Source organism: Mesorhizobium sp. B264B1B (genome assembly GCF_020165765.1).
GTDB lineage: Bacteria > Pseudomonadota > Alphaproteobacteria > Rhizobiales > Rhizobiaceae > Mesorhizobium.
Genome location: NZ_JAIUIS010000007.1, coordinates 223,315 through 278,960, shown reverse-complemented (window position 1 = coordinate 278,960; position 55,646 = coordinate 223,315). Strand labels below are relative to the sequence as shown.

General features: G+C 64.7%; 56 protein-coding genes, 1 tRNA gene and 1 pseudogene (2 of these 58 only partly in view). 25 read left to right on the top strand and 33 right to left on the bottom strand.

Annotation, left to right across the window (positions count from 1 at the left end; translation table 11 throughout):
* On the bottom strand, window positions 1-1,250 hold the 5' portion of the coding sequence (locus LB547_RS16990) for an aldehyde dehydrogenase family protein (RefSeq protein WP_140492020.1). The gene continues 298 nt to the left of window position 1, outside the view; 1,250 of the gene's 1,548 nt are visible here — the first part of the coding sequence; its start codon is at window positions 1,248-1,250; the stop codon falls past the left edge of the window.
* A gap of 291 nt (window positions 1,251-1,541) precedes the next feature.
* Between LB547_RS16990 and LB547_RS16985 the strand changes: the two genes are divergently transcribed.
* Window positions 1,542-2,384 carry an IclR family transcriptional regulator gene (locus tag LB547_RS16985; protein ID WP_140554757.1) on the top strand — a complete coding sequence of 281 codons (843 nt, stop codon included), beginning with the start codon at window positions 1,542-1,544 and terminating at the stop codon, window positions 2,382-2,384.
* A gap of 194 nt (window positions 2,385-2,578) precedes the next feature.
* Here LB547_RS16985 and LB547_RS16980 read toward each other — a convergent pair whose 3' ends face one another.
* Window positions 2,579-3,340 (bottom strand): IclR family transcriptional regulator C-terminal domain-containing protein, encoded by a 762-nt coding sequence (locus LB547_RS16980; RefSeq protein WP_140662635.1) that lies wholly within the window; start codon window positions 3,338-3,340, stop codon window positions 2,579-2,581.
* A gap of 123 nt (window positions 3,341-3,463) precedes the next feature.
* Between LB547_RS16980 and LB547_RS16975 the strand changes: the two genes are divergently transcribed.
* The 3 genes from LB547_RS16975 to pcaF are packed head-to-tail and all read left to right on the top strand — an operon-like array spanning window position 3,464 to window position 6,063.
* Window positions 3,464-4,186: a 3-oxoacid CoA-transferase subunit A gene (locus LB547_RS16975; RefSeq protein WP_140628309.1), complete on the top strand. Its 723-nt coding sequence runs from the start codon at window positions 3,464-3,466 to the stop codon at window positions 4,184-4,186.
* Entirely contained in the window at window positions 4,183-4,854 is a 672-nt protein-coding gene (locus LB547_RS16970) for a 3-oxoacid CoA-transferase subunit B (RefSeq protein ID WP_140524514.1), read from the top strand. Before LB547_RS16975 ends, LB547_RS16970 begins: the two co-directional genes overlap by 4 nt.
* Window positions 4,855-6,063 (top strand): 3-oxoadipyl-CoA thiolase, encoded by a 1,209-nt coding sequence (gene pcaF, locus LB547_RS16965; RefSeq protein WP_140662633.1) that lies wholly within the window; start codon window positions 4,855-4,857, stop codon window positions 6,061-6,063. It begins immediately after the preceding gene.
* 243 nt (window positions 6,064-6,306) lie between these two features.
* On the opposite strand, the gene LB547_RS16960 is transcribed toward pcaF, so the two are convergent.
* A tRNA-Gly gene (locus tag LB547_RS16960) sits at window positions 6,307-6,381 on the bottom strand.
* A 216-nt stretch (window positions 6,382-6,597) separates the two neighbouring features.
* Between LB547_RS16960 and LB547_RS16955 the strand changes: the two genes are divergently transcribed.
* The 4 genes from LB547_RS16955 (at window position 6,598) to LB547_RS16940 (ending at window position 9,269) form a co-directional block, all read left to right on the top strand.
* On the top strand, window positions 6,598-7,095 hold the full coding sequence (locus LB547_RS16955; RefSeq protein ID WP_140524511.1) for a prolyl-tRNA synthetase associated domain-containing protein: 498 nt from the start codon (window positions 6,598-6,600) through the stop codon (window positions 7,093-7,095).
* A 78-nt stretch (window positions 7,096-7,173) separates the two neighbouring features.
* Entirely contained in the window at window positions 7,174-8,166 is a 993-nt protein-coding gene (gene trxA / locus LB547_RS16950; RefSeq protein WP_140759105.1) for a thioredoxin, read from the top strand.
* Between the two features lie 163 nt (window positions 8,167-8,329).
* The gene (locus LB547_RS16945; protein ID WP_140514078.1) at window positions 8,330-9,001 is read left to right on the top strand and encodes an LON peptidase substrate-binding domain-containing protein; all 672 of its coding nucleotides are present in this window, start codon (window positions 8,330-8,332) and stop codon (window positions 8,999-9,001) included.
* A gap of 19 nt (window positions 9,002-9,020) precedes the next feature.
* A complete protein-coding gene (locus tag LB547_RS16940) occupies window positions 9,021-9,269 on the top strand; it encodes a Trm112 family protein (protein WP_140514079.1) in 249 nt (82 codons plus the stop codon).
* Between the two features lie 375 nt (window positions 9,270-9,644).
* On the opposite strand, the gene LB547_RS16935 is transcribed toward LB547_RS16940, so the two are convergent.
* Genes LB547_RS16935 through LB547_RS16925 form a run of 3 tightly spaced genes read right to left on the bottom strand, consistent with a single transcriptional unit; the run spans window position 9,645 to window position 15,392 of the window.
* The gene (locus LB547_RS16935; RefSeq protein WP_140759103.1) at window positions 9,645-12,923 is read right to left on the bottom strand and encodes an error-prone DNA polymerase; all 3,279 of its coding nucleotides are present in this window, start codon (window positions 12,921-12,923) and stop codon (window positions 9,645-9,647) included.
* A complete protein-coding gene (locus tag LB547_RS16930; protein ID WP_224702927.1) occupies window positions 12,920-14,395 on the bottom strand; it encodes a DUF6504 family protein in 1,476 nt (491 codons plus the stop codon). The genes LB547_RS16935 and LB547_RS16930 overlap by 4 nt, the downstream gene beginning before the upstream one ends.
* Window positions 14,337-15,392, bottom strand: a complete 1,056-nt coding sequence (locus LB547_RS16925; RefSeq protein ID WP_140514081.1) for an ImuA family protein — start codon at window positions 15,390-15,392, stop codon at window positions 14,337-14,339. Before LB547_RS16925 ends, LB547_RS16930 begins: the two co-directional genes overlap by 59 nt.
* 250 nt (window positions 15,393-15,642) lie before the next feature.
* On the opposite strand from LB547_RS16925, the gene LB547_RS16920 reads away from it, so the two are divergent.
* Window positions 15,643-16,065, top strand: a complete 423-nt coding sequence (locus LB547_RS16920) for a metallopeptidase family protein (protein ID WP_140491980.1) — start codon at window positions 15,643-15,645, stop codon at window positions 16,063-16,065.
* 19 nt (window positions 16,066-16,084) lie between these two features.
* On the opposite strand, the gene LB547_RS16915 is transcribed toward LB547_RS16920, so the two are convergent.
* On the bottom strand, window positions 16,085-16,714 hold the full coding sequence (locus tag LB547_RS16915; protein WP_140524507.1) for a TetR/AcrR family transcriptional regulator: 630 nt from the start codon (window positions 16,712-16,714) through the stop codon (window positions 16,085-16,087).
* A gap of 170 nt (window positions 16,715-16,884) precedes the next feature.
* On the opposite strand from LB547_RS16915, the gene LB547_RS16910 reads away from it, so the two are divergent.
* Entirely contained in the window at window positions 16,885-17,562 is a 678-nt protein-coding gene (locus LB547_RS16910) for a hypothetical protein (protein ID WP_210241345.1), read from the top strand.
* On the opposite strand, the gene LB547_RS16905 is transcribed toward LB547_RS16910, so the two are convergent.
* Window positions 17,549-17,755 (bottom strand): DUF1737 domain-containing protein, encoded by a 207-nt coding sequence (locus LB547_RS16905; protein ID WP_140493464.1) that lies wholly within the window; start codon window positions 17,753-17,755, stop codon window positions 17,549-17,551. The two genes, LB547_RS16910 and LB547_RS16905, sit on opposite strands and share 14 nt — an antisense overlap.
* Before the next feature lie 55 nt (window positions 17,756-17,810).
* A complete protein-coding gene (locus tag LB547_RS16900) occupies window positions 17,811-18,707 on the bottom strand; it encodes an HpcH/HpaI aldolase/citrate lyase family protein (RefSeq protein WP_140759099.1) in 897 nt (298 codons plus the stop codon).
* Between the two features lie 54 nt (window positions 18,708-18,761).
* Here LB547_RS16900 and LB547_RS16895 point away from each other — a divergent pair.
* Window positions 18,762-18,893, top strand: a pseudogene (locus LB547_RS16895) (two-component sensor histidine kinase); the annotation flags it as partial.
* Window positions 18,894-18,921: 28 nt separating this feature from the next.
* On the top strand, window positions 18,922-20,088 hold the full coding sequence (locus LB547_RS16890) for an NAD(P)/FAD-dependent oxidoreductase (RefSeq protein ID WP_140759097.1): 1,167 nt from the start codon (window positions 18,922-18,924) through the stop codon (window positions 20,086-20,088).
* Window positions 20,089-20,148: 60 nt separating this feature from the next.
* Here the strand turns inward: LB547_RS16890 and LB547_RS16885 are convergent, their stop codons facing one another.
* The 4 genes from LB547_RS16885 to LB547_RS16870 form a co-directional block, all read right to left on the bottom strand.
* A complete protein-coding gene (locus LB547_RS16885) occupies window positions 20,149-20,652 on the bottom strand; it encodes an SRPBCC family protein (RefSeq protein WP_140673853.1) in 504 nt (167 codons plus the stop codon).
* Between the two features lie 43 nt (window positions 20,653-20,695).
* Window positions 20,696-21,142: an SRPBCC family protein gene (locus LB547_RS16880; protein ID WP_140759095.1), complete on the bottom strand. Its 447-nt coding sequence runs from the start codon at window positions 21,140-21,142 to the stop codon at window positions 20,696-20,698.
* Window positions 21,142-21,453, bottom strand: a complete 312-nt coding sequence (locus tag LB547_RS16875; protein ID WP_140524680.1) for an ArsR/SmtB family transcription factor — start codon at window positions 21,451-21,453, stop codon at window positions 21,142-21,144. The genes LB547_RS16880 and LB547_RS16875 overlap by 1 nt, the downstream gene beginning before the upstream one ends.
* A 92-nt stretch (window positions 21,454-21,545) precedes the next feature.
* A complete protein-coding gene (locus LB547_RS16870; protein ID WP_140759093.1) occupies window positions 21,546-21,965 on the bottom strand; it encodes a GNAT family N-acetyltransferase in 420 nt (139 codons plus the stop codon).
* A gap of 151 nt (window positions 21,966-22,116) precedes the next feature.
* On the opposite strand from LB547_RS16870, the gene leuD reads away from it, so the two are divergent.
* Window positions 22,117-22,722 (top strand): 3-isopropylmalate dehydratase small subunit, encoded by a 606-nt coding sequence (leuD, locus tag LB547_RS16865; protein ID WP_140491959.1) that lies wholly within the window; start codon window positions 22,117-22,119, stop codon window positions 22,720-22,722.
* Window positions 22,723-22,791: 69 nt separating this feature from the next.
* Window positions 22,792-23,715 carry a hypothetical protein gene (locus LB547_RS16860; RefSeq protein ID WP_140759091.1) on the top strand — a complete coding sequence of 308 codons (924 nt, stop codon included), beginning with the start codon at window positions 22,792-22,794 and terminating at the stop codon, window positions 23,713-23,715.
* A 249-nt stretch (window positions 23,716-23,964) separates the two neighbouring features.
* On the opposite strand, the gene lpdA is transcribed toward LB547_RS16860, so the two are convergent.
* The 4 genes from lpdA to LB547_RS16840 form a co-directional block, all read right to left on the bottom strand.
* Complete coding sequence (lpdA, locus tag LB547_RS16855) at window positions 23,965-25,362, bottom strand: dihydrolipoyl dehydrogenase (RefSeq protein WP_140759089.1); 1,398 nt, start codon at window positions 25,360-25,362, stop codon at window positions 23,965-23,967.
* Window positions 25,363-25,596: 234 nt separating this feature from the next.
* Window positions 25,597-26,976, bottom strand: coding sequence for a dihydrolipoamide acetyltransferase family protein (locus LB547_RS16850; protein WP_140759087.1), 1,380 nt, complete (start codon window positions 26,974-26,976; stop codon window positions 25,597-25,599).
* Window positions 26,977-26,992: 16 nt separating this feature from the next.
* Window positions 26,993-28,006: an alpha-ketoacid dehydrogenase subunit beta gene (locus tag LB547_RS16845; RefSeq protein ID WP_140524493.1), complete on the bottom strand. Its 1,014-nt coding sequence runs from the start codon at window positions 28,004-28,006 to the stop codon at window positions 26,993-26,995.
* 3 nt (window positions 28,007-28,009) lie between these two features.
* Window positions 28,010-29,242, bottom strand: coding sequence for a 3-methyl-2-oxobutanoate dehydrogenase (2-methylpropanoyl-transferring) subunit alpha (locus LB547_RS16840; RefSeq protein ID WP_140514092.1), 1,233 nt, complete (start codon window positions 29,240-29,242; stop codon window positions 28,010-28,012).
* 438 nt (window positions 29,243-29,680) lie between these two features.
* Here LB547_RS16840 and holA point away from each other — a divergent pair, with 438 nt between their 5' ends.
* Window positions 29,681-30,724 carry a DNA polymerase III subunit delta gene (holA, locus tag LB547_RS16835; protein WP_140524492.1) on the top strand — a complete coding sequence of 348 codons (1,044 nt, stop codon included), beginning with the start codon at window positions 29,681-29,683 and terminating at the stop codon, window positions 30,722-30,724.
* A 50-nt stretch (window positions 30,725-30,774) separates the two neighbouring features.
* Here holA and LB547_RS16830 read toward each other — a convergent pair whose 3' ends face one another.
* The 7 genes from LB547_RS16830 to mnmE form a co-directional block, all read right to left on the bottom strand.
* Entirely contained in the window at window positions 30,775-31,563 is a 789-nt protein-coding gene (locus tag LB547_RS16830) for a DUF2182 domain-containing protein (RefSeq protein WP_140524490.1), read from the bottom strand.
* 34 nt (window positions 31,564-31,597) lie between these two features.
* Window positions 31,598-32,224, bottom strand: coding sequence for a DUF1326 domain-containing protein (locus LB547_RS16825; RefSeq protein WP_140524488.1), 627 nt, complete (start codon window positions 32,222-32,224; stop codon window positions 31,598-31,600).
* Between the two features lie 314 nt (window positions 32,225-32,538).
* Complete coding sequence (locus LB547_RS16820) at window positions 32,539-33,426, bottom strand: ParB/RepB/Spo0J family partition protein (RefSeq protein ID WP_140491933.1); 888 nt, start codon at window positions 33,424-33,426, stop codon at window positions 32,539-32,541.
* A gap of 57 nt (window positions 33,427-33,483) precedes the next feature.
* The gene (locus tag LB547_RS16815; RefSeq protein ID WP_140491929.1) at window positions 33,484-34,284 is read right to left on the bottom strand and encodes a ParA family protein; all 801 of its coding nucleotides are present in this window, start codon (window positions 34,282-34,284) and stop codon (window positions 33,484-33,486) included.
* A gap of 57 nt (window positions 34,285-34,341) precedes the next feature.
* On the bottom strand, window positions 34,342-34,974 hold the full coding sequence (gene rsmG, locus LB547_RS16810; protein WP_140759085.1) for a 16S rRNA (guanine(527)-N(7))-methyltransferase RsmG: 633 nt from the start codon (window positions 34,972-34,974) through the stop codon (window positions 34,342-34,344).
* The gene (gene mnmG / locus LB547_RS16805) at window positions 34,971-36,845 is read right to left on the bottom strand and encodes a tRNA uridine-5-carboxymethylaminomethyl(34) synthesis enzyme MnmG (RefSeq protein ID WP_140759083.1); all 1,875 of its coding nucleotides are present in this window, start codon (window positions 36,843-36,845) and stop codon (window positions 34,971-34,973) included. Before mnmG ends, rsmG begins: the two co-directional genes overlap by 4 nt.
* Window positions 36,846-37,384: 539 nt before the next feature.
* Entirely contained in the window at window positions 37,385-38,716 is a 1,332-nt protein-coding gene (gene mnmE, locus LB547_RS16800) for a tRNA uridine-5-carboxymethylaminomethyl(34) synthesis GTPase MnmE (RefSeq protein ID WP_140759080.1), read from the bottom strand.
* A 64-nt stretch (window positions 38,717-38,780) separates the two neighbouring features.
* On the opposite strand from mnmE, the gene LB547_RS16795 reads away from it, so the two are divergent.
* The gene (locus LB547_RS16795) at window positions 38,781-40,802 is read left to right on the top strand and encodes a thioredoxin domain-containing protein (protein ID WP_140759078.1); all 2,022 of its coding nucleotides are present in this window, start codon (window positions 38,781-38,783) and stop codon (window positions 40,800-40,802) included.
* Between the two features lie 184 nt (window positions 40,803-40,986).
* Here the strand turns inward: LB547_RS16795 and rho are convergent, their stop codons facing one another.
* From rho to hemE, 3 genes are all read right to left on the bottom strand, one after another.
* Window positions 40,987-42,252 (bottom strand): transcription termination factor Rho, encoded by a 1,266-nt coding sequence (gene rho / locus LB547_RS16790; protein ID WP_140491913.1) that lies wholly within the window; start codon window positions 42,250-42,252, stop codon window positions 40,987-40,989.
* Between the two features lie 174 nt (window positions 42,253-42,426).
* Window positions 42,427-42,963 carry a protoporphyrinogen oxidase HemJ gene (hemJ, locus tag LB547_RS16785; RefSeq protein WP_140491911.1) on the bottom strand — a complete coding sequence of 179 codons (537 nt, stop codon included), beginning with the start codon at window positions 42,961-42,963 and terminating at the stop codon, window positions 42,427-42,429.
* Window positions 42,963-43,994: a uroporphyrinogen decarboxylase gene (gene hemE, locus LB547_RS16780; RefSeq protein ID WP_140759076.1), complete on the bottom strand. Its 1,032-nt coding sequence runs from the start codon at window positions 43,992-43,994 to the stop codon at window positions 42,963-42,965. Before hemE ends, hemJ begins: the two co-directional genes overlap by 1 nt.
* Window positions 43,995-44,399: 405 nt before the next feature.
* On the opposite strand from hemE, the gene LB547_RS16775 reads away from it, so the two are divergent.
* The 5 genes from LB547_RS16775 to dnaQ all read left to right on the top strand — a co-directional run bounded on the left by LB547_RS16775 (window position 44,400) and on the right by dnaQ (window position 48,103).
* Window positions 44,400-45,221 (top strand): pyruvate, water dikinase regulatory protein, encoded by an 822-nt coding sequence (locus LB547_RS16775; RefSeq protein ID WP_140491905.1) that lies wholly within the window; start codon window positions 44,400-44,402, stop codon window positions 45,219-45,221.
* Window positions 45,222-45,278: 57 nt separating this feature from the next.
* Window positions 45,279-45,878 (top strand): Maf-like protein, encoded by a 600-nt coding sequence (locus LB547_RS16770; protein ID WP_140670546.1) that lies wholly within the window; start codon window positions 45,279-45,281, stop codon window positions 45,876-45,878.
* Window positions 45,871-46,713, top strand: coding sequence for a shikimate dehydrogenase (locus LB547_RS16765; RefSeq protein WP_140670545.1), 843 nt, complete (start codon window positions 45,871-45,873; stop codon window positions 46,711-46,713). The genes LB547_RS16770 and LB547_RS16765 overlap by 8 nt, the downstream gene beginning before the upstream one ends.
* Complete coding sequence (gene coaE / locus LB547_RS16760; protein WP_140670543.1) at window positions 46,710-47,291, top strand: dephospho-CoA kinase; 582 nt, start codon at window positions 46,710-46,712, stop codon at window positions 47,289-47,291. Before LB547_RS16765 ends, coaE begins: the two co-directional genes overlap by 4 nt.
* 107 nt (window positions 47,292-47,398) lie before the next feature.
* On the top strand, window positions 47,399-48,103 hold the full coding sequence (gene dnaQ, locus LB547_RS16755; protein ID WP_140670541.1) for a DNA polymerase III subunit epsilon: 705 nt from the start codon (window positions 47,399-47,401) through the stop codon (window positions 48,101-48,103).
* Between the two features lie 175 nt (window positions 48,104-48,278).
* Here dnaQ and secB read toward each other — a convergent pair whose 3' ends face one another.
* Window positions 48,279-48,776, bottom strand: coding sequence for a protein-export chaperone SecB (gene secB, locus LB547_RS16750; protein WP_140491875.1), 498 nt, complete (start codon window positions 48,774-48,776; stop codon window positions 48,279-48,281).
* Between the two features lie 167 nt (window positions 48,777-48,943).
* Window positions 48,944-49,444 (bottom strand): FxsA family protein, encoded by a 501-nt coding sequence (locus LB547_RS16745; protein WP_140625318.1) that lies wholly within the window; start codon window positions 49,442-49,444, stop codon window positions 48,944-48,946.
* Window positions 49,445-49,658: 214 nt separating this feature from the next.
* On the opposite strand from LB547_RS16745, the gene LB547_RS16740 reads away from it, so the two are divergent.
* From LB547_RS16740 to LB547_RS16725, 4 genes are read left to right on the top strand one after another with little or no spacing between them, the layout of a single operon-like run.
* The gene (locus tag LB547_RS16740) at window positions 49,659-50,363 is read left to right on the top strand and encodes a Tim44/TimA family putative adaptor protein (protein WP_140514105.1); all 705 of its coding nucleotides are present in this window, start codon (window positions 49,659-49,661) and stop codon (window positions 50,361-50,363) included.
* A gap of 24 nt (window positions 50,364-50,387) precedes the next feature.
* Entirely contained in the window at window positions 50,388-51,491 is a 1,104-nt protein-coding gene (locus LB547_RS16735; protein WP_140670539.1) for a murein transglycosylase A, read from the top strand.
* Entirely contained in the window at window positions 51,488-52,018 is a 531-nt protein-coding gene (locus LB547_RS16730; protein WP_140670538.1) for a Smr/MutS family protein, read from the top strand. Before LB547_RS16735 ends, LB547_RS16730 begins: the two co-directional genes overlap by 4 nt.
* Window positions 52,019-52,028: 10 nt before the next feature.
* Window positions 52,029-52,397, top strand: a complete 369-nt coding sequence (locus LB547_RS16725) for a helix-turn-helix domain-containing protein (protein WP_140491865.1) — start codon at window positions 52,029-52,031, stop codon at window positions 52,395-52,397.
* 89 nt (window positions 52,398-52,486) lie between these two features.
* Here LB547_RS16725 and LB547_RS16720 read toward each other — a convergent pair whose 3' ends face one another.
* The 4 genes from LB547_RS16720 to LB547_RS16705 all read right to left on the bottom strand — a co-directional run.
* Window positions 52,487-52,726: a hypothetical protein gene (locus tag LB547_RS16720; RefSeq protein ID WP_140759074.1), complete on the bottom strand. Its 240-nt coding sequence runs from the start codon at window positions 52,724-52,726 to the stop codon at window positions 52,487-52,489.
* A 337-nt stretch (window positions 52,727-53,063) separates the two neighbouring features.
* Window positions 53,064-53,684 (bottom strand): transglutaminase-like cysteine peptidase, encoded by a 621-nt coding sequence (locus LB547_RS16715; RefSeq protein WP_140491861.1) that lies wholly within the window; start codon window positions 53,682-53,684, stop codon window positions 53,064-53,066.
* A gap of 173 nt (window positions 53,685-53,857) precedes the next feature.
* Window positions 53,858-55,135, bottom strand: a complete 1,278-nt coding sequence (locus tag LB547_RS16710) for a polyhydroxyalkanoate depolymerase (RefSeq protein WP_140759072.1) — start codon at window positions 55,133-55,135, stop codon at window positions 53,858-53,860.
* A gap of 228 nt (window positions 55,136-55,363) precedes the next feature.
* Window positions 55,364-55,646, bottom strand: the 3' portion of a protein-coding gene (locus tag LB547_RS16705; protein WP_140759070.1) for a septal ring lytic transglycosylase RlpA family protein. 86 nt of this gene lie beyond the right edge of the window; only the last 283 of its 369 coding nucleotides appear in the window; its start codon lies beyond the right edge, outside the window; the stop codon is at window positions 55,364-55,366.

Sequence of the window (55,646 nt, the reverse complement as noted above, 5' to 3'; positions counted from 1 at the left end):
ACGAAAGGCATGAAGAGTTCGTCGCGGGTCAGCCGGCCCGGACCATCAAGTTCGACGACCGTCGGCAGGACGTAGTTGTCCGCAAAGCCCTGGCCCAGGGCGGCGCCCCCAAAATGCACCTTGCCTTTGCCCTCGACTTCCGACAGTGCGGCCTGGAAAAGGGCGACTGTGGCGTCGCCATAGACAGGGCCCATAAAGGTCTCGGCCTTGCGAGGATCTCCGACCACCAGCTTTGCGGCGAATGCTACCAGCTTCTCGATGAATTCCGCCTTGACCTTCTCGTCGACATACACGACCGAGCATGCGGAGCACTTCTGGCCTTGCAGGCCAAAAGCGGAGCGCGCCACTCCCTGCGCCGCACGGTCGAGATCGGCCTTGCTGGTCACGTAGGCAGGGTTCTTGCCACCCATTTCGGCGATGACGGGCTTCATGTGGGGCAGCGTTGCCATATGACGGAAGATGCTCATGCCGGTCTTATGGGAGCCCGTGAATGCAACGCCGTCGATGCCGTTGTCGGTGGCAAGAAGGCGCCCCACCTCTCCATCGCCAAGCACGATGTTGAAAACACCTTCGGGCAATCCCGCCTTGCGAAGCGTTTCGGCAATCAGCAGTCCGGTCAGCGCGCAACCCGGCGACGGCTTGTAGACCACCGCATTGCCTGTCAACAGCGCACCCGAGACCATGCCGATCGACAAGGCGAGCGGAAAGTTGAAAGGAGCGATGACCGCGAAGACGCCATAGGGCTTCATGACGCTGGTAGCGGTCTCGTTTTCGACCAACATGTTCATCGGCCGGACGAACCCGTTGTTCGCCTTCATCTCCGATGCGTAGTACTCGACCATGTCGAGGCATTCCTCGGCTTCGCCGACTGCCTCGAGGCGGGACTTTCCGATCTCGTATAGCGCCGCCAAACCAAGGTCATACTTCCGCTCCGCCAGCGCCTCTCGCCAGCGGGCGCCGAATGCAAGGCGATCGTCCAGCGTCGAACGGTTCCAGGCCTTCGCGCCGGCTCGGGCAGCCTGGATCGCCGACTTGACGTCTGACGGGGTTGAAGCCGGGAACTTGCCGAGAGAGATCTTCTTGTCGATCGGGCTCAGGATCTCTTTCCGAGCGCCAGTCGCAAACGGCGTCGACCACTCGCGACCCAGTGTGTTCTTCTCGAAATCCGGGATCATTGCGTCGAGGTGAGCGTGAACCGGGGAAAAATCCACTCCGATGTTCGAGTAGGTCACACGCGGGAGTTCAGCCATTTCAAGTTCCTCCGAAAATCGGTATTTAGTCCGATAATCAGGATTTGGCTTGCGAGTCAATCGAGGGGACCATAAAATGGGGATAATACCGAATTTCGGAATTTGCGAGGACATTTCCCGGTTCGGATTGCTAACCGAGCCCGACGGATCGGGGCGTGCGGCCGTTCGGCTATTCCACGGAGCCCCGGGCTCAAGGCGCGGCGGAATAACAAGGGACCGACCTTGCCCCTCATGTCTGTTTTGAACGATAACCTTCTTGCAGTTGCAATTGTCAGATCGGCGTAGGTGCCCTTGAATACGAAATCAAAGAAGCCGAGCGCCAAGGACAGCCCCCTCGAGCGCTACATCTCGATCATGGAGACGGTCGCGCCGTTCGAGCACGGCCTGACGGCGATCGAACTCGAAACGACGCTTGGACTGCCCAAAACCACGATCAACAGGCTGCTGCACGCCTTGATCGAAAGCGGGATGATCACCGCCGAGAGCGTTCGCAATCGGACATACCGTCTCGGCGATCGCTTGCTGCAGCTGCTACAGATGTCTCCGGACAGCGGCTGGCTGACGACGCTCGCGCAGCGACCGCTTCAGGATTTGGCCGACCGCACCGGCCAGTCGGCGTTCCTGTCGAAGTTCGACGGTACCGAAGTGCGCTCGGTCACCTGCGTCGCGCCCGACACTCCGGTCCGGACCTATGTCATGCCGGGCATGGCCATGCCTGTAAATGCGACCGCTTCGGCCAAGGCGATCCTTGCGTTTCATCCGCAGGAGACCGTGAAGAGGATCCTGGCGACGGAGCTGCGCAGCTATACCGATCGGACGAAAACGAAGATCGCGGAGTTGACCAGGGAATTGGCCGAGGTTCGGGAGCAGGGTTACGCCATGGACCTGGCCGAGCATGTTCCGGGCCTTGGCTCGATCGCATTTCCGATAAGGCCGACGAGCGGTGAGGTGATATACGCGGTGGGACTTACGGGGCCCTACGGTCAGATCATAGAGCAAAACTTCAAGCAGCATTGCGCGGCGCTCGCGGAGGCCGCCCAGCGCATGGCGAAGCTGGCGCAGATGCACGCCTACAACGGATCGGCTATGGCCGCAAAGAATGCCGCAGCGGATCAGCGACAGGGCGGTGCGTGAGAGGCCGGTCACTTGCGCGAAGAAACGTCGCGCTTTGACCGAGAATGTAGTTTCGCGATCTCCGTCTCGACGGCGGCGAATGTCCGGCCACCCCTCCGATCCGCGACCTTGATCTTCCGTCGACAAGATCATGGGTGGGAACATGCTCTCCTATCTCAAGCGACTTGGACGCTAATTCCCTCTGTGCCAGCGCCCTAACGCAGCACTGCCCGCAGCTCAGCTTGAAGTGCACGCAACGGCTCCAAGTAGAGCGCAACGAGATTGCTGACACTCACATGTGTCGCCGCAACGCCGACGTTCACGGCTGCGATCACCGTCCCGCGCACGGTCATCAACGGCACGGCGATCGAGCGCAATCCGAGCTCGACCTCCTGATCGATCAACGCGAACCCTTGCGTCCGCACCCGCCCTAACTCCGCAAGGATGGTGTCGGGGTCGGTCAAGGTATGAGCAGTCCGCGCCGGCAGGGCATGGGAAGATAGAAGATGTGCAGCGCGTTCCGGAGGCATGGCTGCCAGGAGCACGCGCCCCATGGAAGTGCAGTATGCCGGAAGCCGCGAGCCGGGCATCAGCGCGATCGACATCACCTTTCGCTGCGCCGCGCGCGCGACATAGACGACGTCGGTGCCGTCTAGAATCGAGACGGACGAGCTTTCGCCGAGCCGCTCCGAAAGGCCATCCAGCAAAGGCTGCACCAGATGCGGCAGCGGCATGGTTGCCAGACAGGCTGTCCCGAGCCTCAACACGCGCGGCGTGAGCGTGAAGAACTTTCCGTCGTAGTCTGCGTAGCCGAGATGGGAAAGCGTAAGGAGACAGCGTCTGGCTGTCGCCCTGTCGAGACCGGATGCAGTCGCGACGTCCGTGATCGACTGCCGTGGCCGTTCCACCGTGAACGTCTCTATGACAGACAATCCCTTGGCCAAGCCACCCATCGTGTCCCGTTCGGAAATGGGCATCCATTCACCTTGTGCGATATGTCAACAAACGAATGATATCGCACAAGCCGGCTTGCCGAAAGATCTCGTCTGCCGATACGTGTGGCGGCGAAATCGATCTTGGTGCCGGGAAAGGCTGGTTACGTGGACAAGACAATCGCGAGCCTCGCGGAAGCAGTGGCAATCGTCGAAGACGGCATGACCGTCATGATCGGCGGCTTCGGCGGCGCAGGTGCTCCGATAGAGCTGATCCACGCCCTGATTGACCGTTTTCGCGCTACCGGCGCCCCGAAAAACCTTACGATCGTCAACAACAATGCAGGGAACGGTCGGATCGGCATCGCCGCCATGATCGACAATGGCATGGTTGCCAAGATGATCTGCTCGTTCCCGCGCTCGTCCGATCCGCGGGCATTCACCGAGCGGTACCTTGCCGGGAAAATCGCGCTCGAACTGGTTCCACAGGGGACCTTGGCCGAACGAATCCGCGCCGGTGGCGCGGGTATTCCGGCTTTCTACACGCCGACGAGCTACGGGACCGATCTCGCGGCCGGCAAGCCTGTGGCCGAGTTCGACGGGCGCCACTACGTGCAGGAACGTTGGCTGAAGGCGGATGTGGCCCTCATCAAGGCGGAACTTGCCGACCCTCATGGTAACCTCACCTACAGGAAGGCGGCACGCAACTTCTCGCCGCTGATGGCGATGGCCGCACGCACGACCGTCGTTCAGGCGCGCCGGATCGTCCAGCCCGGTGCGATTGATCCTGAGCTGGTCGTGACGCCCGGGATCTTCGTGGACCAGGTGATCGAGGTCTCGAACCCGATGCAGGAAGAGACGCTTATCCGCCAAGGGGTCGCATACGCATGACAGTCAAGCTGACCAACGCGCAGATTGCATGGCGCGCCGCGCAGGACATTGAGGACGGCGCTTATGTGAACCTCGGCATAGGCTTTCCCGAGATGGTGGCGAGCTTTCAGCCGCCTGGGCGCCGGGCGATCTTCCACACCGAAAACGGCATCCTCAATTTTGGCGAAGCCCCGGCGGCAGGCGACGAGGACTGGGATCTGATCAATGCGGGCAAGAAGGCGGTCACGCTCAATCCGGGCGCTTCGTTCTTCCACCATGCCGACAGCTTCGCGATGGTGCGTGGCGAACATCTCGACGTTGCCATTCTCGGCGCCTACGAGGTGGCCGAGACCGGTGACCTTGCGAACTGGAGCACAGGACCCAAGGGCATACCAGCGGTCGGTGGTGCGATGGATCTGGTGCACGGAGCAAAACGCGTGGCCGTCATCACCGATCACGTCACCAAGGACGGTCGTCCGAAACTGGTGAAAGCCTGCAGCCTTCCCCTGACCGGCGTGCGCTGCGTGACGAGGGTCTACACGAGCCTTGCGGTCATAGACATCATCGATTGTCGTTTCGTGCTGCGCGAGAAGCTGCTTGCGATGAGCTTCGATGAATTGAAGGCGCTGACCGGCGCAGAGCTTAAGGTCGATGGCGAAATCAAATCCTTGACGGCACCGGAGCTCTGAATGACCGAGGCCTTCATCTGCGACTACATCCGCACCCCGATCGGCAGGGTTGGCGGTTCGCTGTCCTCGGTCCGGACCGACGATCTCGGCGCGGTGCCGCTGCGAGCGCTGCGGCACCGCAATCCAGGCCTGGACTGGTCCGCGGTGGATGAGGTCATCTTTGGCTGCGCCAACCAGGCAGGCGAGGACAACCGCAATGTCGCGCGCATGTCATCGCTGTTGGCGGGACTGCCGATCGAAGTCCCCGGCAGCACGGTCAACCGCCTGTGCGGTTCTGGAATGGACGCCGTGGGCATCGCTGCACGGGCCATCAAGGCCGGCGAAGCCGACCTGATCATCGCCGGTGGCGTCGAATCCATGAGCCGCGCGCCGTTCGTGCTTCCGAAGGCGGGCGAGGCGTTTTCGCGCAATGCCGAGATTTACGACACCACGATCGGTTGGCGCTTCGTCAATCCATTGATGAAGAAGCAGTATGGCGTCGATTCGATGCCGGAGACGGGCGAAAACATTGCGGAAGCCTTCAAGGTCAGCCGCGCCGATCAGGATAGCTTCGCCGCACGCAGCCAGGCCAGGACCGCCGCCGCTCAGGAAAATGGCCGGCTGGCGCTGGAGATCACTCCGGTGACCGTACCCCAGCGCAAAGGCGATGCTATCGTGGTCGATCGCGACGAACATCCACGCACCGGAACGACAACCGAGTCGCTCGCCAAGCTTCCAGCGCCGTTCAAAAAGGAAGGTGGCACCGTCACAGCGGGCAACGCTTCTGGCGTGAACGACGGAGCGGCAGCGCTGATCATCGCGTCCGAAGCCTCCGTCAAGGCATTCGGGCTCACACCGATCGCCCGGATTCTGGGCGTCGCGACGGCCGGGGTTGCCCCACGGATCATGGGGATCGGCCCGGCTCCGGCGACACGCAAGCTTTGCGCGCGCCTCGGCATCGCGCCTTCGGACTTCGATATCATCGAGCTGAATGAAGCATTTGCCTCCCAAAGCATCGCCGTGCTCCGCGAACTCGGGATCCCCGAGGACGCGGAGCATGTGAACCCGAACGGCGGAGCGATCGCGCTCGGGCACCCGCTTGGGATGTCGGGCATTCGCATCACCGGCACTGCCGCGCTCGAGTTGCGGTCCCGAAAAGCACGACTGGCCCTGGCCACGATGTGCATCGGTGTCGGACAGGGTATCGCGATCGCTCTGGGCAGTGCGTAGCGGAGATGGTGCGACAGTCCGAGTCAGGCGGATTGCATCGATCCGCAGCAAAGCAGCCACGGGTATGGATCGGTTGACGTTTGTCAGCTTGTCGATTCGCTAACAGACCAGAGCTATGGCGAGCCGACAAAGATCGTGCCCTGGCTCGCCAAGTCATGGGAGATATCAATGACCTACGCGCAAAAAAGAAGCGCCGCACTAGGCGGCGCTTTCTTTTAATTGCTTAATTCCCCAAGAGGAAACTGGAGCGGGTGAAGCGATTCGAACGCTCGACCCCAACCTTGGCAAGGTTGTGCTCTACCCCTGAGCTACACCCGCTCGCGCGGCTTTGGGCCGCAAGCCGGGCCTATATGGCTGAAGAGCGCGGCGATTGCAACAGGGAAATCGCAGGCTTTTTTCAATGCGCCGGACGAGGCCGGCGGGCCGCCGGCGGGAGGCGGAAGGATTCGGCGCCGCGTCGCGCGGCGGTCTTGTCTCGACCATGTCATTGGCCGTAAACGGCATGGCTGGAAACCAGCCGAAGACGAGAACCCCATGCCCAGGACCGAAGCCGAGCTCTTTGCCTTTCTTGCCGAACTCGGCATCGCCGTTTCGACGAAACGCCATCCGCCGCTCTATACGGTCGCCGATTCGCAGGCGCTGCGCGGCGAAATCGCCGGCGGCCACACCAAGAACCTGTTCCTGAAGGACAAGAAGGACGCCTTCTTCCTGGTCACGGTCGGCGAGGATGCTGTCGTCGACCTGAAGCAGATCCATCATGTGATCGGCGCCGCCGGCCGCGTTTCCTTCGGCAAGCCGGAGATGCTGATGGAGCTTCTGGGCGTCGCCCCGGGCGCAGTCACGGTGTTTGGCCTGATCAACGACACGCAGCACAGGGTCAGGGTCGTGCTCGACGAGGCGCTGATGCGGCATGCGGTGATCAACGCGCATCCGCTGACCAATGAGGCGACGACGTCGATCGCATCGGGCGACCTCGTCAGATTCGTCGAGGCAACCGGGCACGATGCTGCTATCTTGAAAGTCTCGGCATGATCGCCACATGGATGGCGAAACCGGTTTCCAACCAAGGACAGTGCGCCGATCCGCTGGCGCCACCGAAAGGGCGACGACATGAGTGACAACAATCCGTTTGGCGGCTCCTTTGGCAACAGCGGCGGCCAGTATGCCACGACGGTGCAGTATGGCGGCGGCGCGGAACCGCAGAAACCTGCGGCCGGCGCCGCCCCCGCCGGCGACGTCATCAAGGATACGACCACCGCGGCCTTTGCCGCCGATGTCATCCAGGAATCGCGCCGCCAGCCGGTGCTGGTGGATTTCTGGGCGCCGTGGTGCGGGCCGTGCAAGCAGCTGACGCCGCAACTGGAAAAGGCGGTCCGCGCCGCCGGCGGCAAGGTCAAGCTGGTCAAGATGAACATCGACGACCATCCCTCGATCGCCGGCCAGCTCGGCATCCAGTCCATTCCCGCGGTCATCGCCTTCAAGGACGGCCAGCCGGTCGATGGCTTCATGGGCGCCATCCCCGAGAGCCAGATCACCCAGTTCATCGACAAGGTCGGCGGCAAGGGCAATGGTGCGGCTGATGTAACCGAGGCGCTGACGGCGGCGGCCGAGGCGCGCGCTGCCGGCGACGTGCAGACGGCGGCCGACATCTATGACGCCGTGCTCGAGCAGGCGCCGGAGACGATCGAGGCGATAGCGGGGCTGGGCGAATTGCTGTTCGAGGCCGGTGATACCGAAGGCGCCGAGGCGATGCTGGCGCGGGCGCCGGAGGCCAAGGCCGATGCGCCGCCGCTGGCCGCGCTGCGCGCCAGGATGACCTTGGCCGCGCAAGCGTCCGAACTCGGCAACCCGGCGGAGTTCGAGCGCCGGCTGGCTGAGAATCCCGGCGACCACCAGGCCCGCTTCGATCTGGCCATGGTCCAGAACGCCAGGGGCGAGCGCGATGCGGCCGCCGACAATCTCCTGGCCATCATCAAGGCTGACCGCGGCTGGAACGAGGACGGCGCCAAGGCGCAATTGCTGCGCTTCTTCGAGGCCTGGGGCATGACGGACGAGGCGACGCTTGCCGCGCGGCGCAAATTGTCGTCGCTGCTGTTTTCCTGAGCCGGCGCGGCCGAATGGTCGCGCGGGGCTTGCACCCGGCGCCGGCCGCGCCAGATAGGACGAATCCGGCCCGCCTTTCCCTCGGGAAGCCAACAACCCCGGGCAGCGACAGGCGGATCGCGGCATGGAGGCGCTTCCCAGGCGAAGCGATCGGAGGAACGAGGTGCAAGCGGGAAACGCTCACTACCGGCTCGCCAGGGATCTGCCGTCGACCATCCCGGTCTTTCCGCTCGAGGGCGCGCTTCTGCTGCCAGGCGGCCGCATGCCGCTCAACATCTTCGAGCCGCGCTACCTGCAGATGGTCGACGAGGCGATCGCCGGCTCCCGGCTGATCGGCGTCATCCAGCCCAGCCTCGACGGCGCCTTGCGCGACGATGGCGAGCCGGAACTCTGCAATGTCGGCTGCGCCGGCCGCATCATAGCGCTTTCCGAGACCGGCGACGGCCGCTACCTGATTTCGCTGCAGGGTGTGTGCCGGTTCCGTGTCACCCATGAGCTGACGGTCAAGACGCCGTTCCGCCAAGGCAAGATCGCCCCCTTTCTCGCCGATCTCGACGACGACCAGGCGGCCGCCGAGGTCGACCGGCCGGCGCTGCTGCGGGCGTTCCGCTCCTATCTGCAGGCCAACGACCTGGAGGCCGACTGGGAAAGCGTCAGCCGGGCCGAAAACGCCATGCTGGTCAACGCGCTGTCGATGATGGCGCCCTATGGACCGGCCGAGAAGCAGGCGCTGCTCGAAGCGGCCGATCTCAAGACCCGCGCCGAAACGCTGATCGCCATCACCGAAATGGCGCTGGCGCGCGAGAACGAGGATTTTGGCTCGAGCCTGCAGTAGGATGTTGAGAGAGGGCACGATGGCGGCGGATGGGCGTGACGGAAAGAGAGCGAATGTCGACCCCAGGATGCTGGAGCTGCTGGCTTGCCCGCTGACCAAGGGGCCGCTGGCCTGGGATCCCGAGCGCGGCGAACTGATCTCGCGGGTCGCCAAGCTCGCCTATCCCGTGCGCGACGGCATCCCGATCATGCTGCCTTCGGAGGCACGGAGCATCTCGGCGGAAGACGTGCTGCCGCCACGGCTGGGCGGGCCGGCCGGCTCGACGTGAAAATTATCAAGGTCGGCATTCTACGGCGCCCCCCGCTGCCCTGCCGGGCATCTCCCCCTCAAGGGGGGAGATCGAATGTCATCTCCGCCTTCGCCAATCTCCATTGTTGCAGGCGGAGCGTTGAAACTGCCAATCTCCCCCTTGTGGGGGCGAGGAGTGGTCCATGAAGTGGACGCAAAGCCAATTGCTTGGCTTTGCGAACGAGGAGCGCCCGAAGCGACAGCGAAGGGCCGGGTCCGGCAGGCCAGAGGGGGGCTCGCCCGCCAGCGTCAAGTTTCGCACCGCTGCGGTGCGGAGACGTCGCGGCATGAATCCTCGCGCCGCGTCGCTTCGCTCCTTGCTCCGCCCGTGGATGATGAAGGCACTGGAATGTGCCTACTGAAAATTGCGCCCCCTGGGCATGACCTTTTCCGCCTTGTCCGACAGCCTTGCGATGTCCTGCCCGGCCGGCACGGCTGGCGCTGCCTCTTCCAGCAGCACCGTCAGCCAGGGCGTCAGATCCTCGATCTTCTCGGCGACGATGTGGACGACATCCGATTCCGACTGCAATTTGCCGGTGACCTTGACGAAGCGCGCGCCCATGACGATGGGCCGGAAGCGGTCGAAGGTCCGCTGCCAGAAGATGACGTTGGCGACGGCCTCGTCATCCTCCAGCGTCAGGAAGACCGCATTGCCTTTGCCGGGGCGCTGCCGCACCAGAACGAGCCCGGCGACCGAGACGCGCCGTCCGTCCCGCACCGAGCACAGCCTGGCATTGGGCGTCACGCCGGCCCGGTCGAGCCGTTCGCGCAGGAAGGCGACCGGGTGCGCCTTCAAGGACAGGCCGAGCGAGCGGTAATCGTGGATGACATGCTCGCCGAGCGGCATTTTCGGCAGCTTCGTCTCCGGCTCCAGCTCGCGTAGCCGCAGCGCCGGCTGGTCGAAAAGCGGCAGCTTTTCGGCGGCACTCTTGCCGTCGAGGGCGCGCACCGCCCAAAGTGCGGCGCGGCGGTCCAGGCCGAGCGAGCGGAAGGCATCGGCCTGCGCCAGTCTTTCGATCTCGGCGACATCGAGGCCGGAGCGCAGCCAGACATCCCGGACGGATATGTAGCCTGAACCGCGTCGCTCGACGAAGGCGTCCATGCGCTCCTTGGAAAGTCCCTTGATCTGCCTGAAGCCGAGCCGCACCGCGTGCTGCGTCGCGATGACGCCGCGCATGTCGGCATGGCGCGGCAGGATGCGGGCCGGGTCGAAAGCCGCCTGTTCCAGCGTGCAGTCCCAGACCGAGAAATTGACGTCGACCTCGCGGATGTCGACGCCATGGTCGCGCGCATCACGAACAAGCTGGGCCGGCTGGTAAAATCCCATCGGCTGTGAATTCAGGATCGCGGCGCAGAACACGTCGGGATAGAAGGTCTTGAACCAGCAGGAGGCATAGACCAGCAGCGCGAAGGAGGCGGCATGGCTTTCGGGAAAGCCGTATTCGCCAAAACCCTCGATCTGCTTGAAACAGCGTTCGGCGAAATCCCGGGTGTAGCCCTTGCCGACCATGCCGTCGATCATGCGCCGGCGGTAATTGCCGATCGTGCCGGTGCGCTTGAAGGTGGCCATGGCGCGGCGCAACTCGTCGGCCTCGCCAGGCTTGAAGCCACCGGCCACGATGGCGATGTTCATCGCCTGTTCCTGGAACAGAGGAACGCCCAGCGTCTTGTGGAGGATCGCCTCCAGCTCCGGTTTCTGATACTCGGGCTGCTCCTTGCCTTGCCGGCGGCGCAGATAGGGGTGGACCATGTCGCCCTGGATCGGGCCGGGCCGCACGATCGCCACCTCGATGACAAGGTCATAGAATTCTTTTGGCTTGAGACGCGGCAGCATCGACATCTGCGCGCGCGATTCGATCTGGAAGACGCCGATCGTGTCGGCGCGACCGATCATCTTATAGACCGGCTTCGCCTCTTCCGGCAGGGTGGCAAGGACATAGGGCTGCCCGTAAGGGTCTCGCGCCTGCGGATAATGGTCCGTCAGCAGAGTGAAGGCGCGTTTGAGACAAGTCAGCATGCCGAGCGCCAGCACGTCGACCTTGAGGATCTTGACCGCGTCGAGATCGTCCTTGTCCCATTCGACCATCTTGCGTTCCTCCATCGCCGTCTTGACGATGGGCACGATCTCGTCGAGCCGGTCCCTGGTGATGACGAAGCCGCCGACATGCTGGGAGAGGTGACGGGGAAAGCCCATGATCTCGTTGGCACGCTCCATCACGTGCCGCGATATGGGGTCGGCGCGATCGAGGCCGCCGGCCCGGGCTTCCTTCTCGCCGAGCTCCGAGGTCGACCAGCCCCAGATCGAGCCGGAGAGCGATGCCCTGACATCCTCGGACAGGCCCATCGCCTTCGACACTTCGCGCAGCGCCGAGCGGCCGCGATAGCTGATGACGGCGGCGGCCAGCGCGGTGCGCTTGGAGCTGTATTTCTCGTAGATATATTGGATGACCGTCTCGCGCTTTTCATGCTCGAAATCGACGTCGATGTCGGGCGGCTCGTTCCTCTCCTCGGAAATGAAGCGTTCGAACAGCGTGTCGATTCGCTCCGGCCCGACCTCGGTGATGCCGAGGCAGAAGCAGACGACCGAATTGGCGGCCGAACCGCGCCCCTGGCAGAGAATATCCTGGCTGCGGGCGAATTTGACGATGTCGTGGACGGTCAGGAAATAACGGGCATAGTTCAGGCGCTCAATAAGGGCGAGCTCTTCCTCGATGCGCCTCGTCACCGATTGCGGCACGCCCGAGGGATAGCGCCTGGCCGCCCCCTCCCGCGCCAACCTTTCCAGCTCCGCCTGCGGGCCGAGCCCTGATTGCGTCGGCTCGTCGGGGTAATTGTACTGAAGGTCGCTGAGCGAGAAGGTCAGCTCCTGCGCGAAGCGCAGCGTTTCGGCCAGTGCCTCCGGGTGCCTGCGGAACAGGCGCGCCATCTCCAGCGGCGGCTTCAGATGGCGCTCGGCATTCGCCGTGAGTTCCAGCCCGACCTCCGAAACGGGAATGTTGAGGCGAATCGCGGTCAGCACGTCCTGCAGCGGGCGCCGCTCGGCCGTGTGGTAGAGGACGTCGTTGGTCGCCATCAAGGGCAGGCCGGCCAGCTCCGCCATCGCCGCCGCCTGCTCGATCCTGAAGCGGTCGTTTCCCGCATAATCGGGCGAAACGCCAAGCCGCAGGTTTTTACCGAAACGGTCCTTGAGCTCGCCAAGCAGGGCTAGTGTGCCCTCGGCCCCCGCCGCCAGGTCGGGCAGGACCGACAGCGACATCAGATCCCCCCATTCGAGAAGGTCGTCGCGCCGCAGAAGGGTCGCGCCCTTTTCGTTCTCCTCGCGCAGATTGGCTTGCGTGAGCATGCGGCACAGATGCCCCCAGCCCTTGCGGTTCTGCGGATAGGCGAGAATATCAGGCGTGTCGTCGCAAAAAACCAGCCGGCTGCCGGGGTGGTAGGCAAGCGTCTCGACCTTGGCCTGCTGCCAGGCGCGCACCACACCCGCCACCGTGTTGCGGTCGGCGAGCCCGATCGCGGAGAACCCCATGAGCTTGGCCGCGACCACCAGCTCCTCCGGCTTGGAGGCGCCGCGCAGGAACGAGAAATTCGACTGGATGCCGAATTCCGCATAGGGAATGGCGGTCAGCGCGTTCATGCGAAGACCCCGTGCAGGAACCAGCGCGGCGGGATTTCAGAGCCGCCATAGAGACCTTGCCGGTAGAGCCAGTAGCGGCGGCCGTCGGCATCCTCGATGCGGAAATAGTCGCGTGTCGACGCCGCTTCGTCGCTCGAAAATTCACGCCACCATTCCGGCGCGATGCGTTCAGGGCCTTCGGCGCGGGCGACCCTGTAGAGCGCACGCCGCCAGCGGAAATTCAGCGGCGGTCCCTCGGGCATTTCGGTGGCCGGCACCTCAATCGGCTCGGGCGAGCGGAAAAGCCGGATCGGCCGCTCCGGCGGGAAGATGGTCATCGGCGCCTGCATCCTGTCCGGTTTCTTCGGCGGCGTGATGCGGCGCGGGGTTTCCGTGAAGGGGATGGTGGCGACGGCACGCTCGGGCAGATGGCTTTCCACGACGACCGGCTTGAGAACCGCGCCCTCGCCGAGCCGGGCGCGGATGCGGTCGGCGAACAGCGCGATATCGGCGCCGTCGTCGGTCGTTTTGCCTGTCAGGTCGGCCTGCGGCATGTCGAAGGCCGCCGCCGCCAGCACCGAAAGCCGCACCAGGTCGAAGCCATAGCCGGCATCGATATGCTGCTCGAGGGCGGCCAGCCGCTCATGGAACAATTTCTGGATCAGCCGGGGTTCGCGCATCGGTCGCGACGTGCCGAGCGCGATGCGGCTGACGGCGCCGTCGACGCGGAACAAGAGCAGCGCCAGGCCTCTCGCGCCTTCGCCGCGCCGCTCGAGGTCGATCTTCAGGGTCGTCGCCAGCATGCCCACCAGCCGTTCTATGTCCTCTGTCAGCGTGACGGGCTCGGCCAAATGGCGTTCGACCGAAAGCGGCGCGACGGGCAGGCGCGGCGACACCGCCTCGTCGAGACGGCCGAGCGCCTGGTCGAGGCGCAAGAGCAGGGAGGCACCGAAGCGGCGGGCGAGCGGCGCGCGCGGCGCGGCCATCACCGCGCCCGCCGTGCGCAGGCCAACACTTTCCAGGCTGGCGCGGGTTTCCGGCGCGATGCGTAGCGCCGCCAGCGGCAAGGGCGCCAGGAGCGCTTCCTCCTCGCCGCCGGCAACGATGCGGTCGCCGCAGAACCGCGCCGCCGCCCCGGCGGCGCCGGGTGTCGCGGCAAGGCCGGCACGGACGTCGAAGCCCTGATGGAAGAAGCGCGACAGGATCTCGTCCAGCATGGCGCGTTCGCCGCCGAAAAGATGGGTGCAGCCGGTGACGTCGAGAAACAGGCCGTCGGTCCCGTCGAGCGCCACCAGCGGGGTATAGCGGTCGCACCAGTCCGCAAGGCCTTCGAGCAGGCGCCGGTCGGCTTCGGCATCGGCCTCCATTATGTCGATCGACGGATGCATGGCGCGCGCATCGGCGATGCCCATGCCGGGCTTCAGATGCAGCGCCTCAGCCCGCTCGTCGAGGGCTAAGATGCGCTGCGCGTTGCTGTCGCGATGGCTGATCACCAGCGGCCGGTGATCCGATGGCCGGGAACGCCAGGACCGCCCCAGGCGCTGCCGCAGGATCCGTTCGGCCGCGAGATAGGGAAACCACAGGGACAGGATTCTTTGCTCGTTCTTCCCCAATCCGTCTTTCATCGAATATGCGTTCATCGGGGTTCCACTCCAATATGAATTGTCCTGGCAGGGCCGTGCGGCTCTTGCCGATGCTGATGGTGAAGGCGGGGCGGCCGATCGAGCCGGCAAGCGGCCCGGCGACCGTGTCGCGCGGCCCTGCCGGCGCCGGCGAGACGATGAGGCGGACGGGCGCCGCCGTCGGTTCGGGTTCGGCCGCCTGCCGCAGCAGGAAGACCGGCCGGCCGGCGCTCTGCGCGCGGGCGTGCAGCCGGCGCGTCGCGGTCAGGTCCAGCCGCTGCGGATTGCCGCGGACTTCAAGGATGACGGCGGCGAGCGCCGTCATGCGGGCCGCCTCCTCGGCGACCCACAGCGCATCGGCGAGCCTTGGCGCCTCGGAAAACAGCAATTGCTCCGGCTCGATGCCGAAGGCGGCGTGAAGGCCCCGGGCATAGGGAAAGCCCGCCTCGCGAAAAACCTCCTGGGTGCCGATCCACAGCACCGGCAATCGCGGCCCTTGCTTGAGGATCAGGCTGGGCTTGAGGATCAGGCTGGCGAGCGACAGGGCGAAGCCGGCGACCGCTCCGGCATCGCGGGTCTCGACGCCATGGATTTCGCTCAAGGCCGCTTTCGGCAGGCCGCCGCCCAAATCGCCGCCCCAATCGCCACCGAGGGCGGCATCGAGCCGGCCGATGCCGGTGCGCAGGAAAGCATCCGGCCTGGCTACGGCGATGCCGCGCCGGACCACGGTGCGGTCCGCGGCGGCCATGCCGGCGTCGGAAACCGCGCCGGCCGGCGCCTGCAGGCGCTCGGGCAGCGTTCCCTCGATCTTCGCGATCTGGCGGCGCAGGGCAAAAACAGTCTCCCGCGCCACGGCGCTCATCGCCATGACGGTCAGTGTCCACTCACAATTGTTCCTGTTATGTTCTTATAGATTCCAGAGGCGACCCGAAGAGTCAAGCAGACTCATGGGGGAATTTATTCCTCTCCGATAAGAGGGCCAACATTGGTCGGACAGCCGGCCGCGCCTCAAGCCATGCGAAACGGCTCCCGGTGCCGTAAGCAATCCTGGGGTTGGCCGCCGCGTCATTTGCCGATTGTGGCCCAAAAGCCTATATGCCGGGATCAAAGGACAAAGCATGGCCCGCATCTACAAGACCCGCATTTGGCACGACCAGCTTTCGCCGTCGATGGACGAGATCGAGTTCCTGGCGCTGGAGGCCTACGCCCATCTGCCCGAGGATTTTCGCAAGCTGACCGGCGAGATCGTCATCCAGATCGCCGAGTTCCCGACCGACGAGATCATGGACGACCTGTCGCTGGAAACGCCCTTCGACCTGCTCGGCCTATTCGAGGGACGCGGCATTGCCGAGCGCTGGAACCCGCAGACCGGCGAAGGCCCGAACCGCATCACGCTCTATCGCCGCGCCATCCTCGACTACTGGGCCGAGAACGAGGAGACTTTGGGCGACATCGTCACCCATGTGCTGATCCACGAGATCGGCCACCATTTCGGCCTGTCGGACGACGATATGGAGAAGATCGAAGAGGCAGCCGAGTGACCGGTTCTACGTCAGGCCGTCATTTCACAATGAGTGTGATGAAATGTTTTAATACGTTCTGCACAGTCTGCTCCCCGGTATGTCCTGCCACTGCCCATTGCGCAAAATGTCCATCAATGTACATGCGTGCGAGCCCGTAGACGAGCGCCCTCGCGGCTATCTGGGTCTCTGCCATGTCGTCCGACCGGAGCATGTTTCGCCGCTGTGCTTCTGCCATTGACGCTTCCATCAGCGAACGCACCGCTTCATTATCGTGACGCAGCGACTCCGAAGCATCCCAATCAATAAGATTGCGTGTCGAGATGATCTGGAAGTGGGTGGGGTTTCGAATTGCCCAGCGCAAATAGGCGATTCCAACAGCGGCAAAGCGTTCGATCGGATCGTCCGTCGCAACCTTCTCGACCGCATTCGTGATCTCCGAGCGGAATCGGCTCATTGCCTGCTCCGCGACAGCCGTCATCAACGCGGTCTTGTTGCTGAAGTGACGGAATGGCGCGCCGGGGGAAACCCCGGCACGTTTTGCGGCTTCGCGCACGCTCACATTGTCGGGGCCGCCTTCCTCGACCAGTTGAACCGCGGCATCGATCAGGACCTCCCGCAAATTGCCATGGTGGTAACCAGTGCGATGAGGCGCCTTGGCTTTTGCCATCTCTTTCCCTTCGTTCCGTGGAGCAGCTTCCCGCCTCTGTAGCATGATTCCGCGATTTATGTAATCGCCGTTTACAATCCCGGCCAGAGGATGTAAGCAGTGATTACAGACGGGATCGGAACAGGCCTGCGGTCTTCGCGGTTCCCGAATTCCCAGCTGAGGAGACGAACATGCTCGCCAGAACAGCCCCACCCAGCCCGCAATCGGTCATTTCGCATCAGAGTCCAGCCGAAGAACTTCAGCAGGAGAATTTCGCGATTGTTCAGTCGAGCGCGACCGTGCCCAGCCTCACGCTTTATCGGCTTGCCGCCGTCGCCGGGATGGGAAGCGCGCTTATTCTTCTGGTCAACGCGGCTAAACGCAGCTCGCTCATCGCGACCACCGATCTGACGCAACTTCTCGCACCAGTCGCCGAGATATTGGCACTTGGCCTCGTCGTGGGCCTGTTTCTTGCGTTTGGCCGGCGCGCGGGGCTGTTCGGCACTATCGCGTTTGTCATCAACTTCGTTGCGTTGGCAAGTTTGGTAGGCGTGGAAGCAGTGATCAATCTGGTATTTTCGAAGCTTCCGCTCACAACCATCGTCGAGCTGCGAGCCGGACCGCTCGGTCTGGCTCTGGTCGCCAGTTCGGTTCTTTTTCTGGTTGGAACGCTCGCGTTTGTAATCTCTCTCGCCGTTGCAAGAGGCGTGCCGCGCATTCCTCTCGCTCTTTATCTCATTGGCGCGGTGCCGATCGCGCTTCGTGCGTTCGTTCCGGAGCTGGCTCTTGACCTGGGCTTGGCGATGCTTGCGGCATCGATCGCCTGGCTGGCGGCGTGGCTGTGGATGCGAGGGGCTACCAGTCGCTGAGCTTGGTGTCCGGCCCGTATTCCTGGCCCTCGACATCCTTCACCACGGCCTGGCCGCAGCGCATGGTCTTGGTCTTCTTGTCGTAGGCGTAGGTGGGGGAGCCGAACAGGTGCCAGCCCTTGTTCAGCGCCGCCGTCACCTTGTGACAGAAGCTGGCGTCGTCCGGAGCGGTGAGAAAGCGGTAGAGTTTCATCATTCAATTCCTGTCGTCAGTCCATCGCCCGCGATCGGCAATCCAACACGGCACATCATGCGCCGACGGCCGCCGCCTTCGCCAGCAGTTTTTCGGCCTGCGCAAGGTGCAGCCGTTCGACCATCCTTCCCTCCAGCGCAATCACGTTCTTGCCGGCATTTTCCGGAAGCGCAAAGGCCTGCTTCACCGCGCGGGCCTTGGCCACCGCCTCCGCCGACGGCGCAAAGGCGCGGTTCGCCGCCTCGATCTGGGCGGGATGGATGAGCGTCTTGCCGTCGAAGCCCATGGCGGCCGCTTCCGTGCATTCGCGGCTGAAAGCATCGAGCGCGCGAAAATCGTTGAAGACGCCGTCGACGATATCGAGATCGCCGGCACGCGCCGCCAGCACCATCTGCATCAGCCACGGCAGGAGATAACGCCGGTCCGACGTCGCCATAATGCCGGTGTCCTTGGTCAGGTCATTCGTTCCGGCAACGAAACAATCAAGCCGCGAGGCAGGATCGCGGCCAAGTTCGGCGATGGCGCCGACATTGAGCACGGCCTTCGGCGTCTCGATCATCGCCCATAGTTTCACGCTGTCGGGGGCGGAATTGTCGTCGAGCACGTCACCCGCCTCGAGCACGTCGCGGGGCGTGTCGACCTTGGCCAGCAGGATGCCGTCCGGCTCCGCCCTGGCCGCCGCCAGCAGGTCGGCACCGCCCCATTCGCTCGAGAGCGCATTGATGCGCACCACCATCTCGCAGCGCCGGCCACTATGGTTGGTATCAGGACGATTGCTGAAGATGCCGGCCAGTTTTTCGCGCGCCGCGACCTTCTCGGCCGGGGCGACGGCATCCTCCAGGTCGATGATGACGGTATCGCAGGCAACCTGCGCCATCTTGGCCAGCGCCTTGTCGTTCGAGGCCGGGACATAGAGCACCGAGCGGCGCGGGCGGTAGGGATCGGTCGTCATGCCAAATCTATGCCGCCTGCCGCGGGTCGAGGCAAGGGAGCAGGCGGCATCGCGCGGTGCTCTACCGGGGGCACCGGCATGGGGCTCGGCATCGTGCTGGCCCTCCTGAAAGCGCAGGATGGCACGATCAGGCTGGTTGACTCCGAGCGCGGCACGCGCTTCGAGATTGTCTTGCCGGTTGCGTAAGGACGCCGGCAGCGGATCGGAGAAAAAAGTGCGCTACGACATCGTCATCATCGGCGGAGCCATCGTCGGCTCCTCGATCGCCTATTATCTGCGCGAGGAGGCCTTTTCCGGCAGGATCGCGCTGGTCGAGCGCGACCCGCAATTTTCCCACGCGGCGACAACGCTATCCATGGCCTCGATCCGCCAGCAATTCTCCATTCCGGAAAATATCCGCCTGTCGCAATTCACGCTGAAACTGTTCCGCCGGCTGAAGGAAGAATTCGGCGCCGACGCCGACATCGGTTTTCGCGAGGGCGGCTATCTCATTCTCGCCGGCGAGGCCGGGCTGCCGATCCTCAGGGCCAACCACGAGGCACAGCTTGCCGAAGGCGCCGACATTTTGCTGGAGGGCGCCGAACAACTCGTGCGCCGTTTCCCTTGGCTGTCGGCCGAGGGCATCACCGCCGGCGCCTATGGCCGCAGCGGCGAGGGCTGGTTCGACGCGCATGCCATGCTGATGCTGTTCCGCAAGGCGTTGCGTGAGAAGAAGATCGACTTCATCAATGCTTCGGTCACCGGCATCGAGCGGCAGGGTGACCGCGTTACCGGCGTCAACCTTGACAATGGCGAACGGCTCGAGGCCGGCATCCTTGTCAATGCCGCAGGGCCGAATGCGGGCAAGGTCGCCGCACTCGCCGGGCTGGCGCTGCCGGTCGAGCCGCGCAAGCGCAACGTCTTCGTCTTCGAGGCGCGCGAGAAATATGCCGACATGCCGCTGCTGGTCGACCCGTCCGGCATCTATGTCAGGCCGGAAGGCTCGGTCTATCTCACCGGCGGCGCCGAGCCGGAGGAGGGCGACGGCCCGGCCGATCCCGCCGATTTCGACGTCGACTGGCCGCTGTTCGAAGAGGTGATCTGGCCGGTGCTGGCGACCCGCATCCCGGCCTTCGAGGCGATCAAGCCGACGCGCGCCTGGGCCGGTCATTACGACTACAACACGCTCGACCAGAACGCGGTGATCGGCCCGCATCCCGAAGTCGGCAATTTCCTCTTCGCCAACGGCTTTTCCGGCCACGGCCTGCAGCAGGCGCCCGCCGTGGGCAAGGCGCTGGCCGAGCTGATCGTCCATGGTGGCTACCGCACGATCGATTGCTCCCCCTTTGGCTACGAACGCGTTGCCGAAGGGCGGGCGTTCCGCGAGTTGAATGTGATTTGAGCCGAGTCAAGGTCCCTCTTTGACGCTGACATCAAAAGGCTCTGCACCGCCACCAGTCGGCTAAGCCGCCACTCGGCTTCCCGCACCCAAATACGCCTGTAGCCAGCCCAGCACGCGTCCCCAGCCCTCGGCATGTTCGGCCGCCGCTTCGGCCAGCCCGGCAAAGCCGCCATGGCAGATGGTGAGGCGCGTGCCCGCGGCGGTTGGTTCCAGCAGCCAGGCGACCGTCGTTTGCCGGCGGCCAAGCGTCGGATGGTCCCAGGCATAGGCCCTTGTCTGCACGATCCGGCGCGGCACCTCGATATCGAGGAATTCCCCGTTGGCCGGCAATTCCCTGCCGTCGGCTCCACGGACCGTGACGGTCCAGCGGCCGCCGGCGCGAAGGTCTGCAGACCAATCGACCATCCGGTAGGTGTCGGCGGATCCCCACCATTGTTCGACCTCGTCCGTGATCAGCGCGCGGAAGACGCGCTCGGCCGGCGCGCCGATTTCGGCCTGGGCCATCACCGTCTCGCCGTTGGTCATGCTCTGCACGGCTGAACTTGGCATAGGGACATGCAACATCGATGCCTCCGGAGGATTGTTTCGGCTGAGAAGCGATGCCTTTTCAGCCTTTCGACGCGGGCCGAGACAGGCCCTGCCCGGTTTCGAGCAGGCTTTTCAGGCTCGACAGGACGAGCGGCCAGCCCTTGCCGACATGCTCCAGCAGCTTGTGCGGGCCGTCGGCCGCATGGGTGACGGCAAGCTTCATCATGTCGCCCTCCTGCTCGATGACGAAGCTGCAGGTGGTGTAGCCGTCGGCCTTGACGTCCGGCATGAACTCATTGCGCCATTTGATCACCAGGCGCCTTGGCGGATCGATCTCGAGGATCTCGCCGCTGTCGGTCACCCGGCCGTCGGCATAGACCATCTTCCACGCGGAGCCCTTTCTCCAGTCGCTCTGCATGCGGGCGCCGAGAAAATATTGCTCGTGGAATTCCGGTTCGGTCAGCGCCTGCCAAAGCTTGTCGGGCGTGGTGCGGATGTAGGTCACATAAACGAAGGCGTTGCTCATCAGTCTTCCTTTTCGAGGCGTCTCTTCAGATCGCCGAGGGCGGAGAGCCGCCCCCGCTCGAATTTGCCGATCCAGCGCTCGGCGATCTCGTTGATCGGAACCGGGTTGAGGTAGTGCTCCTTCTCGCGCCCCTTGCGGATTGTGGTGACAAGGTTCGCCTCCTCGAGGATCGCCAGGTGCTTGGTCACCGCCTGGCGGGTCATATCCATCTCAGCGCACAGCCCGTTCAGCGTCTGCCCGTTCCTGTCATGAAGGCTGTCCAGCAATTGCCGGCGGGTCGGGTCGGCCAAAGCGCGAAAGACGGCGTCCATGCTCATGGCTCTAATATGCAACCATTTGGTTGCATGTCAAGCACAACATGTCATGCCAACGGCTGCTGGATCCGGCCACAGGAGAAAAAATGTCAGCGCGTGCGGGAGAACCAGAAGGCGTCGGCCATGCGCATCATGCCGATGCGTTCGTAGAAGCCGGCGGCGTCGGGCACGGAAACCAGGCTGATGGCGACGGACGGGCCGAGCTGCCGCCGCGCCTCGTCCATCAGTCCCTTGCCGATGCCGAGCCCCTGCGCCGATCCGGAAACGGCGAGATCGGAGATGTAGCAGACCCAGGAGAAGTCCGTCATGGCCCTGATGACGCCGACCAGCGGCTTGCCTTCGGTATCCAGCCGCGCGGTGAGCACCAGATTGGCGCCCGACAGCATCGCCCGCAGCCTGTCGGCATCATCGACGGGACGGATCTCGCCAAGGCCGGAGTCCACCAGCACGCGGCGGAATTCGGCGACGTCGAGCGCGGGTTCGCCGGCATAGAGGATTTTTTCAGCCATCACAGCCAGACTGCACCATCGGGCCGCGAATTCGAAGCCGTTTGTGCGGCACCCGTGCCGACGCGCGAACACCTGCCTTTTATTTGTCGCCGGCTTTGTGTAAACCGGGCGCCAGCGATCCCCCGCAATGCCAGGAAGACGGGCAAAGACCATGGAAAAATTCACCAAGCTCACAGGCGTCGCCGCGCCAATGCCGATCGTCAATGTCGACACCGACATGATCATCCCCAAGGATTATCTCAAGACGATCAAGCGCACCGGGCTCGGCAGCGGCCTGTTCGCCGAGATGCGCTACAAGGACGACGGTTCGGAGAATCCGGATTTCGTGCTCAACAAGCCGGCCTACCGCAAGGCGCAGATCCTCGTCGCCGGCGACAATTTCGGCTGCGGCTCCTCGCGCGAGCACGCGCCGTGGGCGCTGCTCGATTTCGGCATACGCTGCGTCATCTCGACCTCCTTCGCCGACATCTTCTACAACAACTGCTTCAAGAACGGCGTGCTGCCCATCACCGTCAGCCCCGAGGATCTCGACAAGCTGATGGACGACGCTTCGCGCGGCTCCAACGCCACTTTGTCGATCGACCTCGAGGCCAAGGAGATCCGCGGGCCCGACGGCGGCGTGGTCAAGTTCGACCTCGATGACTTCAAGCGTCATTGCCTGCTGAACGGCCTCGACGATATCGGCCTGACGATGGAGAAGGCCGGCGCCATCGCTTCGTTCGAGAAGAAGAACGCCGAGCTGCGCCCCTGGGCCTGAACGGCGCGGCTGACGATATCGGCCCGGCCGTCGCTGGCCGGTCTTGCGGCGGCTGAAGGAGGAACAGTCATGACACGCCCGCTTCTTGCCAGCGCCTGCGCCCTGGCCATGACCGTGGCGGCGCTGGCCGGCGCGCATGCGCAGGCCGAGACGCCAGAGGCGCAGCCACCGGCGGCAAGCGAGACGCCGGCCACGGATCAGGGAGCCGCCGACGTTTCCGACGACGACAAACAGGCGCCGGTGCCGTTCGAGGGCGGCCAGTTCACCATCACCCAGCAGGAACAGTATGGCGAGAAGGTGCTTGCCTATGACGGCAAGCAACTGGCCAGCAATTATGACGTCTTCTTCGACAAGATCGTCGAGGTCGGCGGCGTCAAGGTGGCGCTGTTCGACGTCGGCGACGGCGGCAATCAGTGCGGGCCGGCGACGGTGATCGTCTGGAAACCGGAAGGCGCGGAGATCCAGAGCACCACCGTCGAGCAGGACGAGTGCGGCGCGCCGCCTACGGCCGTCTCCGACAGCGCCATCTATTTCGTGCCCTATCTCCTGCCCGGCGATTCGAAACCGGCATTGCAGTGGTCGCCGACATCGGGGCTGACGATCTCCGGCAATCTGACCTACATGCCCGAACCCGGCACCGACTGGAAGGACATCGATCCGTCGAAATACGACAACATCATCGACGCCTTCCACAATGAGGCCGTCTACAAGGCGGCCGAGGCGCTGCTCGGCAAGGACATGCCCGACATGGCGACCAGCCTGCTGGTCGGCGGCGGCACAGAAAAGACCGCGTCCGGCGCCTTCTACGCCAGCGGCTGCGTGCCGCATGATTGCGGCGGCAATGACGGCTTCATGGCGGTCGATCCGGGCCAGCACAAGCTCTATTTCGCCCGCCGCGGCGACAACGGCCAGCCGGACGCCAAGCCCCCGGTGAAGACCTGGCCGGCGGACGTGAAGGCAGCGCTCGACAAGGCGATGAGCGCGGCGAATTAGAGCAATTCCGGGAAACGGTTTTCAGTCCGGAATTGCGCACCGGTGGCGGGCTAGCACCCCCCTCTGTCCTGCCGGACATCTCCCCCTCAAGGGGGGAGATTGACAGTTTCGGCGCCCCGCTCACTTGGCTACGTTGGGAAATTGGCGAAGGCAGAGGTGACGGCCGATCTCCCCCCTTGAGGGGGAGATGCCCGGTAGGGCAGAGGGGGGCAGTGCCCCGCCAACATCACCAGTTTTTGCTGTCGCGCTCTAAATATGCAGCGCGTGTCCCAGCGCCTTCAGGGCCGCTTCCTGGAAGCCTTCGCCCTGCGTCGGGTGGGCGTGGATGGTGCCGGCGATGTCCTCCAGCCGCGCGCCCATTTCGAGCGCCAGGCCGAAGGCCGTCGACAGTTCCGACACGCTTTGCCCGACCGCCTGGATGCCCAGCACAAGATGATTGTCCGCGCGGGCGACGACGCGGACAAAGCCATCCTCGCCAAGCCTGGTCATCGCGCGGCCATTGGCGGCGAAGGGAAACATCCCGATCTTGATTTCGCCGCCGAGCGCCTTGGCCTCTTCGGGCGACAGGCCGACGGTGACCAGCTCCGGATCGGTGAAGCAGACGGCCGGGATAGCCCGCTTGTCCCAGCTGCGCTTATGGCCGGCGACGATTTCGGCGACCATCTCGCCTTGCGCCATCGCGCGGTGCGCCAGCATCGGCTCACCGGTGACGTCGCCAATGGCGAAGATGCCGCGCATCGAGGTGCGGCACTGCTCGTCGATGCGGATGAATCGCCCCGCCATGTCGAGGTCGATCTGGTCGAGCCCCCACCCTTCCGTCACCGGCTTGCGGCCGACCGTGACCAGGATCTTGTCGGCGGCGATCCTCGCGTCCTTGCCGTCCGGGGTCTCGACCAGCAGCGCATCGCCTTTCGTCGACAGGCCCTTGGCCTTGGCGCCTGGCATCATTTCGATGCCGAGCGCCGCCAGCCGCTTGACCACCGGCCGCGTCAGTTCGGCGTCATACTGCGCCAGCACGCGCGGCAAGGCCTCGACCACGGTCACCGCCGCGCCCATCTTGGCGAAGGCCGTGCCGAGCTCCAGGCCGATATAGCCGCCGCCGACCACCGCCAGCCGCTGCGGCACCTCCTTCAGCGCCAGCGCTTCCGTCGACGAGATCACCGGCCCGCCGAACGGCAGGAACGGCAATTCGACCGGCGCCGAGCCGGTGGCGATCACCACCGCTTCGGCGCGGATCACCTGGCTTCCCGTCTCGGTCTCGACCGTGACGGTCTTGCCGTCTCGAAACGTCGCCCAGCCCTGCACGGTCTTCACCCCGGCCTTCTTGAGCAGGCCGGCGACGCCGCTGTTAAGCCGACTAACGATGCCGTCCTTCCAGGCGACCGTCTTGCCCAGATCCAGCGCCGGAGCGGCCAACGAAATGCCGAGCGGGCTGTTGCCGCCCGCCATCTGCGCGACCTTCTCGAACTCCTCCGCTGCATGGATCAGCGCCTTGGAGGGAATGCAGCCGACATTGAGACAGGTGCCGCCCGGCTTGCCGGCTTCGACGATGACGGTATCGACGCCGAGCTGCCCGGCACGAATAGCGCAGACATAGCCGCCCGGCCCGGCGCCGATGACCAGCAGCTTGCAGGAGATTTCTTTCATGACGTGACCCTTCGATCCGAGGAAACGCTCCGTCGAGATTCTTCGCGCCCCCCTCTGTCCTGCCGGACATCTCCCCCACGAGGGGGGAGATTGGAGGCTTCGGCGCCTCGCTCAATCCCGCAGCGCTGGTGATTGGCGAAAGCCGGCGTGACATCTGATCTCCCCCCTTGTGCGGGAGATGCCTGGCAAGGCAGAGGGGGGCGCTCTCCCGTCATCATCTCGAATGATCCACCCTCAATCCACGAAAATCAGCGCCGGCGTTTCCAGGAGCGTCTTGATGCGCTGGATGAACACCGCCGCGTCCCAGCCGTCGATGACGCGATGGTCGAAGCTCGACGACAGGTTCATCATCTTGCGCGGGATGAACTGGGTGCCGTCCCATACCGGCCGCACCATCATCTTGTTGACGCCGAGGATCGCCACTTCCGGGTGGTTGATGACCGGCGTCGTCGCCACGCCGCCCATGGCGCCGAGCGAGGTGATGGTTATGGTCGAACCGGAGAGCTCGTCGCGCGTCGCGGTTCCCGACTTGGCCGCCTCGGCCAACCTGGCGACCTCCGCGCCGCATTCCCAGATGTCCAGCGCTTCGGCGTGCTTGACGACGGGCACCACCAGTCCCGACGGCGTCTGCGCGGCGATGCCGATATGGACGCCGCCATGCTGGTGGATGATGCCGGCCTCGTCGTCGAACAGCGCATTGAGGTTGGGCTGGTCCGCAATCGCCTTGACCATCGCTCGCATCAGGAACGGCAGCAGCGTCAGCTTGGGCCTTTCCGTCCCCTTGGCCGCCCGCTTCTCCTTGTTGAGCGCGGCGCGCAGATCCTCGAGCGCGGTGACGTCGATCTCCTCGACATAGGTGATGTGCGGGATGCGCGACGTCGCCAGCGTCATCTTCTCGGCGATCTTGCGCCGCAGGCCCACCACCTTGATGTCCTCGACGGCATCGTTGCGGGCGAGGCCGGATGCCTTTGCCATGTGCGGCCCGCGCGCCAGGAACGCCTCGATGTCCTCATGGCCGATGCGGCCGGCCGGGCCGCTTCCCTGGACCTGCCTGAGGTCGAGGCCCGCTTCCTTCGCACGCAGCCGCACGGCCGGCGAGGCCAGCGGCCTTTCACCTTGCGCACGCGGCGCGCTGTTGACCTTGGACCTGGCGCCGTCATCCTCGGGCTTGTCCCGAGGATCTACCGACCTTCCGGAACTGGTCGCGTCATATCCCTGTGGGACGGCGGATCCTCGGGACAAGCCCGAGGACGACGGCGACAGATTGGGCGATGACGGCTCCAGGTCCGAGACCGGGCGAGCCCCCGTATCATCGGAGATACTTTCAGCCGTCACTTCCGCCGGCATCGCACCGCCAACGACATTGCCCTCGCCGGCCACCTTCAGCCGCACGATGGGCGAGCCGATCGCCACCGTGTCGCCGATATCGGCGCCCAGCCACAGGATCTCGCCGTCGACGGGGGAAGGGATCTCGACCGTGGCCTTGTCGGTCATCACGGCGGCAAGCATCATGTCCTCGCGCACGATGTCGCCGACCTTGACATGCCATTCGACGAGTTCCGCCTCGGCGACGCCCTCGCCGACATCGGGCAGCTTGATGATGTGTTCGCCCATGTCGGGCCTCCCCGTTCTAGGCTTCCAATGTTTCCGTAAGCGCCCGGCCGACGCGGGCCGGACCGGGGAAATAGTCCCATTCCTGCGCATGCGGATAGGGCGTGTCCCAGCCGGCGACGCGGGCCACCGGTGCCTCCAGATGGTAGAAGCAGTTTTCCTGCACAAGCGCGACCAGCTCCGCTCCGAAGCCGGAGGTCAGCGTCGCCTCGTGCACCACGACGCAGCGTCCGGTCTTCTTCACCGACGCCACGATGGTGTCGAGGTCGAGCGGCAACAGCGTCCTGAGATCGACGATCTCGGCATCGATGCCGGTCTCCTCGGCCGCCGCCTGCGCGACATAGACCATTGTGCCGTACGCCAACACCGTGACGGCGGAGCCGGCCCGGCGGATCGCGGCCTTGCCGAGCGGCACGGTGTAGTGGCCGTCGGCGACCTCGCCCAGCTCGTGCTTCGACCACGGCGTCACCGGCCGGTCGTGATGGCCGTCGAAGGGGCCGTTGTAGAGCCGCTTCGGCTCGAGGAAGATGACCGGGTCGGGATCCTCGATCGCCGCGATCAGCAACCCCTTGGCGTCATGCGGGTTCGAGGGCACGACGGTCTTCAGCCCCGACACATGGGTGAACAACGCTTCCGGGCTTTGGCTGTGCGTCTGGCCGCCGAATATGCCGCCGCCGGTCGGCATGCGCACCACGATCGGGCAGGTGAAGTCGCCGTTCGAGCGGTAGCGCAGCCTCGCGGCTTCCTGGGTCAGCTGGTCGTAGGCCGGGTACATGTAGTCGGCAAACTGGATCTCCACGCACGGCTTCAGACCATAGGCGGCCATGCCGATGGCCGAGCCGACAATGCCGGATTCATTGATCGGTGCGTCGAAGCAGCGGCTCTTGCCGTATTTCGCCTGCAGGCCTTGCGTGCAGCGGAACACGCCGCCGAAAAAGCCGACATCCTCGCCGAACACCACCACTTTCTCGTCGCGCCCCATCGACACGTCCATCGCGTCGCGAATGGCCTCGATCATGGTCCGCCTCGGCATGGCTCAGACCCCCGCCTGCTGGCGCTGGCGCCGCAGATGCGGCGGCATCTCGGCATAGAGGCCCTCGAACATGTCGCGCGTCGACGGCTTGCCGCCGGCGTGCAGCGTGCCGTGGCTTTCGGCTTCCTTCTGCGCCGCGATCACCGTGTCGAGGATTTCCGCTTCGGCCTGCTTGTGCCGCTCCTCCGACCAGACGCCGAGCCGGATGAGATGGTTCTTCAGCCGAACCACCGGGTCGCCGAGCGGCCAGGCATCGGATTCGGTCTTCGGCCGGTAGGCCGAGGGATCGTCCGAGCTCGAATGCGCGCCGGCGCGGTAGGTGACATATTCGACCAGCGTCGGCCCCAGGTTGCTGCGCGCGCGCTCGGCCGCCCATTTCGCCACCGCATGGACGGCGAGATAGTCGTTGCCGTCGACGCGCAGCGCCGGGATGCCGAAACCCAGCCCGCGCGCGGCGAAAGTGCCCGCGCCGCCGCGCGCTATGCCTTGAAACGTCGAGATTGCCCACTGGTTGTTGACGACATTGAGCACCACGGGCGCCTTGTAGGTGGAGGCGAACACCAGCGCCGAATGGAAGTCGGATTCCGCGGTCGAGCCGTCGCCGATCCAGGCCGCGGCGATCCTTGAGTCGTTCGAGATCGCCGAGGCCATAGCCCAGCCGACCGCCTGGATATACTGCGTCGCCAGATTGCCCGAGATCGAGAAGAAGCCGTGCTCCTTCGACGAATACATGATGGGCAATTGCCGGCCCTTCAGCGGGTCGGCCTCGTTGGAATAGATCTGGTTCATCATCGTGACCATCGGGTAGCCGTCGGCGATGAGCAGCCCGGCCTGCCGATAGGTCGGGAAATTCATGTCGCCGGGGGCGAGCGCCTTGCGGAAGGCGCAGCTCACCGCCTCTTCGCCCAGATGCTGCATGTAGAAGGAGGTCTTGCCCTGCCGCTGCGCCATCTGCATGCGCGCATCGAAGGTCCTCAGCGTCATCATGTGGCGCAGGCCTTCGAGCAGTTCCTCGTCGGAGAGCAGCCCCGCCCACGGCCCCACCGCCTCGCCGGCGCGGTTCAGCACCCGGATGATCGAGAATGCCATGTCGCGGATGGCGCGTGGATCGACGTCGATTTCGGGGCGCGGCACCGAGCCGGCGGCGGCGATGGTCACGTTGGAGAAATCAGGCGTGCCGCCCGGCCGCACCTCGGGCTCCGGAACATGGAAGCGCAACATCCCAGCATCGGCCATGACCTTCGTCCTCCATGTCGCCCGGCACCGATATTTGCATATCCGCGCCGCCAGTGCGAATTCACCGGGCAAGCCTCCGGGCATCGGGCCGGCCAAGCCGGCCGATACAGCCTGCCGCGCACCAAGATGAAGATATGTCGGCGAAATTTCTTGTCGATGTTGGGCGGCGCCGCGCAATTAGGCGCAAGGTCGCGTGAGATTTGTCGCCAGATAAGGTGATTGTTTGGCAAGTTTGGCTGCCGCGCCCACTTCACGCCTGCGGAAGGAGAGGAGAATCGCGGGTCCGCCAAACGTGGCGCCCTTCCTCTCCCCCGTCGATCGGGGGAGAGGTGTCGAGCGCAGCTCGACGGAGTGGGGGTCGATCTTCCCTCGAAGCAGTCCTTCGGAGTTGAACTGGAAGACGTTCACTCCGCCCCAACATCATGCTAACCACCCTCGATGGCACAGAAGAAAGCATACGAAGTGGATTCCTGGCTCGCGAAGCCGGACCCGCGCATGGCGATCGTCCTGCTTTATGGCCCCGATCGCGGCCTTGTCTCGGAGCGCGCCAAGGCTTTTGCCGCCGCGACCGGCCTGCCGCTCGACGACCCCTTCTCGGTGGTCAGGCTCGACGGCTCCGAAGTCGAGCGCGACGAGGGCCGGCTGCTCGACGAGGCGCGCACCGTGCCGATGTTTTCCGACCGCCGCCTGCTGTGGGTGCGCAATGCCGGCGGCCAGAAGGCGCTGGCCGACGACGTCAAGGCGCTGACGGCGGAGCCCGTGCGGGACGCGATCATCCTCATCGAGGCCGGCGATCTCAAGAAGGGCGTCGGGCTGCGCGCCGTCGTCGAGGCGGCCGACAACGCCATGGCGCTGCCCTGCTATGCCGACGAGGCCAGGGACATCGATGCCGTGATCGACGACGAGCTGCGCAAGACCGGCGCGACGATGACGCTTGAGGCAAGACAGGCGCTGCGCCGCAATCTCGGCGGCGACCGGCTGGCCTCGCGCGGCGAGATCGACAAGCTGCTGCTTTATGTCCATGGCCAGAAGGAAATCGGCCTCGACGACGTCAGGGCGATGTCCGGCGACGTTTCCGGCGCGTCCTTCGACGATGCCGTCGACGCGCTTCTCGAAGGCAAGGTCGGCGAGTTCGACACCGCCTTCACCCGCCATTGCCAGGCAGGCGGCCAACCCTTCCTGGTGCTGTCCTCGGCGATGCGGCAGTTTCAGGCGATGCAGTCCATGCGCGGCCAGATGGAGGCCGGCGGCCGCAATGCCGCGTCGGTGGTGGCGGCGGCGCGCCCGCCGGTTTTCTTCTCGCGCCGCAAGCTGGTGGAGAAGGCGCTGGAACGCTGGAGCGTCGAGGCGCTCGGCCGCGCGCTGACCCGGCTGCAGACCGCCGTGCTGCAGACGCGGCGAAGGCCGGACCTGTCGGTGGCGCTGGCAAGGCAGGCGCTGCTCGGCATCGCGGTGGAAAGCGCGAGGCTGGCACAGCGTTAGGCCCTTTCGGCACCGGGCGCCTGCCTCCGTTGGTCAATTCCCTCCGTTGGTCAATTCATTGTCATGGCGCCTACCGGCTCAAAGGTCGGCAGCGCCTGTGGAAAGACCAGCACCGCCGCGCCATAGAGCAGCAGAGCGATCCCCGACAGCTTCGCGATCCCATTTCCAGACGGCAGGGTCTTTTCCGCGAATATCAGCAAGGTGACCACGGCCATTGCGGCAACGTTCATGATCCCGAGAGGAAAGAGGGCGAGAAACAGAAGCCAGCAGCAGCCCAGGCAGAAAAGTCCATGCTCAAGGCCCATGCGAACCGCGCCCCAGTAACCATCGCGCCATGAGGTCAGGATGAAGCCGATCGGCGTGCGGCATTTGGCCAGACACAGATCCTTCAGTGGGGAAAGTTGATAGGCGCCCCCAAGCATCAGCAGCGCGCCGCCGAAACGCGCGGCCGTCGCCGTGGACAATCCCACATGCCCGGCGAGCATCTCCGCACCCGCCGCGCCGGCAAAGGCGATAACGCCCATCACGCCCCAGACCAGCATGTACCCGGCCACGAACACCCAGCTCGAGACAAAGGTCTCGCCCCGGCCCCGTTTGCCCGCCTGGACCCGGTGAAATGTCAGGATCATGGGTGCGGCCGTCGGAAACATCATGGCAATCATCATGATCATCCAGACGGCAAGAAACAGCGGCGCCTTCATGCCCATGGTGAGCGAGTACATTTCCATGCGCATGTCCGCGCCCATGCCCGCCTGCTGCCGGATGAGCAAGGTCCATGCCGCCGCCGCGATAGCGATCAGCAGCGCGAGAATGATGTATCGCTGCAACGTCTGCACCATGGACGAAGTACGTCCCGTACCATGCGGCCAACGGCTACTGCTGGCCAGACCAGTTGATCGGGGCGTAGTGTCCGTTTCGGCGGGAATTGTCCCAGCTCATGCCATGGTCGCTGAATGTACTGCCTTCCGCCCCCATGGCCAAGGCGAGCCAGTCGGGATTGACGGGATGGCCGGTGGCCGCCCACATCTGCCCGTCCTCGCGCATCGTCGGCAGCGGCTCGACCGCCATCCGCATGACGCCGGCAATCTCCGCCGACCGCTTCTTGCCGTCTATCCGGTAGCTTATTGGTACCTTCTTGGCGCCGAGATTCGTGCCGATCAAGGGTGCCAGCACCGCCATCGGGCCGCCCGCGACGCCAGTGAAGATGGCGCCTAGCGCCTCTGTCTGCCTGTCATCGGCCCGTTCGTCGATATAGGCGGCGGCCGTCCAATTGCCGTCTGCCATCGGACCCGGCGTGTGGGCAACCATGGCGACGCTGAGCCCATCCAAACGGACGTCGCCGTAACTGCCCGTATCGATATGAAAGACCAGGCCGACGTCGCAAACGCCGTTCGTCGGCCTTGATGTCAGCTGCGCGTTGGTGGACAGCAGGCAAGGACACACGACATCGCAGCTACAGTTTTCGAAGTAACTTCCGGACAATTGCCAACGGACTGCCATTTGCACCTCCCATTTGCGTCAGGCGCGCGTCGGCATATTGCTTTGGCGAGGCGGTGCCATTTCACGCCTGTTGCAGGAATGGCAGATAGCCCTCGCCGCGACTGACCGGCACGCTAGGGCAATTAATTTAAGCCTTGTCTAATAGAGGTTACGCCGTTGCCGGGCACTGTCAAGCCGCGAGCGCGGCTGGCGACGGATGCCGATGGCGCTGCTTTTTCGCCAATCGCCAGCGCTTCAAACGAAAGGGCTGGCGGACAGCCAGCCCTCGTTTTCCCTGCGTTGTAGCTTCCGCTTTGTTGAAGTTCGCCGGCTAACTACCGCTCTTGTTTCAATCTCCGACACAGCTCGTCAAGCTGCTCCAGCGTCCGGTACGCCACGCGAATCTCGCCGCCTTTGTTCGTGTGGTCGATGGTCACGATCATGCCGAGCGTGCCGGTCATCAGCTTTTCCAGCGCCAGCGTGTCGGCGTCTTTTTCCGGCGCGCTTTTCGCCTGCTTCGGCTTCGCCGGGGTCGGACCGGCCGGCATCTGCGCCAGCGCTTCGGCCTGGCGCACCGAGAGCCCTTCCTCGACGATGCGCTTGGCAAGCCCTGCCGGGTCCTCCGCCGTCACCAGCGTGCGGGCATGGCCCGCCGACAAGGCCCCGTCGACCAGCATGTCGCGGATCACGTCGGGCAGCTTCAGCAGCCGCAGCGTGTTGGCGACATGGCTGCGGCTTTTGCCGATGACCTGGCCGAGATCGGCCTGGGTGTAGCCGTGATCGTCGATGAGCTGCTGATAGCCGAGCGCTTCCTCGACCGGGTTGAGGTCGGCGCGCTGGACGTTCTCGATGATTGCCAGTTCCAGCGCCGTGCGGTCGTTGACCTCGCGCACGATGACCGGGATCTCGGTCAATCCGGCGCGTTGCGCGGCACGCCAGCGCCGCTCGCCGGCGATGATCTCGTAGCGCCCGGCCTGCGACGGCGAAGGCCGCGCCACCACCGGCTGCACCACCCCATGCTCGCGGATCGATTGCGCCAGGTCGGTCAACTCGGCGTCGCCGAAATGCCGGCGCGGGTTTTTCGGATTGGGCGTCAGGAACTCGATCGGTACCTTGCCGTCGGCACTCATCCCAGGCTTCTCCGGCGCGCTCGGACGGTCGATCTCGCCGATCAGCGCCGCCAGCCCGCGGCCCAGTCTCTTTCTCGAAAGGTCTTCGCTCATTTCGGTTCCAGATTGTTTCGGTATCGAATCGGCTTTTGCTCCATGCGCGGCCGCTTGTTAAGCGGCGCGCAATTTACGCTCGCGGCGGATCACTTCCGACGCAAGCTGCAGATAAGCCTGGCTGCCGGAGCATTTGAGGTCGTAGAGGATCGCCGGTTTGCCGTAGGACGGCGCTTCAGACACCCGCACATTGCGCGGAATGATGGTCTCGTAGACCTTGTCACCCATATGCTCGCGCACGTCCTGCACCACTTGGTTGGCGAGGTTGTTGCGGCCGTCATACATGGTCAGCACGATGCCCTGGATGGTGAGATCCGGGTTGATCGAGCGGCGCACCTGCTCGACGGTTTCGAGCAGCTGGCTGAGACCTTCCAGCGCGAAGAACTCGCATTGCAGCGGCACCAGAACGGAATCGGCCGCCGCCATTGAATTCAAGGTCAAGAGATTGAGCGACGGCGGACAGTCGATCAGCACATAGCCAAACCCGGCCGAACGCGCCGATGCGGCGCGCAGGGCGTTGCGCAGCCGCAGCACCCGGTCCGGCGCCGAGGCGATCTCCATCTCGATGCCGAGCAAATCGAGGGTCGACGGCACGATCGACAGGCCGGGCACCGCCGTCGGGATCGCCGCCTCCTCAAGCTCCAGCTCGCCGGTCAGCACGTCATAGGACGACACCGTGCGGTCCTTGCGGTCGATGCCCAGGCCGGTGCTGGCATTGCCTTGCGGATCGAGGTCGACGATCAGCACCTTCTCGCCGATCGCCGCCAGCGCGGTGGCCAGGTTGATGGCGGTGGTGGTCTTGCCGACACCGCCCTTCTGGTTGGCTACGGTGATGATTCGAGGGCCGTTCTTCATCATGGGTCTATGCCAGGAATTCATTTTGGGTCGCCAACACGGATTCGGACAGGTCTTTGTTCAGACAGGTCGCACATTGGACAGTTCAAGGATGACGCCGCCAGGGTCGGTCATGCTTGGATGTTCTACCAGATCGAAGCTCCAGCGGTTAACGCTTTCTTGCACTTCGGCACGGTAATCCCGGCCTTTGTGGAACAGCCCGCGCGCGCCTGATGTCAGCCACGGCCCCGCCAGCTCAAGCAAGGTCGAAAGCGGCGCCAGCGCCCGCGCCGTGACGATTTCCGGTGCCGAAACAAGCGCATGGCTGTCATCGATGCGGCGCGCGACGACACGCGCCGGCAGACCGAACTGGCCGACGACGGCTTGCAGGAATCCCGCTTTCTTGCGATTGCTTTCGACCAGGTCGATGCTGGCGCCGTCACGCTCGGCAAGCAGGAACGCCAGGACCAGTCCCGGAAATCCGCCGCCCGAGCCGATATCGACCCATCGCAGCGCTTTGTCCTCGATTCGCCAGAGCTGCGCGCTGTCCAGTATGTGGCGTTGCCAGACATCGCCGGCCGTGGATTGCGCGACGAGATTGATGCTGCGGTTCCATTTCTGGAACATCTCTTCGAATACCACCAGGCGATCGAATGTTTCACGTGAAACGGGACCGGCGGCGTTGCGCAGGCTCTCCCAAGAGGCAGCGCTCACGCGACGTCCCTTTGGGCGCTCTCGGAATGCCTGATATGAGCGACGATGATGGCCAGCGCCGCCGGCGTCATGCCTTCCATGCGCTGCGCGTCGGCAACCGAACGCGGTCGCCGCGCATGCATCTTCTGCTTCAGCTCGTTCGATAGTCCCGGCACCTCGGCGAAGTCGAGCGACTCGGGGATGAGCCGGCTTTCCTCGTGCCGGATTTGGGCGACGTCGCTCTTCTGGCGATCGAGATAAACCGAATATTTCGCTTCCGTTTCGAGGCGCTCCGCCGTCCTGGCGTCGATCGTCCCGAAATTCCCATCGATTCGGGCCAGCCAAGCCACGTCGACGCCGGGATAGGCGAGCAGTTCATAGGCGGATCTGCGTACGCCGTCGCGATTGACCTCCAGCCCGTGGCGCGCCGCCTCGTTGGGTGTCAGCTTTACGCCGAGCGCCAGCCGGCGCGCTTCGGCGAGGCGCTGCTCCACCTCGCCGAACCGCTGCATCCGCCGGGCTGACGCTATACCCAGACTTGCCGCCAGCGGCGTCAGCCGCTCGTCGGCATTGTCGGCGCGCAGCGAAAGCCGGAATTCGGCGCGCGAGGTGAACATGCGGTAAGGCTCGCTGATGCCGCGGCTGGTCAGATCATCGACCATCACGCCGATATAGCCTTCGGTGCGGCTGAGCACGACTTGCTCGCTGCCCGACGCCCGCCTTGCGGCATTGAGGCCCGCGAGCAGGCCTTGCGCGGCGGCCTCCTCATAGCCGGTCGTGCCGTTGATCTGCCCGGCGAGGAACAGGCCGCCGACGCGCTTTGTCTCCAGCGTCGGATGGAGCTCGCGCGGGTCGACATGGTCATATTCGATGGCATAACCGGGCTGCAGCATCACCGCTCGGTCCAGCCCCGGGATGGTCTTCAAGATTTCGAGCTGAACCTCCTCCGGCAGCGAGGTCGAGATGCCGTTGGGATAGACCGTGTCGTCGTCCAGGCCTTCCGGCTCGAGAAAAATCTGGTGGCCTTCGCGGTCGCCGAACTTGACGATCTTGTCTTCGATCGACGGACAGTAGCGCGGCCCGACGCCTTCGATCGAGCCCGAATACATGGCCGAGCGCCCGAGATTGGCGCGGATCAGTTCATGCGTGGCCGCGGTCGTGCGCGTGATGCCGCATTCGATCTGCGGCGTCTCGATGCGGTCGGTCAGCAGCGAGAACGGCACCGGTTCGTCATCCGCCGCCTGGCTTTCCAGCGACGCCCAGTCGATGGTGCGCCCGTCGAGGCGCGGCGGCGTGCCGGTCTTCAGCCGGCCGAGCTTGAAGCCTGCGCGGCTCATCGTCGCCGACAGCCCTAGGCTCGCTTGTTCGTTCATGCGGCCGGCGACAATCTTCTTCGCGCCGATATGGATCAGCCCGCGTAGGAAGGTTCCGGTGGTCAGGACCACCGCGCCGCTGGCAAGGCGCCGGCCATCGGCCAGGAGAACGGCGCGCAGGCATCCCGAATCGTCGATGTCGAAGTCGAGCACCTCGCCCTCGATCACATCGAGACCGTTCTGCTGCCGGATCGCTTCCTGCATGGCGAGCCGGTAAAGTTTCCGGTCGGCCTGGGTGCGCGGGCCGCGCACGGCCGGCCCCTTGCGCCGGTTGAGCAGGCGAAACTGGATGCCGGCCGCGTCCGCCACCCGGCCCATCAGCCCGTCCATGGCATCGATCTCGCGCACCAGATGGCCCTTGCCGAGCCCGCCAATGGCCGGATTGCAGGACATCACGCCGATCGTGTCGAAACGCAGCGTCACCAGCGCTGTCCTGGCGCCCGCACGCGCAGCCGCGCTGGCCGCCTCGCTGCCCGCATGGCCGCCACCCACCACAACCACATCATAGTGATCGGTCATTTCAAACGTCCTGGATCCGAAGTTTGGTGGAGAGATGTCCCCGCAGCGGGACGGTGTCAAGAAACTTCGCGGGAGTTTCACGTGAAACAGGACGGCGAGCCTTATTGTAGTGTTTCACGTGAGTCACGTGTATCGACCGCCGGCGCCGCCCCCGGCGCCGTGTCGGCACTCCTCCCTGCCACAGGGAGACAGCGCTGACCGCAAAGCCGGCACCTTCATTTACAAGGCTGATAATTGCCGAAACCGTAAATAACAGCGCCCTCTCCCCGTCTTTATAAGAGAATGCCGGATAAGAGAATGCCGGCAGGCAAGTGCGGGGTAGCGCCGACGCTGGCGATTGATTCCGGCGCAGCCGTTTCACGTGAAACAACGTCGGGTTGGAGAGCCCCTCTGTTTCACGTGAGTCATCGGCCGGGCCCGTCGTGATAAAAGCCGAGGTCAGCGCTGCCCCTCATCCGCCTGCCGGCACCTTCTCCCGTATAGTGACGGGGAGAAGGGAGGCTCGACGGCGTCGGCGCCCCGACAATGTTCCACGTGAATCATTTCCCGATGCAGAACTGCGAGAAAATCACATCCAGCATGTCCTCGACATCGACCGCGCCGACGATCCGGCCGAGCCGGTCGGCGGCCAGCCGCAGATCCTCGGCGCGCAGTTCCTGGCCGGCGTCCGGGCTCTCGGCCGCGCGCAGCAGGAAGCGATTGGCTTCGCCTAGCAACTCGACATGGCGAAGCCGTGAGGGCAGGATGTCGCCGGCTTCGCCGACCTGCGCGGCCGCGAGCCTGGCGATTTCGGCCAGCAGTTCCGTCACGCCCGTCCCGTTCTTGGTCGAAATGACGCGATCATAACCGCCTGTAAGCCCGGCGGGGGCCCTTTCCTGCACCAAATCGAGCTTGGTGCCCACGCGCAAGGTCGCGATCCCCTCGCGTTGAAGAGCAACGGGATGCGGGTCGGCCATATCCTCGAGGATGAGCAAGAGGTCGGCGCCATGCGCCTTGGCTCGCGCCTTCTGGATGCCGATCGCTTCCACCTTGCCGGCCGCATCGCGCAGGCCTGCGGTGTCGGTCAGCCTGACCCGCAGGCCTTCGAGGTCGAGCACGATCTCGAGCAGGTCCCGCGTCGTGCCCGGCTCATCCGTTACAATAGCTGCATCGCGCCGCGCCAAGGCGTTGAACAGGCTCGACTTGCCGGCATTCGGGGCGCCGAGGATAACAACCTCGAACCCGTCGCGGATGATTTCGCCGGCACGAAACCCGGCAATGTGGCGCTCAATCTCCCCGATCATCGCCGAAACATCAGACCAAACCGTATCCGAAACGGAACCGGGAATGTCGTCTTCGTCGGCAAAGTCGATCTCGGCCTCGATCATGGCGCGCGCATGGATCAGCCGCCGCCGCCAGCTCAGATAAAGCTCGGCCTGCGCGCCCTCGGCATTCTGCACCGCGAAGCGCCGCTGCGCCTCGGTCTCGGCGTTGACCAGATCGGCCAGCGCTTCCGTCCTTACCAGATCGACCTTGCCATTGAGGAAGGCCCGGCGCGTGAACTCGCCCGCTTCGGCGTGCCTGACGCCTTCGAAACCGGCGATCGTCTCCAACAGCCTCGCCACCACGGCGCGGCCGCCATGCACCTGGAATTCCGCCACGTCCTCGCCGGTGAAGCTGCCGGGGCCGGGGAAAAAGATCACCAGGCCATTGTCGAGCACGCCGCCATCGGGCGCCCGCAGCTTGCGCAGGCTGGCCACGCGGCCCTTAACCATACCGCCGGCGATCGTTTCGACAACGAATCGAGTCTTTGGCCCGGAAATGCGGATGACGGCGACGCCGGCGGGCAGGCGGCCGCTGGAAAGCGCGACGATGGTGTCGGCCGAAATCATTTGCCCGCCTTGTTGGACCGCCCTAGCTTCACTATCCAACCCCTGTTTCGCCGGACCGCTCATCGTGACACTGCCTGCGCAAAATCTGCTTGCCGACGAAGCCAGCCCCTATTTGCAGCAGCACAGCGGCAATCCGGTGCATTGGCGGGCCTGGTCGCCAGCGTCGCTTGACGAGGCGAGGGCGCTGGATCGGCCGATCCTGCTGTCGATCGGCTATGCCGCCTGCCACTGGTGCCACGTCATGGCCCATGAAAGCTTCGAGAATGACGACGTCGCCGCCGTCATGAACCGTCTGTTCGTCAATATCAAGGTCGACCGCGAGGAGCGTCCCGACATCGACCAGATCTACATGGCGGCGCTGTCCTCGATGGGCGAGCAGGGCGGCTGGCCGCTGACCATGTTCCTGACGCCGGACGGCAAGCCGTTCTGGGGCGGCACCTATTTCCCGCGCGAGCCGCGCTATGGCCGCCCGGGCTTCATCCAGGTGATGGAGGCGATCGACAAGGCCTGGCGCGAGAAGAGGGCAAGCCTGAACCAGAGCGCCGACGGGCTGACTTCGCATGTCGAGACCCGGCTCGCCGGCGCGCATGCCCGCACCGCGCTCGACCGCGACACGCTTGCCGCGCTCGCCAGAGGCATAGACGGCATGATCGACAAGGATCTCGGCGGCCTGCGCGGCGCGCCGAAATTCCCCAATGCGCCATTCATGCAGACACTGTGGCTGTCGTGGCTGCGCGACGGCAATGCCGGTCACCGCGACGATGTCCTCCTGAGCCTCGAACGGATGCTGGCCGGCGGCATCTACGATCACGTCGGCGGCGGTCTCAGCCGCTATTCCACGGACGCGCAATGGCTGGTGCCGCATTTCGAAAAGATGCTCTACGACAACGCGCAGCTCATCCGTTTTTGCAACTGGGCCCATGCCGCGAGCGGGAAGTGTTTGTTCCGGGTCCGAATCGAGGAGACCATCGGCTGGCTGCTGCGTGAGATGCGCGTCGATGGCGGCGCCTTCGCCGCCAGTCTCGATGCCGACAGCGAGGGCGAGGAGGGCCTTTTCTACACCTGGAGCCGGGAAGAGATCGAGGCCGCGCTCGGCGACGATTCTCCGTTGTTTTTCAACCGCTTCATGCTCTCCAGCCCACCCGGTTGGGAAGGCAAGCCTGTCATCCACCAGACGCTGGCCCAGCAGGGGCAAGGCATTGCCGAGCAACCGCTTCTGGCCGCTCTCAAGGCAAGGCTGCTGGCGGTCCGGGAATGGCGCGTCAGGCCCGGCCGCGACGGCAAGGTCCTCGCCGACTGGAACGGCCAGATGATCTCGGCACTTGCCGAGGCCGGCCGCTCGCTGGCGCGGCAAGACTGGATCGACGCGGCCAAGACCGCATTCGACCAGATCGCCTCTTCCGCCGAGGGCGGACGGCTGCCGCATTCCATGCTCGGCGCCAAGAAACTGTTCCCGGCCCTGTCGAGCGACTATGCGTCGATGACCAATGCGGCGATCGCCCTGTTCGAAGCCACCGGCGACTGGAGCTACGCCGATCGGGCCCGGCAATTCGTCGAGCAGCTCGACCGCTGGCACGCCGATGCCGACGGCACCGGCTATTATCTCACGGCATCCGACAGCACCGACGTGCCGATCCGCATCAGGGGCGATGTCGACGAGGCTATTGCGTCGGCCACCGGTCAGGTCATCGAGGCGCTCGTCCGGCTCGCCGCGCTGACCAGCGATCTCGACCTGCAGGAGAAAGCGACGAAAGTCGCCGAACATGCCGCCGGCCGCGCGGCGCACCAGGCCTATGGCCAGGCCGGCATCGTCAACGCCTCGGCGCTCGCCATAGAGCCGCTAAAGCTGGTGCTTGTGGACGATTTGACAAATCCAACGCTCGTTCCGGTAGCGAATCGCAATCCCGATCCGCGCCGGGTGGATATTGTGGTGGCGCTCGGCACGCAGGCGAATCGACCGCTGTTGCCGGGCGGGATCCTGCCTCCCGCCGACAGGCCGGGCGCGTGGCTGTGCACGGGGCAGGTGTGTTTGCCGGCGGTGAGCGATCCGGATGAATTGGAAGGGCTATTGCGACGAAGACCATAGAGTTCGTCATCCTAGGGCGAAGCAGGAGCGAAGCTCCGTCGCAGAGACCCTAGGACCCATGCCGTGACTTTCGAACGCTGCAACAGGTGGAAGATCCAGTCCGCCGCGCTCTTTGGCAGAGGCCATGGCATGAATCCTCGGGTCGAGCCCGAGGATGACGAAGAAGTGGAGCTCGCTCTGCGAACTACGTATTCATCGAATCGAAGAAGTCCGCATTGGTCTTGGTCTGCTTCAGCTTGTCGATGAGGAACTCGATCGCGTCGGTTGTTCCCATCGGCGCCAGGATGCGGCGCAGCACGAAGATCTTCTGCAGGTCAGCGCGCGGCACCAGCAGGTCTTCCTTGCGGGTACCCGACTTCAGAATGTCCATGGCCGGGTAGATGCGCTTGTCGGCGACCTTGCGGTCGAGCTGGATTTCGCAGTTGCCGGTGCCCTTGAACTCTTCGAAGATGACTTCGTCCATGCGGCTGCCGGTGTCGATCAGCGCGGTGGCAATGATGGTCAGCGAACCGCCTTCCTCGATGTTGCGGGCGGCGCCGAAGAAACGCTTCGGCCGCTGCAGCGCATTGGCGTCGACGCCGCCGGTCAGCACCTTGCCGGAAGACGGCACCACGGTGTTGTAGGCGCGGCCGAGGCGGGTGATCGAATCGAGCAGGATGACGACGTCGCGGCCATGCTCGACCAGCCGCTTGGCTTTCTCGATGACCATCTCGGCGACCTGCACGTGGCGCACCGCCGGCTCGTCGAAGGTCGAGGAGATCACCTCGCCCTTCACCGAGCGCTGCATGTCTGTCACTTCCTCCGGCCGCTCGTCGATCAGAAGCACGATCAGGTAGCATTCCGGATGGTTGGCGGTAATCGAGTGGGCGATGTTCTGCATGAGAACCGTCTTACCGGTACGCGGCTGCGCGTTGATCAATGCGCGTTGGCCCTTGCCGATCGGCGCCACCAGGTCGATCACGCGCGGCGAGATATCCTTGGAGGTCGGGTTGTCGATCTCCATCTTCAGCCGCTTGGTCGGATAGAGCGGCGTCAGATTGTCGAAGTGGATCTTGTGGCGGATCTTTTCGGGATCGTCGAAATTGATCGTGTTGACCTTGAGCAGCGCGAAATAGCGCTCGCCCTCTTTCGGACTGCGGATCGGCCCCTCGACCGTATCGCCGGTCTTGAGCGAAAAGCGTCGGATCTGCGAGGGCGAAATATAGATGTCGTCGGGACCCGGCAGATAATTGGCGTTGGCCGAGCGCAGAAAACCGAAACCGTCCTGCAAGACTTCGACCACGCCGTCGCCGATGATCTCGATGTCCTGGGCGGCCAGCTTCTTGAGGATTGCGAACATCAGCTCCTGCTTGCGCATGACGCTGGCGTTCTCCACCTCGAGCGATTCGGCATAGGCGATCAGCTCTGGCGGTTTCTTGTTCTTGAACTCGGTGAGTTTCATTTCTTGCATTAGGATAGACTCTGGGTAGGCTTTTGGGAGGAAATCGGCGGGATGCGATAAATGCCGGGCGCGGCCAAAAGCAATGAAGGGCGGCGCATGACGGGAAGGAAGACCCGTCTTTTATCGTCGGCCGGCTGAAAGAGCAAGCCGCCTTTTAGCAGGTCGTGAGAGAGGTCCGAAGGTTCAGAACGGCTTGACGACGACCAGGATCACAATAGCGATCATCAGCAATGTGGGGATCTCGTTGACGATCCGCCAGTGCCTCGCGGGCTTTTCATTGCGGTCCTCGGCGAATTTTCGCACAGCGCCGGCCAGATAGCCGTGGATGCCCGACAGAACCAGCACCAGCGCGATCTTGCCGTGCAACCAGCCACCCTGGAAACCAAAACCTTTCCAGGCCAGCCACAGGCCGAACACCCAGGTGACGATCATCGCCGGGTTGATGATGCCGCGCAGAAGCCGGCGCTCCATCACCTTGAAAGTCTCCGACTGCACCGAACCCTTCTCGGCGTCGGCGTGATAGACCAGCAGCCGCGGCAGATAGAGCATGCCCGCCATCCACGAAATGACGGCAAGAACGTGGATCGCCTTGGCCCAGAGATAGAAGCCGTCTGGGGCCGCCAGAAACAGCAGCGCGGTGAGCACGACCAGGGCCGCGATGCCGATCACCATGCGCATCATCGCCTGGCCCGTGCTGTTGGTGTTGCTCATCCCGGCCATCAGCGTGTCGCGCTCCTCACCAGTTTCACCATGGCCTCGACATGCGCAATCGGCGTTTCCGGGGTAATGCCGTGGCCGAGATTGAAGATCAACGGTCCGCTTCCCAGGCTCTCCAGGATCGCGCTGACGCCGTCGGCCAGCGCCTTGCCGCCGGCGACCAGCCGCAGCGGATCGAGATTGCCCTGGACGGCGCCTTCCCGCTGCAACGCCTTCGCTGTCTCCAGCGACACCGTCCAGTCGATCCCCAGCCCCGTGACGCCGGTCTTCTCGCGATAGCTCCGGTAGCGCGCGCCGGCGCCTTTGGGAAAACCGATGATCGGCACATCAGGATGGACCGCCCGAACCTGCCTCACGATCTCGGCCACCGGCTCGACGCAGAACAGCTCGAAACAAGCATCGTCGAGCACGCCGGACCAGGAATCGAATATCTGCACCACATCGGCGCCGGCCTCGATCTGCCTGATGAGATAGGCGGCCGAATGATCGGTCAGCACCTTGAGCAGCCGACGAAACGCCGCCGGCTCGCGATAGGCGAACAGCCGCGCCGGCGCCTGGTCCGGCGTGCCGTGCCCGGCGATCATGTAGGTCGCCACCGTCCACGGCGCGCCGCAGAAGCCGATCAGGGTGGTTTCATCGGGCAGTTTCGCACGCAACCGGCGAACCGTCTCGTAGACCGGTTCGAGATTCACGTGAAACACCGTGCTGTCCAGGGCCGCGATTTCAGCCGCCGTGATCGGCGTCAGCAGCGGCCCTCGCCCCTCTTCGAAGCGTACGTCGCGGCCAAGCGCATGCGGAACGACAAGGATGTCGGAGAACAGGATCGAAGCGTCGAAGCCGAAGCGCTCGATTGGCTGCATGGTCACCTCGAAGGCAAGGTCGGGATCATAGCAGAGGTCGAGGAATGAACCTGCGCGTCGGCGCGTCTCGCGGTATTCCGGCAGATAGCGCCCGGCCTGGCGCATCATCCAGAGCGGCGGCGGAAACACCGTCCCACCCTTCAGCACGTCCAGCATGATCCGTCTTGCAGGCATAGAGCGCTCGCCTCTCCCGGCTTTCCCTTTAATCAAATATCTTATTTTAAAGAATCTTCTGATTCTAAGAGTCTGTTGGTTGTGGTGGTTGTCACCTGTCCCGCTTTGGCCGTCAAAACACCAGCAAGCATATTGTCGCGCATTTCCAATCGCCCCTTGCATGGTTCTGGGGACGAGCCGGAATCTTCCATTGGACTCAACACGCTAGAGCAGCGATCCTGCAGGTACGTCCTGTGGACGGACAAAAGGCAGAAATCTCCGTCCACGGACTTGTCCCCAGCCGCCCGACGAAGCCTACAGCGCATCGAATTGTGGACAAACCGGCATCTGATACAGTCGCTCCGGCCGGCGGGTTTTCCGAACCCTGCTTTATCCACATCCGCCCACAGCCCTAGGTAAAACCCTGTGAACAAACCCCAGAGCTTCTTCCACCTGCACCTGATCTCCGACGCCACCGGCGAAACGCTGCTCGCGGCCGGCCGTGCGGCTTCGGCGCAATACAAGGATGCGCGCGCCATCGAGCACATCTACCCGCTCATCCGAACCGAAAAACAGGTGGCCAAGGTGTTCGAGGACATCGAGGAGGAGCCGGGCATCATCCTCTACACCGTGGTCGACCAGAAGCTGGCGCGCGGCATCGACGAGCGCTGCGCCGCCATGGGCCTGCCCTGCGTCTCCGTGCTGGAGCCGGTGCTCACCGTCTTCCAGTCCTATCTGGGCACGCCGGCCGGCCGCCGCGTCGGCGCCCAGCACGTCCTCGATGCCGAATATTTCCGCCGCATCGACGCACTCAACTTCACCATGGAGCATGATGACGGCCAGTTGCCGGCCAATATGGACGATGCCGACATCGTGCTGGTCGGCATTTCGCGCACGTCCAAGACGCCGACCAGCATCTATCTCGCCAACAGGGGCATCAAGACCGCCAACATCCCGATCGTGCTCGGCGTGCCGGTGCCCGAAAGCCTGGTCAACGCCAGGACGCCGCTGATCGTCGGCCTTGTCGCCACCGCCGAACGCATCTCGCATGTCCGCCAGAACCGCATCCTCGGCAACAGCAGCGCCTATGTGCCAGGCGACTATGTCGACCGCGCCGCCATCAACGAGGAGCTCGCCTATGCCCGCCAGATCTGCACCCGCCATGGCTGGCCGATGATCGACGTCAGCCGTCGCTCGATCGAGGAAACGGCGGCGGCAATCGTTGCCCTGCGGGGGAAGACGCGGTAGGTGCAGGTGAGATAAGTGAGGGGTGCGCGACGGAACGCCAATCCTGGGTGAACCAGCATGACCGAAAAAATCATCCTCGCCTCCGGCAGTCCGTTCCGCAAGGCGATGCTGCTCGATGCCGGCATCGACGTCGAGGCGGTTGCGCCTGAGGTCGACGAGCGCGCGCTCGAGGCACCCCTGCAAGGCAGCGGCGCCTCGCCCGAGGATGTCGCGCTGGTGCTGGCCGAGGCCAAGGCCACCGAAGTAAGCGAGCGCAGGCCCGGCGCGTTGGTGCTCGGTTGCGACCAGACGCTGTCGCTGGGCGACGAGGTGTTCCACAAGCCGGCCGACATGGAAGGTGCGCGCCGCCATCTGCTGGCGCTGTCGGGAAGGACCCATCAGCTCAACAGCGCCGCGGTCCTGGTCCGCGACGGCGAGGTGCTGTGGCGCCATGTCGGCATCGCCAGCCTCACCATGCGCAAGCTCGATCCGGCCTTCATCGGCCGCCATCTGGCGCGCGTCGGCTCAAGAGCGCTGTCGAGCGTCGGCGCCTACCAGGTCGAAGGCGAAGGCATCCAGCTCTTCGAGAAGATCGAGGGCGATCACTTCACAATCGTCGGCCTGCCGCTGCTGCCGCTGCTGGCCGAACTGCGCACGCTGGGAGCGATCGATGGCTGAGGCGACCAAAAAGGCCCTCGTCACCGGTCACCCGATCAAGCATTCGCGCTCGCCGAAGATCCACGGCCACTGGCTGGCCAGATACGGCATCGACGGCAGCTACCAGGCGATCGATGTCGCGCCGCAGGATTTCGCCGAATTCCTGAGCACATTGCAAGCGAACGGCTATCTCGGCGGCAACGTCACCATCCCGCACAAGGAGGCGGCGTTCGCCTTGGTCGAGCGCCGTGATGAGGCAGCCCAGCAGATCGGCGCCGTCAACACGCTGTGGCTGGAGGGCGGCCAATTGTGGGGCGGCAACACCGACAGCCATGGCTTCGCCGCCAATCTCGACGATCATGCGCCGGGTTGGGCAATCAATGGCCCGGCGGTGGTGCTCGGCGCCGGCGGGGCCTCGCGCGCCGTCATCCACGCGCTGAAGCAGCGCGGCATGAGCGACATCCGCATCGTCAATCGCACGCTTGCCCGGGCGGTGGAATTGCGCGATCGGTTCGGCGCCGGTGTCTCGGCGCATGGCATGGCGGCGACCGGTGAACTGCTTGCCGATGCCGGCCTGCTCATCAACACCACGGCGCTCGGCATGCAAGGCAATGAGGGTCTGGCCGCCGACCCGGCCCTTTTGCCGGACCACGCGATCGTCACCGATATCGTCTATGTGCCGCTCGAGACGCCGCTGCTTGCGGCGGCAAGCGCGCGCAAGCTGAAGACGGTGGACGGCCTCGGCATGCTGCTCAACCAGGCGGTGCCGGGTTTCGAGCGCTGGTTCGGCGTCCGGCCCCAGGTCACACCCGAATTGCGCGCGCTCGTCGAAGCCGATCTGGCGCCAAAACCATGATCGTGCTCGGCCTCACCGGTTCGATCGGCATGGGCAAGTCGACCACCGCGAAAATGTTTGCCGAGGCCGGCATCCCGGTCCACGATTCCGACGAGACGGTGCATCGCCTCTATGCCGGCAAGGCAGCCCCCCTGGTCGAGGCCGCGTTTCCAGGAACCACCGGCGCCGGAGGCGTCGACCGGGCAAAGCTCGGCGCTCGGGTGCTTGGCGATGCGGCCGCGCTGAAAAGGCTGGAAGCGATCATCCATCCGCTGGTGCGCGCCGACGCCGACGCGTTCCTGGCGCGCAACCGCGCCGCCGGCGCGCCGCTTGCCGTCCTCGACATTCCGCTCCTGTTCGAAACCGGCGGCCGCGACCGCGTCGACAAGGTCGTCGTCGTCACCGCGCCGGCCGAAGTCCAGCGCCAGCGCGTGCTGGCGCGGCCCGGCATGAGCGAAGAGAAACTCGCCTCCATCCTGGCCAGCCAGGTGCCGGATGCGCAAAAGCGCCGCCAGGCCGACTTCGTCATCGATACCAGCCGGGGCCTGGATGCCGCGCGGGCTGAGGTCAAAGCTATCATCGCGGATTTGAGAGGTTAGATCGGCGCCTCTTTTCCGTCTCCCACAGGGGGAGAAGGAAAAAAGTCATTGCCCATTGCCATTTTGTTCCGCTCTCACGATTCTGCTCACCAGGAGCGACTGATTCGATGCGTGAGATCATTTTCGATACGGAAACCACCGGCCTCGACATGCGCGACGACCGCATCATCGAGCTTGGCGGCGTCGAGCTGGTCAACCGCTTTCCGACCGGCAAGACCTTCCACCACTACATCAACCCGCAGGGCCGCTCGATCCATGCCGAGGCGCAGGCCGTGCACGGCATCAGCATGGCGGACCTGCAAGGCAGGCCGTCCTTCGCCGAGATCGTCGAGGAGTGGATCGCCTTCACCGACGGCGCCAAGCTGGTCGCACACAATGCCACCTTCGACATCGGATTCCTCAATGTCGAGTTCGGCCGGCTCGGCCATCCGGCCGTCGACATCGGGCGCGTCGTCGACACGCTGGCGCTGGCGCGGCGCAGGCATCCGATGGGTCCCAATTCGCTCGACGCGCTCTGCCGGCGCTATGGCATCGACAATGCGCGGCGCACCAAGCACGGCGCCTTGCTGGATTCGGAGCTGTTGGCCGAAGTCTATATCGAGCTGATCGGCGGCAAGCAGACGGCTCTGATCCTGGACACCGTTTCAGTGCAGATGAACGGCGCGGGCGAAGTGGCAGACATCGATATCTCGGTCGGCGCACGGCCGATCGCCCTGCCCCCGCGGCTGAGCGAAGCCGAGCGCGCTGCGCATGCCGGCATGGTCGCCACGCTGGGTGAGAAGGCGCTGTGGCTGAAGGTGATGGGCGCCTAAGCGCGCCGTTCTCCTCGCCTTCGTCATCCTACGGCGGAGCAGGAGCGAAGCGACGTCGCGGAGACCCTAGGATGACGAGGTCGGGGGCTCTGCGGCCAAACCGGCCACACCAGCCTCTAAAACGAAAAACCCGGCGCGAGGCCGGGTCTTTCTGCAATATCCGTACGAGCCGGAATCAGCTCACCTGGACCTTCGACGCTGCCTGGTCCTCCGCCAGCTTCTGCTGGAACATCTGCGCGAAATCGATCGGGTCGAGCATCAGCGGCGGGAAGCCGCCATTGCGCGTCGCCTCGGCGATGATCTGCCGGGCGAACGGGAACAGCAGCCGCGGGCATTCGATGAACAGGATCGGCAGCATGTGTTCCTGCGGGAAGCCGCTGATGGCGAAAACGCCGCCATAGACCAGCTCGACATTGAACAGCACTTCCTGGTCGAAGGACGCCTTGGCGTTCAGCGTCAGGTTGACGTCGAACTGCTTGTCGGAGAGCGGATTGGCGTTGACGTTGACGTTGATGGCGATGCCGGGCGCCTTGTCGCGGCCGCGCAGCGAGTTCGGCGCGCCGGGGCTTTCGAAGGAAAGGTCCTTCACATACTGGGCAAGGACGTTGAGCGAGGGCTGCGCCGTATTGCCGTTTCCGTTGGCGCCGACCGGCGCGTCATCTTTGCTGGCCATGAGCCTTGTGTCCTTTTGCCTGGGCAGCATTGCTGACCGAATTGAAATCGGGCGTTCGCTACCATGGCCGGCATGACAAGACAAGGTTTGCCGCCTTGCGACCGGAGGGGATCCAGACTGCGTCGAGATTCAGGTCAGGCCGGCATCACCTGAACATCAATATAGCCTCAGTCGTCCTTCAGGCGGCGCCATGGCGAATTGTGGTCCGGCCCGCGCTTGAAATCGTCTTCGCGCGAATAATCGCCGTCGTCGAGGTCGATGACCTTGTCGCGCGGCCGGCCGCGGAAGCCGCCGGCCGAGAAATTCGTCGCCACCACGATGCGGCCCTTGAGCCTGCGCCAGGCAAGATCGCGCACCGGCGGCAGGAACAGGAGAATGCCGAAAATGTCCGATATGAAGCCCGGGATGATCAGCAGGATCGCGGCGAGCACGATCATGGCGCCGTGCGCGAGCTGGCGGCTCGGATCGCGGCCGGCCCCCATCTCGGTGCTGATGCGGCTCATGACGCCAAAACCCTGATGCCTGAGCAGCAGCGCCCCGGCGATGCTCGAGGCGAGCACCAGGCCGACCGTCGCCAGCGCGCCGATCTGGCGCCCGACTATGACGAAGCCGGCGATCTCCAGCAGCGGAAGCGCCAGAAGAAAAACGGGAAATAACGAAATGCGCAAGTCTTGCCGATCCTTCCGATCGTTCTGGCGTTGGTCTGTTTTGCCTGCCAGCGGGCCGCCGGCCGCTGGCGCCGAGGCTGTTAGATAGGTATGGCTGCCTTTGATTTGAATGATTGCGCCTTGCGTTCTATATGGTTTGCATGTTGAACGCTATGCGACCGCTGCCCTGTTGGCCGGGCGGTCCGGCCGAGGGCAGGATTGATTGGCGGAAGATATGGGTTTCTTCGACTTCGGCACGATTTTCTTTCTGATTGCGGCAGTTGTGATCTTTTTCCAGCTGCGCAATGTGCTGGGCCGTCGTACCGGCAGCGAACGGCCGCCTTTCGATCCCTATACCGCCGCCCGCACCGGCGACAAGGATGCGCAGAAATCCGAGAATGTCGTGTCGCTGCCGCGCAAGCGCCAGCCCGGCGAGCCGGCCGGCGAGGTCTATGCGGCCATCGACGCCTTTGCCAAGCCCGGAACCGACCTCAACAAGGGCCTGCGCACCATCAAGGACAACGATCCGTCCTTCGACCCGAAGGGTTTCGTCGACGGCGCCAAGATGGCTTACGAGATGATCGTCATGGCCTATGCCGACGGCGATCGCAAAACGCTCAAGAACCTTCTGTCGCGCGATGTCTATGACGGTTTCGTCGCCGCGATCGGCGAGCGCGAGGCGCGGTCGGAAAAGATCCAGTCTTCCTTCGTCGGCATCGACAAGGCCGACATCGTCTCGGCCGAGATGAAGGGCGGCGAGGCGCATGTCACGCTGCGCATCATCAGCGAGCTGATTTCGGCGACGCGCGACAAGGCCGGTGCGGTCATCGACGGCGACCCCGAAACCGTCGCCGAGGTCAAGGACGTCTGGACCTTCGCCCGCGACACGCGCTCGCGCGACCCGAACTGGAAGCTCGTCGCCACCGAAGAAGAAGATTGAATCCCTGACCGCGGCGGGCCTGTCGTGTCCTTCCATCAGGCATTCAGCGAAAGATCCTTCGGCGCTCTGCCCGGCTGGGATGACGACGACCATCTGGCGGCCTTCGAGGCCTTTCGCCGCTCCGCTTTCCATGTCCTGGCCAAGCCTTATCGCAGCGGCGCGCTCGGCGTCGACTTCGACGCCTTTGCCGGTGCCTATGCCGAGGCGCGCGCGGCCCCTCCTGCCAGCCGGTCTGAGGCCCGCGCCTTCTTCGAGCGTCATTTCGTCCCCATGCTGGTGCGCCCGGAGACCGGCGCCGGCCTCGTCACCGGCTTCTACGAACCGGAGGTCGAGGCCTCGCCGGTGCGCACGGAGCGTTTTGCCGTGCCGCTGCTGTCGCGTCCCGCCGATCTCGTCGATGTCGACGACGCCAACCGGCCCGACGGAATGGACCCCTATCTCGCTTTCGCGCGCCGGACGCCGGACGGGCCGGCCGAATATTTCGATCGTGGCGCGATCGAGCGCGGCGCGCTCGCCGGCAAGGGGCTGGAGATCGCCTGGCTGGCCGACAAGGTCGATGCCTTCTTCATCCATGTGCAGGGCGCGGCGCGGCTTCTCATGACCGACGGCCGGCTGTGTCGCGTCACCTATGCGGCCAAGTCCGGCCAGCGCTTCACCGGGCCCGGCAAGGTGTTGGGCGAGCTCGGCGAGATCCCGCTTGAAAACCTGACGATGCAGTCGATCCGCGCCTGGTTCAGGGCGCATCCGGGCCGCGTCGACGAGATCCTGTGGCAGAACCGTTCCTATATCTTCTTCCGCGAGGCCGCGGTCGAGGACGCAGCGCTCGGGCCTATCGCCGCCGCCAAGGTGCCGCTGACGCCGGGCCGCTCGATCGCCGTCGACCGGCTGCTGCACACATTCGGCACGCCCTTCTACATCGACGCGCCATCGCTGACTGCTTTCGAGGCAAAACCGTTCCGGCGCCTGCTGATCGCGCAGGACACCGGCTCCGCCATCACTGGGCCGGCGCGCGGAGATCTCTTCGCCGGCTCGGGCGACGCCGCCGGCGAGATCGCCGGCGTGGTGCGCAATCCGGCCGATTTCTACGCGCTGGTGCCGCGCCCGCTCGTCTCGCGGTCCAAGCCATGACCCGCCGCAGCGACAGGTTGAGCGAGGACGACCGGGTGCTGTGGAACCTGGTGGCGCGCACGGCCAAGCCGCTGAAGGGCAAGGCCGCCGTGCCTGTCCCGGATTTCGGCATCGAGGCGAAGCCGGCGCCGACGCAACAAGCCCGGCCCGTTGCCGGTCCGGCAGGCGCGGCGAAGCCGAAGGCCCAGCATGTCTCCCATGCGCTCGACGAGCCGACGCTGGACAAACTATCGAAAGGCCGGCTGCCCATCGAAGGCCGCGTCGACCTGCACGGCATGACGCAGGACGAAGCCTATTCGCTGCTGTTCTCCTTCCTGCACCGCGCGCATGCCGGCGGCATCCGTTACGTCCTGGTCATCACCGGCAAGGGCTCGTCGTCGGGCGGCGACGGCGTGCTGCGCCGCGCGGTGCCGGCCTGGCTGTCGACGCCGGCGTTCCGGCCGCTGGTCTCCAGTCACGACCATGCCGCGCGCAACCATGGCGGCTCGGGCGCGCTCTATGTCAGGCTGCGGCGGGTCCGGTCGTGAGGATGGGGTCGTGACCCCGTTCGGCGAGAGGCTGCGGGCGCTGAGGGCCGAGCGCGGCGTCACCCAGAAGGACATGGCCGCCGCCATCGGCGTCAGCGCCGCCTATCTGTCGGCGCTCGAGCATGGAAGGCGCGGCGCGCCGACCTGGACGCTGATCCAGAAGATCATCGGCTATTTCAACATCATCTGGGACGACGCGGAGGAACTGGCGCGACTGGCCGAAGGCTCGCATCCGCGCGTCAGGCTCGACACGTCGGGCCTGAGCCCGGCCGCGACCGAGCTTGCCAACCTCCTGGCCGAGAACATCGAAAAGCTCGACGAGGAGGAACTGCGCGGCATAACCTTCTCTATCCGAGCGGCGCTGGGGCGACGGCGGTAGGCCGGGTTTGCCCGGCTCTCGCGGCGGCTGAGCTCCCGATCGCGAAACGGCGGCCCGCCAGCAGCAGCCGGCGGGCCGCCGTGATGAGATCAGTTCTTGCCGGCCGTGCTGCCGCCATTGCCACCGCGGCCGTGATCACCATGGCCGCGGCCACCATTGCCGCCGCCAAGGCAGTCCGATGCGCCGGCGGCGCCGCAACGGCGGCCGCTCCACAGGTCGTTGAGATTGGTGTTGGCGCAGCTTCGAATGGTCTGATCGGCCAGAGCGGATCCGGCCATGCCCGACACCGCGACGGCGGCGAGAAGGGTGTTACGCAGGAAAGCAGTCATTTGAAGTCTCCATGGTTGGTTTCGGCTCACGGCTGTGTGTCGCCGGCCGGGCCGAAATGGTTCATGGAGGGTGTGGGAATTTTTTTGGGGAGTGCGCGAGGCGCGTGACTGCAACGTCGGCGCCGCCCCTCATCCGCCTGCCGGCACCTTCTCCCCGTATAGGACGGGGAGAAGGGAGACAGCCGCGCCCTTGGCGTATTTCTTGCGACGTCGGCAATTGGGGAAATCGTCGATGACAGCGTCTTTCTCCCCGTCACTATACGGGGAGAAATGCCCGGCAGGGCAATGAGGGGCGGGGCCGACATCCGGCGGTTGGGCGCGCCGCCCGCCGCAGTCCCTACTCCACGGACCCGACCAGCACCTGCTGGCCGCCACGGATCGAGACCCAGCGGCCGGTGTTGTCGATCGCCTGGCGCTTGAGGAAATGGTAGCCGGTGTCGTCCCAGGCCTTGACCTTGTCGGTCAGATTGTCGAGCACATAGTCGCCCCTGTCGGTGCGCACCGTCAGCACCGAGTGCCCTTCGCCGTCGGGTTTGCGCACCACGGTGATGAGAAGATCGGCAAGCGATATGCCCATCCGGGACAGCAGGCGCCGCTTTTCCAGCACATAGTCCTCGCAGTCGCCGACGCCCTTGGCGGGATAGGCCCAGACCTCGTCCTTGCCATAGATGTCCATGTCGCTCATCGGCTTGACGGCGGCATTCACCCTGGCGGTGACCTTGGCCAGCTTGCGCCACAACCTGTCCGTCATCGCGGCCGGCGCCAGATTGCCGGGACGGATTGCGCATTCGCGGGCATTGAGCCTGCAGAAATCATAATGGCCGATCGGTTGCGACGCGACGCCGCCGGTCGTCATCGCTCCGGCCGCCAGGGCCGGTGCCACCCAGCCTCCCATCATTGTCGCCAGTCCGGCTACTGCGCACGCACGAAGCGCTCGCGCCATTGGTGAGGAATTCATTGTCCCCGCTCGCCCTTGTTATTAATGAAAGGTTAAGGGCGATCTACAGTCCGTGTCAATTACCACGATTGGGTGATTTGCGACATGGTTACCCGCGAGACGCATGGCAGCGGCACCCGTGCGACAGGCCTGCCCGGCCTGTCCGGCGCTATCGGGCCGGCAATGCAGGCTGCCTATCTTTTGGCGGTGCGGACCAGCTTCGGTTTCACGGCGACCCGGTTCTGGCGGCCATAGCTGGTGATGAAGTCGACGATGCGCGGCACGATCTCGGCGCGGAAGCGCGACCCGTTGAAGACGCCGTAGTGCCCGACCGCGGGCTGCATGTAATGCGCCTTCCTGTCGGCGGGAATGTTGACGCACAGATCGTGCGCCGCCCGCGTCTGGCCAAGGCCCGAAATGTCGTCGTTCTCGCCCTCCACCGTGAACAGCGCGACATTGCGGATGGCCGAGGGATCGATGGGCGTGCCGCGATGCGTCATCTCGCCCTTGGGCAAGGCATGCCGGACAAACACCGTGTCGACCGTCTGCAGGTAGAACTCAGCCGTCAGGTCCATCACCGCCAGATATTCGTCGTAGAAGTCGCGGTGCTTCTCGGCGCTGTCGCCATCATGCTTCACAAGGTGCATGAAGAAGTCCTTGTGGGCGATGATGTGGCGGTCGAGGTTCATGCTCATGAAGCCCGAAAGCTGCAGGAAGCCTGGATAGACCTCGCGCCCGAAGCCCGGCACCGGCCAGGGCGCGCGCATCACGACATTGTCGCGGAACCAGTCTATGCCCTTCTCCTCGGCCAGAAGGTTGACCGCGGTCGGGTTGCGGCGTGTGTCGATCGGCCCGCCCATCAGGGTCATCGTCGCGGGAATGAAGGGGTCGCCGCGCGTTTCCATCAGCGCCACGGCCGCCAGCACCGGCACGGAAGGCTGGCAAACCGCCATCACATGCGTGTCGGGGCCCAGCACATGCAGCATGTCGACGACATAGTCGATATAGTCGTCGAGATCGAATTGGCCGTCGGCCGTCGGCACCATGCGGGCGTCGATCCAGTCGGTGATGTGCACGTCGGCATGGGGCAGCATGGCTTCGACCGTGCCGCGCAGCAGCGTCGCATAGTGGCCCGACATCGGCGCCACGATCAGAAGCTTCGGATCTCGCCGCCGCCCGGCGGGAACGGCGCGCTCGAAATGCACCAGATTGCAGAACGGCCGCGACCAGACGGTCTTCTCGGTCACTGCCACGCTCTTCCAGTCGACCACCGTCTTGTCGAGGCCGAATTGCGGCTTGCCGTAGCGGCGCGTGGTGCGCTCGAACAACTCGGCGCCCGCCGCGATCGAGCGGCCCCAGGACGTGTGCGAGAACGGATTGAGCGGGTTGGAATAGAACAGCCGCACCGCATCGGCATAGAGACGGGCCGGCTGCAGGGCGGCGTGGTTCATTTCATAGAGCTGGTAGAACATCCGTTTACCCCGCTGCGGCCTGCGACCGAAGGGGCGGCGAGCAGTGCCTGGCCCTAACTGTCTCGCGGGGAAGTTAACAACTAATTGCTGCGATGCAATACGTCACGTGGCGTGATCTATACGCATTCTTGGTCCAAAGCGTTGGAAATCAGTCTTGGACGGTACAAGCCGGCTCATTGTGCAGGTGCGAAGGCCAGGCGGCCCGGCCCTCGGGCCGGGCAGTGGTGGTCAGACGCGCGCCATGCAGACCGCGGTGTGGCCCGAACCGATGAAGCCGAGCTGGCCGGCGGCACCCTTCGACAGGTCAAGCACGCGTCCCCTGATGAACGGTCCGCGATCGTTGACGCGCACCACGACGCTGCGGCCATTGTTCTGGTTGGTGACCCGCAGCTTGGTGCCGAAAGGCAGCGTGCGGTGTGCGGCGGTCAAGGCCGAAGGGTTCATCCGTTCGCCCGACGCGGTCCTGGAGTGCAGGGCGTACCAGGAAGCGCGGCCGCATTGGCCGGCGGCG

Coding starts and splice junctions, on each gene's coding strand:
- LB547_RS16850 (WP_140759087.1), bottom strand. CDS start 26,976: ATGGGCGAACACATCATCAAGCTGCCCGATGTCGGCGAGGGCGTCGCC.
- LB547_RS16955 (WP_140524511.1), top strand. CDS start 6,598: ATGCCCAGGACCGAAGCCGAGCTCTTTGCCTTTCTTGCCGAACTCGGC.
- LB547_RS16825 (WP_140524488.1), bottom strand. CDS start 32,224: ATGGCAGTCCGTTGGCAATTGTCCGGAAGTTACTTCGAAAACTGTAGC.
- LB547_RS16920 (WP_140491980.1), top strand. CDS start 15,643: ATGGCCCGCATCTACAAGACCCGCATTTGGCACGACCAGCTTTCGCCG.
- LB547_RS16980 (WP_140662635.1), bottom strand. CDS start 3,340: ATGCCCATTTCCGAACGGGACACGATGGGTGGCTTGGCCAAGGGATTG.
- trxA (WP_140759105.1), top strand. CDS start 7,174: ATGAGTGACAACAATCCGTTTGGCGGCTCCTTTGGCAACAGCGGCGGC.
- pcaF (WP_140662633.1), top strand. CDS start 4,855: ATGACCGAGGCCTTCATCTGCGACTACATCCGCACCCCGATCGGCAGG.
- LB547_RS16815 (WP_140491929.1), bottom strand. CDS start 34,284: ATGATGAAGAACGGCCCTCGAATCATCACCGTAGCCAACCAGAAGGGC.
- LB547_RS16730 (WP_140670538.1), top strand. CDS start 51,488: ATGACCCGCCGCAGCGACAGGTTGAGCGAGGACGACCGGGTGCTGTGG.
- LB547_RS16910 (WP_210241345.1), top strand. CDS start 16,885: ATGCTCGCCAGAACAGCCCCACCCAGCCCGCAATCGGTCATTTCGCAT.
- LB547_RS16715 (WP_140491861.1), bottom strand. CDS start 53,684: ATGAATTCCTCACCAATGGCGCGAGCGCTTCGTGCGTGCGCAGTAGCC.
- dnaQ (WP_140670541.1), top strand. CDS start 47,399: ATGCGTGAGATCATTTTCGATACGGAAACCACCGGCCTCGACATGCGC.
- LB547_RS16860 (WP_140759091.1), top strand. CDS start 22,792: ATGACACGCCCGCTTCTTGCCAGCGCCTGCGCCCTGGCCATGACCGTG.
- LB547_RS16740 (WP_140514105.1), top strand. CDS start 49,659: ATGGGTTTCTTCGACTTCGGCACGATTTTCTTTCTGATTGCGGCAGTT.
- LB547_RS16915 (WP_140524507.1), bottom strand. CDS start 16,714: ATGGCAAAAGCCAAGGCGCCTCATCGCACTGGTTACCACCATGGCAAT.
- rho (WP_140491913.1), bottom strand. CDS start 42,252: ATGCAAGAAATGAAACTCACCGAGTTCAAGAACAAGAAACCGCCAGAG.
- LB547_RS16845 (WP_140524493.1), bottom strand. CDS start 28,006: ATGCCGAGGCGGACCATGATCGAGGCCATTCGCGACGCGATGGACGTG.
- LB547_RS16905 (WP_140493464.1), bottom strand. CDS start 17,755: ATGAAACTCTACCGCTTTCTCACCGCTCCGGACGACGCCAGCTTCTGT.
- LB547_RS16900 (WP_140759099.1), bottom strand. CDS start 18,707: ATGACGACCGATCCCTACCGCCCGCGCCGCTCGGTGCTCTATGTCCCG.
- hemE (WP_140759076.1), bottom strand. CDS start 43,994: ATGCCTGCAAGACGGATCATGCTGGACGTGCTGAAGGGTGGGACGGTG.
- LB547_RS16940 (WP_140514079.1), top strand. CDS start 9,021: ATGGCGGCGGATGGGCGTGACGGAAAGAGAGCGAATGTCGACCCCAGG.
- LB547_RS16925 (WP_140514081.1), bottom strand. CDS start 15,392: ATGGCGATGAGCGCCGTGGCGCGGGAGACTGTTTTTGCCCTGCGCCGC.
- leuD (WP_140491959.1), top strand. CDS start 22,117: ATGGAAAAATTCACCAAGCTCACAGGCGTCGCCGCGCCAATGCCGATC.
- LB547_RS16765 (WP_140670545.1), top strand. CDS start 45,871: ATGGCTGAGGCGACCAAAAAGGCCCTCGTCACCGGTCACCCGATCAAG.
- LB547_RS16875 (WP_140524680.1), bottom strand. CDS start 21,453: ATGGACGCCGTCTTTCGCGCTTTGGCCGACCCGACCCGCCGGCAATTG.
- LB547_RS16870 (WP_140759093.1), bottom strand. CDS start 21,965: ATGGCTGAAAAAATCCTCTATGCCGGCGAACCCGCGCTCGACGTCGCC.
- mnmG (WP_140759083.1), bottom strand. CDS start 36,845: ATGACCGATCACTATGATGTGGTTGTGGTGGGTGGCGGCCATGCGGGC.
- LB547_RS16830 (WP_140524490.1), bottom strand. CDS start 31,563: ATGGTGCAGACGTTGCAGCGATACATCATTCTCGCGCTGCTGATCGCT.
- LB547_RS16935 (WP_140759103.1), bottom strand. CDS start 12,923: ATGAACGCGCTGACCGCCATTCCCTATGCGGAATTCGGCATCCAGTCG.
- holA (WP_140524492.1), top strand. CDS start 29,681: ATGGCACAGAAGAAAGCATACGAAGTGGATTCCTGGCTCGCGAAGCCG.
- LB547_RS16720 (WP_140759074.1), bottom strand. CDS start 52,726: ATGACTGCTTTCCTGCGTAACACCCTTCTCGCCGCCGTCGCGGTGTCG.
- LB547_RS16970 (WP_140524514.1), top strand. CDS start 4,183: ATGACAGTCAAGCTGACCAACGCGCAGATTGCATGGCGCGCCGCGCAG.
- hemJ (WP_140491911.1), bottom strand. CDS start 42,963: ATGGCCGGGATGAGCAACACCAACAGCACGGGCCAGGCGATGATGCGC.
- coaE (WP_140670543.1), top strand. CDS start 46,710: ATGATCGTGCTCGGCCTCACCGGTTCGATCGGCATGGGCAAGTCGACC.
- LB547_RS16885 (WP_140673853.1), bottom strand. CDS start 20,652: ATGTTGCATGTCCCTATGCCAAGTTCAGCCGTGCAGAGCATGACCAAC.
- LB547_RS16820 (WP_140491933.1), bottom strand. CDS start 33,426: ATGAGCGAAGACCTTTCGAGAAAGAGACTGGGCCGCGGGCTGGCGGCG.
- LB547_RS16710 (WP_140759072.1), bottom strand. CDS start 55,135: ATGTTCTACCAGCTCTATGAAATGAACCACGCCGCCCTGCAGCCGGCC.
- lpdA (WP_140759089.1), bottom strand. CDS start 25,362: ATGAAAGAAATCTCCTGCAAGCTGCTGGTCATCGGCGCCGGGCCGGGC.
- LB547_RS16880 (WP_140759095.1), bottom strand. CDS start 21,142: ATGAGCAACGCCTTCGTTTATGTGACCTACATCCGCACCACGCCCGAC.
- mnmE (WP_140759080.1), bottom strand. CDS start 38,716: ATGATTTCGGCCGACACCATCGTCGCGCTTTCCAGCGGCCGCCTGCCC.
- LB547_RS16770 (WP_140670546.1), top strand. CDS start 45,279: ATGACCGAAAAAATCATCCTCGCCTCCGGCAGTCCGTTCCGCAAGGCG.
- secB (WP_140491875.1), bottom strand. CDS start 48,776: ATGGCCAGCAAAGATGACGCGCCGGTCGGCGCCAACGGAAACGGCAAT.
- LB547_RS16840 (WP_140514092.1), bottom strand. CDS start 29,242: ATGGCCGATGCTGGGATGTTGCGCTTCCATGTTCCGGAGCCCGAGGTG.